The sequence below is a fragment of the Streptococcus sp. oral taxon 071 str. 73H25AP genome, assembly GCF_000146755.1.
Classification (GTDB): domain Bacteria; phylum Bacillota; class Bacilli; order Lactobacillales; family Streptococcaceae; genus Streptococcus; species Streptococcus oralis_T.
The window spans coordinates 1,098,421-1,156,091 of record NZ_GL397254.1 but is presented as its reverse complement, the minus strand read 5'-3'; the positions used below and the strand labels follow the sequence as shown (position 1 = coordinate 1,156,091).

Annotated in this window: 55 protein-coding genes (1 of these 55 running past the window's edge); 50 read left to right on the top strand and 5 right to left on the bottom strand. The window is 40.1% G+C overall.

All coding sequences use genetic code 11. The features are described 5' to 3' along the window. From HMPREF9189_RS07920 to HMPREF9189_RS07745, 40 genes are all read left to right on the top strand, one after another. Positions 1 to 340, top strand: the 3' portion of a protein-coding gene (locus HMPREF9189_RS07920; RefSeq protein ID WP_007520338.1) for an HAD-IA family hydrolase. 224 nt of this gene lie to the left of the window's left edge; only the last 340 of its 564 coding nucleotides appear in the window; its start codon lies off the left edge, out of view; its stop codon occupies positions 338 to 340. Positions 341 to 353: 13 nt separating this feature from the next. Further along, complete coding sequence (gene gyrB, locus HMPREF9189_RS07915; RefSeq protein WP_000134078.1) at positions 354 to 2,300, top strand: DNA topoisomerase (ATP-hydrolyzing) subunit B; 1,947 nt, start codon at positions 354 to 356, stop codon at positions 2,298 to 2,300. Between the two features lie 80 nt (positions 2,301 to 2,380). Then, positions 2,381 to 4,108 (top strand): septation ring formation regulator EzrA, encoded by a 1,728-nt coding sequence (gene ezrA / locus HMPREF9189_RS07910; protein WP_000064806.1) that lies wholly within the window; start codon positions 2,381 to 2,383, stop codon positions 4,106 to 4,108. A gap of 104 nt (positions 4,109 to 4,212) precedes the next feature. Further along, positions 4,213 to 5,601 (top strand): peptidoglycan-N-acetylglucosamine deacetylase PgdA, encoded by a 1,389-nt coding sequence (gene pgdA / locus HMPREF9189_RS07905; protein WP_009755381.1) that lies wholly within the window; start codon positions 4,213 to 4,215, stop codon positions 5,599 to 5,601. Between the two features lie 81 nt (positions 5,602 to 5,682). Further along, positions 5,683 to 6,525 (top strand): aldo/keto reductase, encoded by an 843-nt coding sequence (locus tag HMPREF9189_RS07900; protein ID WP_000844564.1) that lies wholly within the window; start codon positions 5,683 to 5,685, stop codon positions 6,523 to 6,525. 287 nt (positions 6,526 to 6,812) lie between these two features. Beyond that, complete coding sequence (locus HMPREF9189_RS07895) at positions 6,813 to 11,324, top strand: S8 family serine peptidase (protein ID WP_001081918.1); 4,512 nt, start codon at positions 6,813 to 6,815, stop codon at positions 11,322 to 11,324. Between the two features lie 164 nt (positions 11,325 to 11,488). After that, the gene (locus HMPREF9189_RS07890; protein ID WP_001282466.1) at positions 11,489 to 11,704 is read left to right on the top strand and encodes a hypothetical protein; all 216 of its coding nucleotides are present in this window, start codon (positions 11,489 to 11,491) and stop codon (positions 11,702 to 11,704) included. 88 nt (positions 11,705 to 11,792) lie between these two features. After that, positions 11,793 to 11,975, top strand: a complete 183-nt coding sequence (locus HMPREF9189_RS12305) for a hypothetical protein (protein WP_000809178.1) — start codon at positions 11,793 to 11,795, stop codon at positions 11,973 to 11,975. After that, positions 11,975 to 13,099, top strand: coding sequence for a replication initiator protein A (locus HMPREF9189_RS07880; protein ID WP_000763713.1), 1,125 nt, complete (start codon positions 11,975 to 11,977; stop codon positions 13,097 to 13,099). Before HMPREF9189_RS12305 ends, HMPREF9189_RS07880 begins: the two co-directional genes overlap by 1 nt. After that, positions 13,093 to 13,260, top strand: coding sequence for a hypothetical protein (locus tag HMPREF9189_RS12435; protein WP_000910107.1), 168 nt, complete (start codon positions 13,093 to 13,095; stop codon positions 13,258 to 13,260). Before HMPREF9189_RS07880 ends, HMPREF9189_RS12435 begins: the two co-directional genes overlap by 7 nt. A gap of 4 nt (positions 13,261 to 13,264) precedes the next feature. Next, positions 13,265 to 13,420 carry a hypothetical protein gene (locus HMPREF9189_RS12430; protein ID WP_000522391.1) on the top strand — a complete coding sequence of 52 codons (156 nt, stop codon included), beginning with the start codon at positions 13,265 to 13,267 and terminating at the stop codon, positions 13,418 to 13,420. A gap of 2 nt (positions 13,421 to 13,422) precedes the next feature. Further along, positions 13,423 to 13,632: a helix-turn-helix transcriptional regulator gene (locus HMPREF9189_RS07875; protein ID WP_000043823.1), complete on the top strand. Its 210-nt coding sequence runs from the start codon at positions 13,423 to 13,425 to the stop codon at positions 13,630 to 13,632. A gap of 295 nt (positions 13,633 to 13,927) precedes the next feature. After that, entirely contained in the window at positions 13,928 to 14,230 is a 303-nt protein-coding gene (locus HMPREF9189_RS07870; protein ID WP_000128978.1) for a hypothetical protein, read from the top strand. An 18-nt stretch (positions 14,231 to 14,248) separates the two neighbouring features. Further along, entirely contained in the window at positions 14,249 to 15,061 is an 813-nt protein-coding gene (locus HMPREF9189_RS07865; protein WP_001035406.1) for an LPXTG cell wall anchor domain-containing protein, read from the top strand. Positions 15,062 to 15,087: 26 nt separating this feature from the next. Further along, the gene (locus HMPREF9189_RS07860; protein ID WP_000818739.1) at positions 15,088 to 18,798 is read left to right on the top strand and encodes an SspB-related isopeptide-forming adhesin; all 3,711 of its coding nucleotides are present in this window, start codon (positions 15,088 to 15,090) and stop codon (positions 18,796 to 18,798) included. A gap of 63 nt (positions 18,799 to 18,861) precedes the next feature. Further along, on the top strand, positions 18,862 to 19,368 hold the full coding sequence (locus tag HMPREF9189_RS07855; protein WP_001224300.1) for a hypothetical protein: 507 nt from the start codon (positions 18,862 to 18,864) through the stop codon (positions 19,366 to 19,368). A 73-nt stretch (positions 19,369 to 19,441) separates the two neighbouring features. Further along, positions 19,442 to 19,666 (top strand): hypothetical protein, encoded by a 225-nt coding sequence (locus HMPREF9189_RS07850; protein ID WP_000340303.1) that lies wholly within the window; start codon positions 19,442 to 19,444, stop codon positions 19,664 to 19,666. A 27-nt stretch (positions 19,667 to 19,693) separates the two neighbouring features. After that, entirely contained in the window at positions 19,694 to 20,440 is a 747-nt protein-coding gene (locus HMPREF9189_RS07845) for a hypothetical protein (RefSeq protein WP_001076662.1), read from the top strand. A 15-nt stretch (positions 20,441 to 20,455) separates the two neighbouring features. Then, positions 20,456 to 20,881 (top strand): hypothetical protein, encoded by a 426-nt coding sequence (locus HMPREF9189_RS07840; RefSeq protein ID WP_000619802.1) that lies wholly within the window; start codon positions 20,456 to 20,458, stop codon positions 20,879 to 20,881. Positions 20,882 to 20,899: 18 nt separating this feature from the next. Continuing rightward, positions 20,900 to 21,247 carry a PrgI family mobile element protein gene (locus tag HMPREF9189_RS07835; protein WP_000197455.1) on the top strand — a complete coding sequence of 116 codons (348 nt, stop codon included), beginning with the start codon at positions 20,900 to 20,902 and terminating at the stop codon, positions 21,245 to 21,247. Then, positions 21,207 to 23,561 carry a VirB4-like conjugal transfer ATPase, CD1110 family gene (locus HMPREF9189_RS07830; RefSeq protein WP_009755379.1) on the top strand — a complete coding sequence of 785 codons (2,355 nt, stop codon included), beginning with the start codon at positions 21,207 to 21,209 and terminating at the stop codon, positions 23,559 to 23,561. Before HMPREF9189_RS07835 ends, HMPREF9189_RS07830 begins: the two co-directional genes overlap by 41 nt. Positions 23,562 to 23,586: 25 nt before the next feature. Then, positions 23,587 to 26,223: a phage tail tip lysozyme gene (locus HMPREF9189_RS07825; RefSeq protein WP_000047029.1), complete on the top strand. Its 2,637-nt coding sequence runs from the start codon at positions 23,587 to 23,589 to the stop codon at positions 26,221 to 26,223. A gap of 19 nt (positions 26,224 to 26,242) precedes the next feature. Further along, positions 26,243 to 26,887: a hypothetical protein gene (locus HMPREF9189_RS07820; protein WP_000781852.1), complete on the top strand. Its 645-nt coding sequence runs from the start codon at positions 26,243 to 26,245 to the stop codon at positions 26,885 to 26,887. Beyond that, positions 26,884 to 27,156, top strand: coding sequence for a hypothetical protein (locus HMPREF9189_RS07815; protein ID WP_000163605.1), 273 nt, complete (start codon positions 26,884 to 26,886; stop codon positions 27,154 to 27,156). The genes HMPREF9189_RS07820 and HMPREF9189_RS07815 overlap by 4 nt, the downstream gene beginning before the upstream one ends. Further along, positions 27,110 to 27,949, top strand: a complete 840-nt coding sequence (locus HMPREF9189_RS07810; protein WP_000286087.1) for a hypothetical protein — start codon at positions 27,110 to 27,112, stop codon at positions 27,947 to 27,949. The genes HMPREF9189_RS07815 and HMPREF9189_RS07810 overlap by 47 nt, the downstream gene beginning before the upstream one ends. Before the next feature lie 12 nt (positions 27,950 to 27,961). Continuing rightward, complete coding sequence (locus HMPREF9189_RS07805) at positions 27,962 to 28,480, top strand: hypothetical protein (RefSeq protein ID WP_000371857.1); 519 nt, start codon at positions 27,962 to 27,964, stop codon at positions 28,478 to 28,480. After that, positions 28,477 to 30,276 carry a VirD4-like conjugal transfer protein, CD1115 family gene (locus HMPREF9189_RS07800; protein WP_000619815.1) on the top strand — a complete coding sequence of 600 codons (1,800 nt, stop codon included), beginning with the start codon at positions 28,477 to 28,479 and terminating at the stop codon, positions 30,274 to 30,276. The genes HMPREF9189_RS07805 and HMPREF9189_RS07800 overlap by 4 nt, the downstream gene beginning before the upstream one ends. A gap of 20 nt (positions 30,277 to 30,296) precedes the next feature. Continuing rightward, the gene (locus HMPREF9189_RS07795; RefSeq protein ID WP_000449745.1) at positions 30,297 to 30,560 is read left to right on the top strand and encodes a hypothetical protein; all 264 of its coding nucleotides are present in this window, start codon (positions 30,297 to 30,299) and stop codon (positions 30,558 to 30,560) included. Then, positions 30,551 to 35,773, top strand: coding sequence for a PBECR4 domain-containing protein (locus tag HMPREF9189_RS07790; protein WP_001131585.1), 5,223 nt, complete (start codon positions 30,551 to 30,553; stop codon positions 35,771 to 35,773). The genes HMPREF9189_RS07795 and HMPREF9189_RS07790 overlap by 10 nt, the downstream gene beginning before the upstream one ends. A 70-nt stretch (positions 35,774 to 35,843) precedes the next feature. Further along, complete coding sequence (locus HMPREF9189_RS07785) at positions 35,844 to 36,260, top strand: hypothetical protein (protein WP_000180614.1); 417 nt, start codon at positions 35,844 to 35,846, stop codon at positions 36,258 to 36,260. A 217-nt stretch (positions 36,261 to 36,477) separates the two neighbouring features. After that, complete coding sequence (gene mobC / locus HMPREF9189_RS07780; RefSeq protein ID WP_001171916.1) at positions 36,478 to 36,870, top strand: plasmid mobilization relaxosome protein MobC; 393 nt, start codon at positions 36,478 to 36,480, stop codon at positions 36,868 to 36,870. Further along, positions 36,864 to 38,498: a relaxase/mobilization nuclease domain-containing protein gene (locus HMPREF9189_RS07775; RefSeq protein WP_000260302.1), complete on the top strand. Its 1,635-nt coding sequence runs from the start codon at positions 36,864 to 36,866 to the stop codon at positions 38,496 to 38,498. Before mobC ends, HMPREF9189_RS07775 begins: the two co-directional genes overlap by 7 nt. A gap of 207 nt (positions 38,499 to 38,705) precedes the next feature. Next, positions 38,706 to 39,275 carry a hypothetical protein gene (locus HMPREF9189_RS11880; RefSeq protein ID WP_000350753.1) on the top strand — a complete coding sequence of 190 codons (570 nt, stop codon included), beginning with the start codon at positions 38,706 to 38,708 and terminating at the stop codon, positions 39,273 to 39,275. Continuing rightward, positions 39,272 to 40,078, top strand: a complete 807-nt coding sequence (locus HMPREF9189_RS07770) for a ParA family protein (protein WP_000692239.1) — start codon at positions 39,272 to 39,274, stop codon at positions 40,076 to 40,078. The genes HMPREF9189_RS11880 and HMPREF9189_RS07770 overlap by 4 nt, the downstream gene beginning before the upstream one ends. Positions 40,079 to 40,130: 52 nt before the next feature. Next, positions 40,131 to 40,358: a hypothetical protein gene (locus HMPREF9189_RS07765; RefSeq protein ID WP_000896113.1), complete on the top strand. Its 228-nt coding sequence runs from the start codon at positions 40,131 to 40,133 to the stop codon at positions 40,356 to 40,358. Positions 40,359 to 40,479: 121 nt separating this feature from the next. Next, the gene (locus tag HMPREF9189_RS07760; RefSeq protein WP_000488180.1) at positions 40,480 to 41,772 is read left to right on the top strand and encodes an ISLre2 family transposase; all 1,293 of its coding nucleotides are present in this window, start codon (positions 40,480 to 40,482) and stop codon (positions 41,770 to 41,772) included. 55 nt (positions 41,773 to 41,827) lie between these two features. Further along, on the top strand, positions 41,828 to 41,956 hold the full coding sequence (locus HMPREF9189_RS12075; RefSeq protein WP_002882021.1) for a hypothetical protein: 129 nt from the start codon (positions 41,828 to 41,830) through the stop codon (positions 41,954 to 41,956). 424 nt (positions 41,957 to 42,380) lie between these two features. Further along, positions 42,381 to 43,298 (top strand): glycine--tRNA ligase subunit alpha, encoded by a 918-nt coding sequence (gene glyQ / locus HMPREF9189_RS07755; RefSeq protein WP_000038733.1) that lies wholly within the window; start codon positions 42,381 to 42,383, stop codon positions 43,296 to 43,298. A 211-nt stretch (positions 43,299 to 43,509) separates the two neighbouring features. Further along, positions 43,510 to 45,546, top strand: a complete 2,037-nt coding sequence (gene glyS, locus HMPREF9189_RS07750) for a glycine--tRNA ligase subunit beta (protein WP_000164737.1) — start codon at positions 43,510 to 43,512, stop codon at positions 45,544 to 45,546. Between the two features lie 44 nt (positions 45,547 to 45,590). Next, positions 45,591 to 45,848, top strand: coding sequence for a DUF896 family protein (locus HMPREF9189_RS07745; RefSeq protein ID WP_000377481.1), 258 nt, complete (start codon positions 45,591 to 45,593; stop codon positions 45,846 to 45,848). An 81-nt stretch (positions 45,849 to 45,929) separates the two neighbouring features. Here HMPREF9189_RS07745 and HMPREF9189_RS07740 read toward each other — a convergent pair whose 3' ends face one another. Genes HMPREF9189_RS07740 through HMPREF9189_RS07730 form a run of 3 tightly spaced genes read right to left on the bottom strand, consistent with a single transcriptional unit; the run spans position 45,930 to position 48,745 of the window. Further along, positions 45,930 to 47,174 (bottom strand): NAD(P)H-dependent oxidoreductase, encoded by a 1,245-nt coding sequence (locus tag HMPREF9189_RS07740; protein ID WP_000673662.1) that lies wholly within the window; start codon positions 47,172 to 47,174, stop codon positions 45,930 to 45,932. Between the two features lie 17 nt (positions 47,175 to 47,191). Further along, positions 47,192 to 47,797, bottom strand: a complete 606-nt coding sequence (locus tag HMPREF9189_RS07735) for an NADPH-dependent FMN reductase (RefSeq protein WP_000915936.1) — start codon at positions 47,795 to 47,797, stop codon at positions 47,192 to 47,194. 18 nt (positions 47,798 to 47,815) lie between these two features. Next, positions 47,816 to 48,745 carry an FAD:protein FMN transferase gene (locus HMPREF9189_RS07730; protein ID WP_025168520.1) on the bottom strand — a complete coding sequence of 310 codons (930 nt, stop codon included), beginning with the start codon at positions 48,743 to 48,745 and terminating at the stop codon, positions 47,816 to 47,818. Between the two features lie 307 nt (positions 48,746 to 49,052). Between HMPREF9189_RS07730 and nox the strand changes: the two genes are divergently transcribed. From nox to pdxT, 3 genes are all read left to right on the top strand, one after another. Beyond that, positions 49,053 to 50,432 (top strand): H2O-forming NADH oxidase, encoded by a 1,380-nt coding sequence (gene nox / locus HMPREF9189_RS07725; RefSeq protein WP_000036760.1) that lies wholly within the window; start codon positions 49,053 to 49,055, stop codon positions 50,430 to 50,432. Positions 50,433 to 50,582: 150 nt separating this feature from the next. Next, entirely contained in the window at positions 50,583 to 51,458 is an 876-nt protein-coding gene (gene pdxS, locus HMPREF9189_RS07720) for a pyridoxal 5'-phosphate synthase lyase subunit PdxS (RefSeq protein ID WP_000138524.1), read from the top strand. Continuing rightward, positions 51,459 to 52,040: a pyridoxal 5'-phosphate synthase glutaminase subunit PdxT gene (gene pdxT / locus HMPREF9189_RS07715; protein WP_000689955.1), complete on the top strand. Its 582-nt coding sequence runs from the start codon at positions 51,459 to 51,461 to the stop codon at positions 52,038 to 52,040. A gap of 19 nt (positions 52,041 to 52,059) precedes the next feature. Here pdxT and HMPREF9189_RS07710 read toward each other — a convergent pair whose 3' ends face one another. Further along, positions 52,060 to 52,707, bottom strand: a complete 648-nt coding sequence (locus tag HMPREF9189_RS07710; RefSeq protein WP_001097972.1) for a hemolysin III family protein — start codon at positions 52,705 to 52,707, stop codon at positions 52,060 to 52,062. Continuing rightward, positions 52,704 to 53,150: a DUF1836 domain-containing protein gene (locus HMPREF9189_RS07705; RefSeq protein WP_001084372.1), complete on the bottom strand. Its 447-nt coding sequence runs from the start codon at positions 53,148 to 53,150 to the stop codon at positions 52,704 to 52,706. The genes HMPREF9189_RS07710 and HMPREF9189_RS07705 overlap by 4 nt, the downstream gene beginning before the upstream one ends. A 134-nt stretch (positions 53,151 to 53,284) precedes the next feature. On the opposite strand from HMPREF9189_RS07705, the gene HMPREF9189_RS07700 reads away from it, so the two are divergent. The 7 genes from HMPREF9189_RS07700 (at position 53,285) to trxB (ending at position 57,639) form a co-directional block, all read left to right on the top strand. Continuing rightward, positions 53,285 to 53,779 (top strand): GNAT family N-acetyltransferase, encoded by a 495-nt coding sequence (locus tag HMPREF9189_RS07700; RefSeq protein ID WP_000405858.1) that lies wholly within the window; start codon positions 53,285 to 53,287, stop codon positions 53,777 to 53,779. Beyond that, positions 53,776 to 54,291, top strand: a complete 516-nt coding sequence (locus HMPREF9189_RS07695; protein ID WP_009755378.1) for a methylated-DNA--[protein]-cysteine S-methyltransferase — start codon at positions 53,776 to 53,778, stop codon at positions 54,289 to 54,291. The genes HMPREF9189_RS07700 and HMPREF9189_RS07695 overlap by 4 nt, the downstream gene beginning before the upstream one ends. A 12-nt stretch (positions 54,292 to 54,303) precedes the next feature. Continuing rightward, positions 54,304 to 54,660 carry an arsenate reductase family protein gene (locus HMPREF9189_RS07690; RefSeq protein WP_000889069.1) on the top strand — a complete coding sequence of 119 codons (357 nt, stop codon included), beginning with the start codon at positions 54,304 to 54,306 and terminating at the stop codon, positions 54,658 to 54,660. A 156-nt stretch (positions 54,661 to 54,816) separates the two neighbouring features. After that, positions 54,817 to 55,617 carry an amino acid ABC transporter permease gene (locus HMPREF9189_RS07685; RefSeq protein WP_000637477.1) on the top strand — a complete coding sequence of 267 codons (801 nt, stop codon included), beginning with the start codon at positions 54,817 to 54,819 and terminating at the stop codon, positions 55,615 to 55,617. Further along, on the top strand, positions 55,617 to 56,360 hold the full coding sequence (locus HMPREF9189_RS07680; RefSeq protein ID WP_000590976.1) for an amino acid ABC transporter ATP-binding protein: 744 nt from the start codon (positions 55,617 to 55,619) through the stop codon (positions 56,358 to 56,360). Before HMPREF9189_RS07685 ends, HMPREF9189_RS07680 begins: the two co-directional genes overlap by 1 nt. A gap of 77 nt (positions 56,361 to 56,437) precedes the next feature. Then, positions 56,438 to 56,662 carry a DUF4059 family protein gene (locus HMPREF9189_RS07675; protein ID WP_000926603.1) on the top strand — a complete coding sequence of 75 codons (225 nt, stop codon included), beginning with the start codon at positions 56,438 to 56,440 and terminating at the stop codon, positions 56,660 to 56,662. A 65-nt stretch (positions 56,663 to 56,727) separates the two neighbouring features. After that, on the top strand, positions 56,728 to 57,639 hold the full coding sequence (trxB, locus tag HMPREF9189_RS07670) for a thioredoxin-disulfide reductase (RefSeq protein ID WP_000272332.1): 912 nt from the start codon (positions 56,728 to 56,730) through the stop codon (positions 57,637 to 57,639). Positions 57,640 to 57,671 lie beyond the last annotated feature (32 nt).

The following is a 57,671-nucleotide window of genomic DNA, read 5'->3' as shown; positions in this document are numbered from 1 at the left end:
AGAGTACCCAGTTTTGTTTGAGGGAATTCCAGAGTTACTAAAAGACATCTCTGACAAGGGTGGCCGTCATTTCTTAGTCTCTCATCGAAATGACCAAGTGCTAGAACTTCTTGCAAAGACTCAGATAGCTGACTATTTCACAGAAGTCGTGACTGCCAGTTCTGGTTTCAAACGGAAACCAGATCCAGAGTCTATGATTTATTTACGTGATAAATATCATATCTCATCCGGTTTGGTCATTGGAGACAGAAATATTGATGTAGAAGCAGGTAAAGCTGCCGGCTTAGATGCCTATCTTTTTAAAAACGTTGCGACATTGAGACAAGCAATAGACATGTAAGAAAAGGGAAAAAATGACAGAAGAAATCAAAAATCAACAGGCACAGGATTATGATGCCAGTCAAATTCAAGTTTTGGAGGGGCTGGAAGCTGTTCGTATGCGTCCAGGTATGTATATTGGATCGACTTCAAAAGAAGGTCTTCACCATCTAGTATGGGAAATCGTTGATAACTCAATTGACGAAGCCCTAGCTGGATTTGCCAGTCATATCCAAGTCCTTATTGAGCCAGATAATTCCATCACCGTTGTGGATGATGGACGTGGTATCCCTGTTGACATTCAGGAAAAGACAGGACGTCCTGCTGTTGAGACCGTCTTTACTGTTCTTCACGCTGGAGGAAAGTTCGGCGGTGGCGGATACAAGGTATCAGGTGGATTGCACGGTGTGGGTTCATCAGTAGTAAATGCCCTCTCAACTCAACTAGATGTTCGGGTTCATAAAAACGGAAAGATTTATTATCAAGAATACCACCGTGGGAATGTCGTTGCTGATCTTGAGGTGATTGGAGATACGGATAGAACCGGAACAACAGTTCACTTCACACCGGATCCAGAGATTTTTACAGAAACAACGACCTTTGATTTTGACAAATTGAATAAACGTATTCAAGAACTAGCTTTTTTGAACCGAGGTCTTCGAATCTCCATCACAGATAAGCGTGAAGGTCTCGAACAGACTAAACATTACCACTATGAGGGCGGGATTGCTAGCTACGTTGAATATATCAACGAGAACAAGGATGTGATCTTTGATACACCAATCTACACAGACGGTGAGATGGATGATATCACAGTTGAAGTAGCCATGCAGTACACAACCGGTTACCACGAAAACGTCATGAGTTTCGCCAATAACATTCACACCCATGAAGGTGGTACGCATGAGCAAGGTTTCCGTACAGCGCTGACACGTGTTATCAATGATTATGCTCGCAAAAATAAATTGCTAAAAGACAATGAAGACAACCTAACAGGGGAAGATGTCCGTGAAGGCTTGACTGCAGTTATCTCAGTTAAGCATCCAAATCCGCAGTTTGAAGGACAAACCAAGACCAAACTGGGGAACAGTGAAGTGGTCAAAATTACCAATCGCCTCTTCAGCGATGCCTTCTCTGATTTCCTCATGGAAAATCCACAGATCGCCAAGCGTATCGTGGAAAAAGGGATCTTGGCTGCCAAGGCTCGTGTGGCTGCCAAGCGTGCGCGAGAAGTCACTCGAAAGAAATCTGGATTGGAAATTTCCAATCTTCCAGGGAAATTAGCAGACTGTTCTTCTAATAACCCTGCTGAAACCGAACTTTTCATCGTCGAAGGAGACTCAGCTGGTGGATCAGCTAAATCTGGTCGTAACCGTGAATTCCAAGCTATTTTGCCAATTCGTGGTAAGATCTTGAACGTTGAAAAAGCTAGTATGGATAAAATCCTTGCCAACGAAGAAATTCGAAGTCTCTTTACAGCCATGGGGACAGGATTTGGTGCAGAATTTGATGTCACTAAGGCTCGCTACCAAAAACTCGTTTTGATGACCGATGCCGATGTTGATGGAGCTCACATTCGAACCCTCTTGCTAACCTTGATTTACCGCTACATGAAACCAATCTTAGAGGCTGGTTATGTCTACATTGCCCAACCACCGATTTATGGGGTTAAAGTTGGAAGTGAGATCAAAGAATACATTCAACCTGGTGCAAATCAAGAAATTAAACTCCAAGAAGCCTTAGCACGTCACAGTGAAGGGCGTTCAAAACCAACGATCCAACGTTATAAAGGTTTGGGAGAAATGGATGACCACCAATTGTGGGAAACAACCATGGATCCTGAACATCGCTTGATGGCGCGTGTTTCGGTAGATGATGCTGCCGAAGCAGATAAAATCTTTGATATGTTGATGGGAGATCGAGTAGAACCTCGTCGCGAATTTATCGAAGAAAACGCTGTTTACAGTACACTTGACGTCTAAAAAATGTGGGAAATAGTTCCCTTGGTTTAAAAAATATGATATAATCATTACGATTGTTTCTAGTATAAAAGGAGTTTGATATGTCTAATGGACAACTAATTTATCTAATGGTTGCGATTGCAGTCATTCTGATCTTAGCTTATGTAACAGCCATTTTTTTACGTAAGCGTAATGTAAGCAGATTAACGGCCCTTGAAGAAAGAAAAGAAGAACTCTACAATCTTCCTGTAAATGATGAGGTTGAAGCCGTTAAAAACATGCACTTGATTGGTCAAAGTCAGGTGACCTTCCGTGAATGGAACCAAAAATGGGTTGATTTATCTCTGAATTCGTTTGCTGATATTGAGAATCATCTTTTTGAAGCTGAAAGCTACAATAATTCTTTCCGTTTCTTTAAAGCAGCTCACAAGATTGATCAAATTGAAAGCCAGATTAGTTTGATTGAAGAGGATATTGCAGCTATTCGCAATGCCCTTTCTGAACTCGAAAAGCAAGAGTCTAAGAACAGTGGTCGCGTCCTACATGCTTTGGACTTGTTTGAAACCCTTCAACATACGGTTGCAGAGGACTCAGAGAAATATGGGAAAGCTCTTCCTGAGATTGAGAAACAATTGGAAAATATCCAATCGGAATTCTCTCAATTCGTTACCCTTAACTCATCAGGTGACCCAGTTGAAGCTGCAGCAATCTTAGATGATACTGAAAATCATATTCTTGCTCTAACGCATATTGTTGATCGTATTCCAGCTCTTGTTGAAACCTTGACAAAGGAATTACCAGACCAATTAGCAGATTTGGAAGAGGGCTATCGTAAGCTGTTGGATGCCAAATACCACTTTATTGAAACAGATATTGAGTCACGTTTCCAACTCTTGCATGAATCTTTGAAGAATAATCAAGAAAACATTCGTCAGTTGGAGTTGGACAATGCAGAGTATGAAAATAATCGCATTCAAGAAGAAATCAATGCACTTTATGATATTTTCACTCATGAAATTGAGGCTCAAAAAGTCGTTGAGAATCTCCTCTCAACACTTCCAACCTATCTCAACCACTTGAAGGAAAATAACCAGGTGCTTGTTCAGGATCTTGAACGACTAAATAAAACTTATCTTCTTCCAGAAAGTGATGGGAATCATGTCCGCCGACTTCAAGAAGAATTAGCTGCACTTGATACCGCTATTTTAGAAGTAACAGAGGACCAAAGAGAATCTGCTCAAGCCTATTCTGTTCTTGAAGAACAGTTGGAAATGCTTCAAAGCAATCTCAAAGATATTGAAGATGAGCAAATTTCTGTGAGCGAACGACTTGCGCAAATTGAAAAAGATGACCTCAATGCTCGCCAAAAAGCAAATGTCTATGTGAATCGTTTGCACACTATCAAACGTTACATGGAGAAGCGAAACTTACCAGGAATCCCTCAAAGTTTCTTGAAACTTTTCTTTACTGCAAGTCATAACACTGAAGATTTGATGGCGGAGCTAGAACAACCGCAGGTTAATATTGAATCTGTTAAGCGAATTCTTGAAATTGCAACGAATGATATGGCAGTACTTGAGACAGAAACATATGACATTGTTCAGTATGCAACTTTGACAGAGCAACTTCTCCAATACTCAAATCGCTACCGTTCATTTGATGAACGTATCCAAGAGGCTTTCAACGAAGCACTTGAAATTTTTGAGAAAGAGTTTGACTATCGGGCATCATTTGATAAGATTTCTCAAGCCTTGGAAGTTGCAGAACCAGGAGTTACAAATCGTTTTGTGACTTCATATGAAAAAACACGTGAAGCAATTCGCTTTTAAAATAGAAGCTTAGAGAATTCTAAGCTTTTTCTTTATTTTTTGAAATGGAGCTAGATTATCTGTTTATCATTGAAATAATAGCTTTGATTTGATATGATGGAAATATGAAGAAAAATATGAACCGTGTTTCTCACGATAAAAAGAGAAGTATATTGCTTTCCTTTGTTGGAATCTTAGGAATCGCTATGATTCTTTTGGGAAGTGCCATTGGCTACAAGGTTCTACAAAAGCAATCTTATGAACAAAAAATTGAAGCGTTAAAAAGCGAAAAGGACCAGCAATTCAACTCAGGTAGTCAGAAGGACCATTTCCGAAAAGGGCAAGCTGAGGTGATTGCCTACTACCCTCTGCAAGGAGAGGAGGTCATTGCGTCTATTAGAGAAAAAATCAACCAAGATATCAAAGAAAATCTAGAAGATAAAGAGGATCTGGTCTTTTATTATACAGAGCAGCTGGATCCTGTCCTTAAGGGAGTTGTTGCTCGTAATATCAGTAGGCAAGTCTATGATTTGTCTGCAGCAAAGGTTGAAGAAAAAGAAAAGACTTCCTTAGGGAAAATTTTCTTGACTGAAGATGGGAAAGCTTTTGACCTCAGTAAACTCTTCAAAGATGCAAGCAAGGCTAAGGAACTCTTACTGAGTCAAATCAAATCAACTCTAGAAGATAAGAAACTTGACCAGGCAAAAATTGATCAAGTTATAAAGAGCTTCACAGATCAGGATTTGGCATCTTGGAGTTTTGATTATAAAGATAGTCAAATCATCCTTTATCCTGCTAATTCTGGAGAGGCTGTTGAAGAAATTGCTTTACCAATATCCAGTTTCTTTGATGTCATTGAGTCCTCTTATCTGTTAGAAAAGGATGCGGAACTCTACCAATCTTACTTTGCTAAGAAAAATAAAAAGGTTGTAGCCTTGACCTTTGATGATGGTCCAAATCCGACTACAACTCCACAAGCTTTGGATACCTTGGCTAAGTACGGTGTAAAGGCAACCTTCTTTGTACTTGGAAAAAACATAGCAGGAAATGAAGATCTTCTGAAACGAATGAAATCGGAAGGTCATGTTGTGGGAAATCATAGCTGGGATCATCCTGTCCTTTCTAAATTATCTCTCGAAGATGCTAAAAAGCAAATCACTGATACAGAAGATTTGTTAACTCAAGTTTTAGGATCAAGCTCTAAACTGATGCGCCCACCTTATGGTGCCATCACTGATGATATTCGAAATAGTCTTGACTTGAGTTTTATCATGTGGGATGTGGATAGTTTAGACTGGAAGAGTAAGAATGAAGCTGCTATTTTGACAGAAATTCAACACCAAGTTCGTAATGGTTCTATCATTCTCATGCATGATATCCATGGTCCTTCTGTCAATTCTCTACCAAGTGTCATTGAGTATCTAAAGGGTGAAGGGTATACATTTGTGACCGTTCCTGAATTGCTCAATTCTCGTTTGAAAGCTCACGAGATCTATTACGATCGTGATCAATAATTGTTAAAATCTAAAGGAGCAAGCGTACTGGTAATCAGGATTTTGTTTCTTTAGATTTTCTTCACATAGAAAGGAAAAACGATGAAATCTTACACCCTTAATAATGGAGTTTCAATTCCTGTTCTAGGATTTGGAACATGGAAAGCTGAAAATGGAGAGGTGGCCTACCAAGCTGTTTTAGAAGCTTTAAAGGCTGGTTATCGTCATATCGATACTGCAGCTATCTATAAAAATGAGGAAAGTGTTGGTCGTGCTATACGAGATAGCGGTATTCCACGACAAGAAATCTTTGTAACGACTAAACTTTGGAATACCATTCACAGCTATGATGAAACTCGCCATGCATTTGAAGAATCAATGGAAAAACTGGGATTGGATTATCTAGATTTGTACCTTGTTCATTGGCCAAATCCAAAACCACTAAGAGAAAATGACGAATGGAAAACTCGCAATGCTGAAGTCTGGAGAGCGATGGAGGACCTTTATAAAGAAGGCAAGATCCGTGCTATCGGCGTTAGTAATTTTCTTCCCCATCATTTGGATGCCTTGCTTGAGACAGCAAGAATTGTTCCTGCAGTCAATCAGGTACGCTTGGCACCAGGAGTTTATCAAGAGGAAGTGGTTGACTACTGTAAAGAGAAAGAAATTCTCTTAGAGGCTTGGGGGCCTTTTGGGCAAGGGGAGTTGTTTGAACAGAAAGAAGTCCAAGAAATTGCTACTAAGCATGGGAAATCAGTGGCTCAAATTGCCTTGGCTTGGAGTTTGGCAGAAGGATTTTTACCTCTACCTAAGTCAGTGACAGCCTCTCGCATCCAGAGCAATCTTGACTGTTTTGGAATTAAACTCAGCAAAGACGAGCGAGAAGTCTTAAAGACAATTTCAGTGACTTCGGGCGCACCACGTGTGGATGAGATGGATTTTTAGTTTGTGAAATCTATTTATATCGAAATGATGAAGACTAGGAATTTTTAATCCTAGTCTTTTTGTGTATAAAAAATCTAAATTGTTTGTATAATGAAATAATTTTATGGGTTAAAATATATGAACGAATTTAGAAAATATTGGTTTTATAGAGCAAATAACACGAATAATAAAATTAAACAAGATAAAAATATACGAAAATATTACATTTTTGTGACAATTCAGATTTTTATGAAAATTTATGATTATTTGCGCTATAATAGGTGTAATTTAAAAAAAGGAGATTATTTATGAATAGACGACAACGTTTTTCATTACGGAAATACAAATTTGGTCTTGCTTCAGTTTTGCTGGGGACTGCTTTGGTTTTTGGAGCAAGTCAAGTTAATGCCAATGAGCAGAGTACAGGAGAAAATCAAGCTCAAACTCAGGCAATCAAGACAGAGTTAAAAGATGATAAACACTCAAGCTCTTCAACTGAGCAAACCAATACTAATGTGATAGCTCCAGTAGTTGGAGAGAAACAGGAAGCTGAAACTTCTAAAGAGGATGCTAGTAAACAAGATGCTAAGGTAGAAGCTCCAGTTGATAAAACTGCTGAAGCCCAAGAATCAGGAAAAGATAGCGCAGTTGCAAATGAAGGAAATCAAGGTGTCGTCCAAAAAGAAACAACGGTCGATACGACTACCGCGCCTGCCACTGAGAAGGCTTCTGACTTGGGGAAAAAAGAGGCTCAAGCAACGACAGCTCCTAAAACTACTGGAGAAACAGCAACTACTGAAAAAGAACAAGAAAAAACTGAGTCTGCAAACCCCAATAGTCTTTCAAGCAATGATATCATCACAGTACCAAAAACTTGGAAGGCTGGTTACAAGGGGACAGGGACCGTTGTTGCCATAATTGACTCTGGGCTTGATTTGAATCATGAGGTTCTTCGAATTTCGGATCCGTCAAAAGCAAAATTTAAAAACAAGGAAGCCATCGAAGCAGCTAAAAAGGTTGCTGGGATCGACTACGGTAAATGGTATAGCGATAAGGTTGTCTATGCCTATGACTACTTTGACGGAACAGATAAGATCAAAGAATCAGAAAGAACTTCTCATGGGATGCACGTAACAGGGATTGCTGCTGGAAACCCTGATAAAGAAGCACCAAATGGTGAAAAGGTCTATGGTGTGGCGCCAGAAGCTCAAGTTATGTTTATGCGTGTCTTTTCAGACCGCCAAAAAACGACCAGTTCTGCCCTTTATGTAAAGGCGATTGATGACGCAGTTGCCTTGGGAGCAGATGCCATTAATATGAGTTTGGGATCTAGCACAGGTTCTATGGTGGATGCTGGTTCTGATATTGTGGATGCCATCAAACGGGCTCGTGCCAAGGGAGTTTCTGTTCTTATCTCAGCAGGAAATAGCAATACATTCGGAAATGGTTATTCAAAACCGCTAGCCGAAAACCCAGACTATGGCTTGGTTGGAAATCCATCCACTGTTGAAGACTCAATTTCAGTTGCTTCTGTCAACAACAAAACATTGACAACAGCGGTTTTTGAAGTCAAAGGTCTAGAGGGAAATGCCGGCCTTCATAACGGAAAATTTGATTATAATCAACCTGAGTCAGATAAGGATTTTGAAAAGGGAAAAGAGTACGAATACGTCGAAGCAGGGTTAGGTCGTGAAGAAGACTTTGCGAAGTTGGATTTAACTGGGAAACTTGCCCTCATTCAGCGTGGAGCCATGAACTTTTCAGAGAAGATCAAAAATGCACGAAAACACGGTGCAGTTGGTGCATTGATCTACAATAATGTAGAGGGCGCAAACATCAATATGGCTATTGATGATGAAGCAAAGAAAATTCCTTCTGTATTTATTTCTAAACAGTATGGTGAAGCCTTAAAATCAGGAAAATATAAGATTGTTTTTAATGACAAGATGGATAATCGCCCTTCTGATGTAGCCAATCAGCTATCTGACTTTTCAAGTTGGGGAGTGACTACCGATGGACAATTGAAACCGGACGTGACAGCTCCTGGCGGCAATATCTATTCATCCTTTAATGACAATACCTATGGTAGTATCAGCGGAACCAGTATGGCGGCTCCTCACGTTACGGGTGTTGCCGTTCTGGTTAAGGAATACCTTCAAAAACACCATCCAGAATTGACTCCTGAGCAAGTATCAGAGACTGTCAAGGCCTTGATCATGTCAACTGCAAAACCACATGTTAATAAGGATACAGGCACTTATACCTCTCCTCGTCAGCAAGGTTCTGGTATTGTGGACACAGCTGCTGCAGTGTCAACAGATCTCTATGTAACGGGTGAAAATGGTTATCCAAGTGTGACTTTAGGAAATGTTGGAGATCAATTTACTTTTAAGGTTACTGTACACAATATTTCAGATACTGACCGCACTCTCAAGATGGTGGTGAATACCAATACAGACGAAGTCCAAGATGGAAAATTCACCCTTCGACCTCGAAAACTAACGGAGACAGTCTGGCCTGAAGTGACGGTCAAAGCCCACAGCAGTCAAACAGTCACTGTTAAAGTGGATGCTCGAAAATTTGCTGCTGAACTCAGCAAACAAATGCCAAATGGCTATTTCCTTGAAGGTTTTGTTCGCTTTGTAGATCCGGCAGATGATGGGGATATTGTGAGTCTTGCATTTATGGGCTTCCGAGGTGAATTCCAAAATCTCCCCGCTGTCGAAAAACCAATTTACAACCTTATTCGAGAAGGGAAAAATGGATTTTACACGGAAGTAGACAAGGAAAATCCTGTCGTTAACTACTCTAATGATGCCACCTATCTCGCAACCTTGCAAAATGACCTTCTAGTTTCTCAAGGTCAACGCCAAGGACGCCGAATTACTGTTCTTGGGATCGAACAAAATGCTGAAGGTAAGCATGTTCTTCAGTTGGACGAAAAAGGGAATGTCCGTATTGCTATTTCTCCAAACGATGATGGAAACAAAGACCTAGTTGAATACAAAACGGTTGCTTTGAGAAATCTTGTAAATCTTCGGGCTACAGTTTATGCGGCTACAGATACCAAGCATGAACATCCTATTTGGGAGGGCGATGCAAAGGATCTTCGTAAGAATTATTTTGATGGTGACAGTAGAAATCTGAAGAGTTATATTCTAGATAATACCGCTTGGAGAGGTCAGGATTTTAATGGTAATACCGTAGCGGATGGTTTATATGACTATGTTATCAGTTATACACCAGACGTTCCAGGAGCAAAAGAACAATACACGACCTTTAAAATTCAAATTGATACTCAAAAACCAGTCATCACAAGTGGTTATATTCGCTTTAAAGATGGAAACCAAGAATTCGTAGCTCGCAAACCAAAAGATGTTGGTCAAGGCGGTATCCTTTCAGAAAAAGTCTTCTATATTACACCATTTGACCAGAAAGGGACTATGGTTCTAACTGGGAAAGACCAGTCTGGAACTCGTGCGCTTGAGAACACTCATCTAATCAAGGCCAATTCCGACGGTAGTTATACACTTCCAAAGGATGTTGATAAGGCTAATATTTACTATCTTGTAGAGGACTATGCAGGGAATGTAGACTATATCTCGCTTGCTGAACTTGTGCGCGATCAAAATAGTGGTCGAGTGAAAATCGCCTTGAAGGATGCGAAAACAAACCAAGATATTGATACCCTCTACGTCTATCGAATTAAAAATAGCGAGGGGCAATATGTTGATGTCGACAAGTCAAAAGCGATTCATTTCTTACAGTTTGGTCATTATACGGCAGAAATTTTCAGTTATGACCGAACAGAATTGAAATTTATCAGTGCCTTATCCCAAGAGTTTGACTTGACGGAAGAAAATAGTTTCCAAACCATTACCTTCCTAGCAAATCTCTTAGAGTATGCACCAGTATCTGTTTCCTTCAATCAAGCAGTTCCAAAGACAACTACAGTAGTTCTGAAAGGAGAAGATGGGACAAGTATCACTCTTCCTGCTGAAAAATACGGTCAATACGCCTTCGGTAAGAAAGTTGCTATAGGTCGTTATACTGTAGAGATTGGCTTACCGACTGGATATGAACTCCTTGAAAATCTCGTTTCCTTGCTCGTTCATCCAGGTCGAAATAATGCTTTGCGCCTATCTGTTGTGTCTAAGTTGGCCTTGATTGCTGCGGTAAATCAACAAAAAGAACTGGTAGAAACGTCTCGTTACTTTAATAGTAGTGCAGATAAGAGAAAAGCTTATGACCAAGCTTTCCAAGTGGCGCGGTCAGCCTTGTCAAGTAAGTTGAAGCAAGAATTGATTGATGGAGTTCTCGCTAGTCTTGAAGCTGCTGGTAAGGCTTTGGATGGAAAAGATTCGAACGTGGCAGCCTTGAAAGAAGCCATGAAAGCTTACTATGCAACGACTAAAACTGGACGATATGCTAATTCCAAGGAAAAAGTACGTCGAGCTTATGATCGTGCCTTCCAAGAAATCGCCTTACTTGCTGTGGATCCTAAAGTCAAACAGGATCAAATTGACCAATCTCTCATTGCCCTTGCAACAGCTAAAAGTAAACTGAATGGCAAAGCTACTGACTTCTCTAGTCTGAAGAAACTGGTCAAGGATGAACGTCTTTTCCAAGAAAAGAATGCGAGATTTATCTATGCAGACAAGAAAGAAAAAGCAGCTTACCTTTTAGCCTTTAAAGAAGCTCAGGAACTCCTTAATGATCCAGGAGCGAGCCAAGAAGATGTCAAAGATGCCATTACAGTCTTGAAACAAGCCAAGAGAAATCTGCATGGCAAAAAACCAAAAGCAAGAAGACATCCTTAAACAGGAGTTTCTGAAGCTTTACTGATAAATGAGTCTGAAACTTTGTTTTCAGACTCACTAAGTGTCTAGAGTTTTGGGAAAGTGAAAAATTAAATATCATATAACCTGAGAGGGCGAGAAAATCGCTCTCTTTTTTCGTTGCAAAAATTAAAGAAAGGAGAAAAATGTCAGATAATATTGAAATTGATATGGATGAGGAAGATGTTAAACTGTTTAATGCTGCTTTTTTGGGTCTGGGAATAGTAGGGGTGATAATTGTCGCCTTGGTAGCTTTTCAACCCGATGGATATCAAAGATTTTTAAATTTCATAGAACTAAATTCAGAGAATTTTAGAAAATTTAGTAATATCATTCAAGAAATTATTTCATTCATGAATTAATTTATTAACTCACATATAAGTAAAAGAGGAAATTAAATACTTCAAGAATGAATATAAAGTAGTTCGACTCATAAAGAAAGGATTACCTATGAAACAACACAAAACAAAGGTCTCAAGGTTGACTAGAGACGTAATGATTTTAGATTTGATGAATACAATGGGATGGACTAGAAGCCGTGCTATTGCAGCTATTGAAGAGTTAGAGCAAACTCATCTTGTTTATTTTCCTGAAGCTGGTGGCTTGAGGTTACAAGTTGTAGGGGGATACTAATGGCAGATATCACGATTGACCAACTAGCCACTCTAACTTTTTATCAAATTCCAGAAATCTTTTTCACCCGTATTCAACACAATGAGAACGGCTATGTCAAATTGACTAGTTCTTACACGGGTCTTTCATCTGATGCTAAGTTAGCTTATGGCGCTCTTTATAATCGCTGTAAATTAAGTATCAGTTCATTCCAGAAGGGAAATAGAGATTACGTTGATGAAAATGGAGCGGTCTTTCTAATTTTTACAGTTTCTGACCTGATGCTGCTATTGGATAAGGGAAAGATGAAGGTTACTAAGATCAAGAAAGAACTGCAAGAACACGGTCTCTTACGAGAAGTCAGGCAGGGACTCAATAAGCCGAATAGACTTTATCTTCAGCTAGTGGATGCTAATTTAGAAATAGTGGAGCACTATTCAGCAGATGGTGAGTTACTGAAGAGGGTTAATGCCTTTGGTAAAGTTCTATATGAAAAAGTACCCCAAAGCATTGGTAATAGCGAAAGTATCAAAAACGGACGTCCGCAAAATGGACTTCAAAACGTCCACGAATCGGACGGAATAAATACAGAGAAGAGTAAGATTGATACTCTTTACGATACTAATCGATACGAGGGCGAGTCATCTTTATCTGATTTATCAATCTCTGAAGCATTTAAAATGGGGCAACATGGTTTTCTTTCTCCTCAACTAGTTCAGAAACTCAGTTTGTTTGGAAAAGATGCAAAAATTCTTGAAAATAAAATCTATCAATCGAAACGTCAAGTTGAGAAGAATTACAACAACCTCTTAGCTGATCAGGAAATTTATGGAGAGGTTTGGCTGCAAGATCTTGAACGTGAGCTTGATAAATTGATTTTCAAAATTAAAACTGGAGAGGCTGAAGGAAAATCAATCCAGAATGTCCCAGCCTACTTCTACAAAATGATGATTCGTTTTTGGAAGATGGCTCTACTCATTGAAAAAGAACATGGTTTCCTGGAGGTATCAGGACAAAGCGAGTATGCCAAAAAATTCCCTGATGAGTGTCCAAGTCTGATTGCACGTTATTATCCAGATAAACTTTCGGAGACGAAACTCAATAGCTATTTATCAGAATTGTCTAAGGGAGTTGAAACATGTTAAAAGATGAATTTAGACCAATTGATGGCAAAGTGCTATCGATTGGTCGTAGCCCGAAGGAGAAAATCTACATGATTCCTAAAGCTGTTTTTGATTTACCGAAAAAAGAAAGAGCTGAGAAACTCAGCCAAATTTTCTCATCATGGCAACAGAAAGAGAGTTGATTTTATGGGATTGTTTAAGCTAGGGTTAATGATTATATTCGTCATCGGTTTATTATTGCTCTTTGGTTGTACTATTGGAAAAGTTATAAAGGAAGTGGATAATGCTTCTTTGCTTGATGATGAAATACTATCAAGTCCAAATGATGAAGGAGACAAGTAGATGTGAGTAAACAAACACAAAATCGTATCAGAGAATTACGAAAGCAGTCTAGACTGTCTCAGCAAGCCTTGGCTGATCAGATAGGAGTATTTCGTAACACCATATCGAACTGGGAAACAGGATATAGTCAGATAAGTCTTGAAAATGCTAAAAAAGTAGCAGAATACTTTGGTGTAACCATTGACTACCTGTTAGGATCAGAATCGGACTAAACCTAGTAAAGTTAAATCTATATTGACCGAGAAGTCATTAAACTACAGACCTTTGAAAACTGAATACAAGGCTTGCCCTGATGCAGCGTGGCTATGGATAAAAAAGAAACGGGGGCGAGTAGCAAACTAGAAAAGGATATCTAGTCCAGCCACTGAACGAAAAAGCATGATAATGATCATAAGCTGAAGGAGTAAGGGTTCCTAGACTATAAACCCAGCGCATGAAATACCGATGTAAAAATACGTTTTTACACAGCACGGCGTTATTTCGCCTTTCAACTTCAAGGAGAAATCTATGACAGATGAAATAACCGTCCGCCTAAAGGACTTAAAAAATTTAGGAAAACAAGGAGGTGCGACAGCTCGCTTGGAGGACGGCACAGACCTTATTCTGAAGCCAGACTATGCAGTCAAACAGGCTAGAGGATACGTAGACGGTCTTTTAAGGGATGTTGAATTTCATTTGCCTTATAAAAAGGTTTATGATCAAATTCGCACTATTAAGAGAGATGCTCAAGTTATAGCTCGAAAAGTTAAGACACCATCAGGAATGGAGCTTCGTTTAACTGGAAAAGGCTATAACCCGAAAAATAAATAAAGAAAAGGAAAAATTAAAATGAACAAGAAAAAAGTATTAGCTACACTAGCACTTTCAACTATTGCACTTGCACAAGCTGGTTATGTATCAGCAGACGAACTTTCACCAATTGATTCTTCAGCTCCAACAACAGAAGTAGTTACTCCAACAGTACCTAGCGCTTCAACAGCAACAGAGGCTCCAGCAGTTCAGCCAACAGAGCCTTCAGTTACTCCAGTTGACCCAACAACGCCAAGTGTACAAGACAAAGACAACGCAGGAAGTCTTGATGGAGTGACAACTGATAAACCAGCACCTTCTGATAAGCCACAGGATAAGGATAATGCAGGTAGCCTCGATGGTGTTCCAACACCATCAGATAAACCACAAGACAAAGACAACGCAGGAAGTCTTGACGGAGTGCCAGCTGATAAACCAGCGCCTTCAGATAAGGCGCAAGATAAAGATAACGCAGGTAGCTTAGATGGTGTTCCAGATGAAAAGCCAAAAACTACTGATCAAGCGAATCAGCAAGGGAAATCACAAATTGGAACAACATCTACATCAACTGGACAGGTTGTCCATGATGTAACCAAAGAGCCCGTTGAAACAAATACAGGTGCGTCTATTGTTAGCACCCAAAACGGAAATGTAGTCCTTTCAGATGGTTCTGTAGTGGCTCCAGAAGAAGTTGGTGGAACAGTTAACGAAGATAAAACTATCTCTGTTACTGATTCAGAAGGCAAACTCAAAACACTTCCAAACACTGGGACTGCAGAAAGCATTTTGGGTGCTATTGGAGCTATGTTGTTGACAGCAGTTGGCTACTTCTACAAGAAAGAAATGTTTTAAGGTGAAATGGAAAGGGAAAACATTAAATGGCAGAAAAAACAAAAGGACACGGATATTTCCGTAAGAAAAAATGGGCTAAAGGCCTAGTATCAGGAATTGCAGTTGCAGGTATTGTAGCCTTCTCTGCAGGTTCTGTATTGGCGGATGAATCAGTGCAGCCTGAAAGCAAAAACGACAACAACGCATACGCTAAACAAGCTGGCAAAACAACAGGAAGCCAGTCTGTAGCAATTGATAATGGAGCCGTCACAAAGGTTGCTGACAAGGCTAAAAAAGCTGGAGTAGTTGTATCTGAAACTCCAAGTGTTGACAAAGGTACAGACACTACTTCATCTAGTCTTGAACAATCTAAGTCTGAAATCAAACAAGATCAGGATAAACAAGTCAAGGAACTTGAAGCCACAACTACAAAACAAGTTCAAAACAACGAAGTCTTCCAGGAGGCGCAAGAAGCTATTCAAGCTAACAATCAATTTGTAGCTGCTGAAAAAGCCAAGCACGAACAATCAACAACTGTCACAGTAACGAATGACGGTTCGACTGCCACAGATGGAACTGCAGATAAAAATAAGCAGGCTACTGAAACGGCTAAGAAAGTCTTATCAGAAAATCAGCAAGCTGTCTCAACCTACCTGGGTGAAAAAGCTAAGTATGATGCTACTGTTGAACAAGCTACTGCTCTAAACAAAGCGGTAGAAAGCGCATCTGAACAGTTGAAGAAAGAAAAGGTTGACGTTAAAGTCGTTACACGTACGGTCTCTTCAGTCGCAGAAGTAGAAGCATTGAAGAAACAAAATGACCAGGCTATTGCGACTGCAAAAGGCAAAGTGGAGCTTAACAAAGCCCTGATGGCTGCCTACACAGAGAAGAAGAATGCTAGTGATCAAGTCAATCAAGATGCTGATCGTAAGTCAGCAGATTTGAAAAAATCTGGTGTACTTTTAACTTCTAAAACACAGGAAGTTTCTTCAGTAGATGAAGCCAACAAAATTGCCAAACAAAACCAAACGGCCTTTGATAAAGCTAAGCAGAACCAGGCTGAATGGCAGAAGAAATACAATGAACTTCAATCTAAAACAAGTACGGAAGGATTCACAAAAGAGGTTGTCTTACAGGCTCTAAGTCTTGCAACAGCTAATCCTGAAGCAACAGTAGAGTCCTCTGCTTCAGGAGCGCAGGTAACTACCAAAGATTACATCGCTTCATCAAATGGAACATCAGGCTATACTCGTGTTCTAGACTCAACCAAAGTCTTGAAATACAAAGATGTGGGCAATGGTTGGACAACAGAAATTGATTATACTGGGTTAAACGGCTTAACAGTCACAACCGAGGATGGGAAACAACACAATATTTCTCGTATCCATCGAAAATTTCAAATTGTAAACCAAGGTAAAACGGGCCTAAATGATGTCTATGTCTTAAATGATCCTACTGAGGGCTTTGTAGTAGCTCGAAACGATGGAACAGGTGGAGCTGCGGACTACATGAACTTCCTGGTTACAGATACCTACTACTACAACAATGAGGAAGGCCAAGAAGTAGCTTTCAAGGCTTCTGAAAAGACACCTGCAGCCTTAACCTACTCGTCTCTAAACCACAACCCTATCGGGTGGGAAGGTGCAAAAGCCATCAATGGGACACATGTTGAAATCAATGGCTCAACTGTTACTCAAAACAAGGATTATGGCTATGTTTATGCAGAAGACTATAATCGTGAGGAAGAGGTAGGTCATCTTTGGGATACTTCCTCTTCAGCATATCAGTACAAGGGTGCTGCTCTTGGTGTCTTTAAGGAAGGGACAACCTTCAAAACTGAATTTATTCAATGGGATGGACCAGAAAGTCCAAATGGCCAAACCTATTGGTTTGCTTTGAATACAAAGGTTGTAGCGCCAGTCGTTGAAGTTCCAGCTACTGCAACTATCACAAAAACAACTGTGAAACCTGTCAAAACTGAACCTGTATCAGCCGAATTGGTTAATACAAAGAATCCAGTCAAACCAGCCTTGACTCTTAAAACTCTCTCTGAAACCAAAAATCAGAAATTATCTGCAAGCTATCACGGTTATAAATTGCAGTATAAGCCAGTTGTCAGCAAATCTGTAGCAGATACAGATAAGGTCAACACAAATGGTCAAGAAGTAGCTAAAAACGCTACTCAGACCTATACATTGACCCATGACAATATCTATTCCAATGTGAAAAAGGGTGACAAGATTACCATCATCGATCCTCTTGAAGCTGGGGCTGTTCCTGATGTAACTGTGACGAAAGTAGCTGCAGAGAAAGCTGGATGGGGTGTTGTCTATGATGCAGGAAAGAACACTTATACCTTTACTGCTACATATCAAGGAAAACGTCTAGATGCCCCAGTGATTACCTGGAAGCCAGTCTATGATAAAGGATTTTTCGATAATACCTACAAGGTTGTAGTAAACGACTATGAAGTTTTCTCAAACCCTGTTACAACAACAACGCCAGCACCTCCGAAACCAGTCAAATCGGTTCTGGATCGCTCTGGTAAGGATATCAATAGTGCGACAACATTTGATCGTAACGTGACCTTCCGATTGGTGACTGATTATAGTCCATACACCAAAACTCTCGCTTCGAGTCAAGCACTTGGTAAGAAGTTTGCTATTCTTGATGATGTTCAAGACAATGCCTTCACAGTTGACCACAGCAAGATCAAGATGACTGCTGCAGGACAAGATGTGAAAAAACTCTTCGAGATGCATCATGTGCTTTCAGACAAAGCACGTACAGATGCAATCAATAAAATCCTGAAGGAATTGAAACTGAATCCGAAGGGTGAATTCTATCTCTGGGTAGCAAAAGATTCCAAGAGTTTCTACCAAAACTACGTGAAACCAAATAAGAAGATTACTGTTGATCTTCCAGCCAAACTCTTGGTTAAGGCAGGGGAAAAAGTCGAGAATGAATTTAAACAGATCGATTTTGGGAATAGCTATCAGTCGAATCTTGTAACAGTTGAAGTTCCAAACGTTAATCCAGAGAAACATGCCCTGGATCAAAAGGATAATAAAAAAGTCTTGGACGGCCAAGAAGTACAGATTGGCCAATATATTCGCTATCTACTAGATGGCGTAACCGTGCCTGCTAAGCACGATAGCCTCTTCCAATATGACGGTAGTGACCAGTTGGATGTAGTCCATGATCGATATACAGGTAAGTGGTCAGGGATTTTCAAGGGGACAGAGTACACAGCTACTAAAGACCTTATCTTGCCATATGATGTCATCCTGAAGAATGGTAAAGTAGTCAAAGCTGGTGACCTTCTCGCTAAAGGTACAGCTTATGCCTTCTTGTTTGAAGTGAACCAGGATACGGATCCTAACTTCCTTAAGAAAATCGTGACCGTCAAATGGGACGAAAAAGCAGGCAAATGGTCTTACGTTATCAACCAGGACTTCCTAAATTCTTTAGGAGTCAAGGGTAGCTTTGATGCAGACTTCTATCTAGAAGTCGAACGCATTACAGCTGGGAAGGTTGAAAATACCTTCATCAATACAGTCAATTTACAAGAGATGACGGCTAAAGTGACAACCACAACGCCAGAACCTCCAAAACCAGAGCCTAAAGAACCAGGCAAGCCACAACCACAAGCATCGCTGCCAAACACTGGAACTGCAGCAAGCATGCTTCCAACTTGGGGAATGTTTTTGGGATTGTTGAGTCTTGCAGGAGCAGGGCTTCGTAAACATAAAAAATAGAACATCTAGAAATTCCCCCTCATCTATGGTATAATGAAGCCATAAAAAAGAGGGGGAAGAGAGATGAGAAAGGACACGAAAATGGATGCACATGTGACTAGAAGTGGATATAGATACTACACTCCAACTCAAAAAAAATCAGAAGTCACTAAGCCTGAAGAAGAGAAGAAGTGGAAAAAAGGCCTCCGTTGGCTAGGAAAAGCCATCTGGTTAGGAATAAAGAATCTACCGAGTGTAATTGCGAGAGCTGCCGTTTTGATGGTTGCGACTCCACTCATGTTTCTCCTCTTTATCTTTAATCTGATTAAGAGCTTGATTGCGACAGCAATTGGATGGGTAGTATTTAAGATTGTAGTTGTCCTAGGCTATGCTGCTTTTTGGGAAATATATTTTTGGATAACAAAATCAGGTCCCTCTGCAGATGTAGAGAAGCAGTTAGATTGGCTTATGACTAACTTTTTCTTTCCTCAAAAGGTCCCCATCTACTATTGGTGGGAAACGACTATTATCGTTGTCTTAGCTGTGATTACAGCCCTCTCTCTAACCTTTCGTCCAACGGATGAAACATAGTATTGAATAAACAATGTAGGTGCTAAGGAATTTTCTTAGTACCTTTTTATAAAAAGAAAGTGAGAAAAAAATAATGGATGCAGTTGTAGATTTTATTAACAAAATTGGAAATATCGGTGGGATTATCGGTATTGGTTGGGCCGCTTGGGGTGCCTGGGACTTAGCAGTAGGAATCAAACGTGAATTGGATGATAAGAAGGATAAAGGAATCCAAAGTTTGATACTAGGTGCACTTCTAGGTGCCGTTCTAAAAGCCCTCTTTACAGCTTTAGCAACAGGTCTTCAATCTCTTGGTTAGGATGAAGAAGAAAGAGGAGGTGGTTTTATGAACCAATCCACACTTGATCAACTAACCATGAGTCTGAAAGACTATAATGAGACAGCTTATCAGCTGATGGAGACAGTTTCAGGTTCGATGGAGAAGGTGGCAATTTTGCTCCTTCTCCTTTTTATGGGGATCAACCTCATGAATTGGCACCAACAACTTAAAAGCAATGGAGGAGAGCTGTCATTTCAGCTTTGGATTGAAGAAATCCTCAAGTATGCTATCGCACTCTTTTTTATCCTCTATGTGGATGCGATTTTTGATGCCTTGTCATGGTTGTTCAATGTTATCATTAAGTTAGTAGCCAAGAATGCTACAGATCCTTTCAGTTCTGAGCCACCAGATTTTAAAGGTTTGGGTATGATTGAGAAATCATTCTTTAAAATTGTTTATGCGGTTGTTGATTTTGTCGGTCAGATATCGACTAAGTTGTTGATCCTGTTACGCTCCTTTACGCTTTACACGTATAAGGGAATCGCTAAAATTATTGTCGCTTGTTACATGGTGGATAGCTTACGCCCGATCTGCCTCGGTTTCTTTAAGCTCTATGCTGCTGCTGTCCTTCAGGGATTGATTTTAGTGGTTGTGACCATGCTTTATCCAGCTATTGTCACGAATGATTTATTGACACTTAGCAATACTGGAGCTTTTATAACTGCACTCGTAGCCATTGCAAAAGGAATCATTTACATCATTATGCTATTTGGTAGCCAACGCATGGCTAAGAATATCATGCAGGTGAATTAGGAAGGAATTATTTTTATGATTAGAAAAAATAAATCCCTCGCTTTAAAGCAGAAACGCACATCTAAGCATTCAAGAGGGAACAAAGAGTATGTGTTGTTGGCAACCAGAAAATATTATACAAAAAAAGATAGTTTATTTGATACAAATAAAAAGTATAGAATATTTTCTATTTTAGGTGGAATCAGTGCTTCTGTTTTATCGGTTTTAGTACCTATAAATCTCTTTCTTGCTTTTATTGCATATGTAGCTACAGAGATATTTAATTTACTCTCTTCTAGAATATTAGGAGTAGGAAATGCTTCTTTTATGTCAGTGATTAAAATCCTTTACCTAAACGATGAGGAGTTTATGAGGATGGTTTTTGTAGTTATGGCTTTAGCGTTGATTGTAGTTTTCTTTTCTATTTATAGTATGAGAAAGATAGAAAAAATGTCACAATAGTTAGAAGAAAGGAACAGAATGACACGTTTAGGCAGTGAATTTTTAAAGGCTTTAGATAGCTACGAAAGGCCAGTTATAGGCTATATGACACTGAGACAGTTAGTGCTACTATTTGGTATAGCATTGACAGTAGTTGTCACTACTATCCTCTATTGGCTGAAGGCACCTGATATAATCCTTTATGGCGTTGATATTTTATTATTAGCGCCTTTTGTTATTTTCGGGTGTTATATTGATGAAAAAATTAAAGATGAGGTTCGTTTCATGTTAACCAAGCAGGAACGCTCTTATCAGACAGATTATGACAGAAAGGAATATACAAGAAATGAATTTATTCGGCCGAAAGAAAACCCCGAAACTCTCTAAGGAAGAACGGGAACGGGCCAAACGTCTAAGACGTACCATGACGGCATCTACACAGAATAGCCTTAACTATCAATGGCTGACACCTGATGGACTTATGAAAATTACAAATGATCAATTTTCAAAGACCTATCGCCTAGGTGATACAAGCTATATCACGGCAACAGATGATGAGCGAATTGATATCATTGAAACAAACGCTGATATTTTTAATTCGCTGGACATTGATAATGATATGCAGCTATTGATCCTGAATCGTAGGGTAGAAAGCAATAGCTTATCTTCTATCCGCTATGATTTGGTTGGAGATGGATATGACGATTATCGTAAAGAATACAATGCGATGATCAATGATCGTTTTTCTCAGGAACAAAATACCTTCAAGGTAGAAAAATATCTGACGATTACCACCCAAACAGACCAGGATCATCAAGCTAGAAGAATCCTTGATGATACAGCCAGCGTTATTGAAAGTCAATACAGTGGCTTAGGAATCTCCTTTAAGGAGTTAGAAGGATTAGATCGTCTTCTTATCTTCCGAAAACTCTTGAGGCGAGAAGGTTTTATTGATTTTAACTATGAAGACATCGCTATTTCTGGATTATCAACCAGGGACTTTGTAGCTCCAAACTATCTGAAATTTGAAAAAGATCATATGAAAATTGATGATTGTTTCGCAAGGGTGATGTATGTTAGACAATATCCTACCTTCTTGAATGACAAACTGATTAAGAATATCCTGGATACAGGAATTGAACTGGCTATCAGTCTGCATGCGAAGCCATATGATACTGCAGATGCCCTGAAGAAAATCAAGACAGTTAAGTCAAGTGTACGTAGGGAAATGATCAAAAGTCAGAAGGCTGCAGCAAAAGAAGGTTATGGAAGTGACCTGGCTGTTGGTGGGAAGGCTGTGGAGACATCTCGTGAAACAGAGAAATGGACTGAAGAACTCCAGGACAATGACCAAAAAATGTTTTCAGGTGTGATGACGATTTTCTTCATGGCTGACAGTCTGGAGGAGTTGAATATCTACACTGAGCAGGTTCAACGATCTGTCCGTAAGAATACGGTAGAACTGGATAAGTGTTACTTGTACCAGGAAGAATCCTTGAATACGATTCTACCGATTGGGATTCCATTTATCAACGTAAAACGCCGTTTTATGAGAGATATGACTACCAGTAACTTGGCCACACAAGTCCCATTTACCAACGTAGATCTACGATCTAACAGTCCACGTGCAATTTATTATGGCCAGAATCAGCTATCTAAGAACGCTATCACAGTTGACCGCAAGAAAGATTTGAACACAGGTTCAGGTTGTATCTTTGGGACTTCAGGATCAGGAAAGTCTGTTCTTGCTAAAGGAGGAGAGATTATTCCTACAACTCTACGTTACCCTGAAGATAATATTATTATCGTCGATCCTGAAGATGAGTACACTGGTATTGGCCGAGAATTAGGTGCAGAAATTATCACAATCGCTCCTGGATCGCAACATCACTTTAACTTGTTGGATCTTCCTGATAAGGATAAACTGCAAGCAGAAGATAGTGACCCGATTGGCCAAAAATCAAACCTCTTATCAACCTTGTTTGAAAATATATTCTCTGAGGTATCAGACGATGAATTTGCGATGATTGACCGTGTAACGAGAAAGACCTATGAGGAATTTGAAAAACCAACATTTAAGGATTGGCAATCAGTTTTAGAACGACAACCTGAAGATGTGGCCAAGGAGTTGGCGCTGAAGGCTGAACCTTATACGGTTGGATCAAATGATATTTTCGCACATCCTACAAACGTCAATATGAATAGTCGCTTTATTATCTTCAATCTGAAGCAGTTGAGTGGTAAATTGAAGCCATTTGCCCTCCTGGTGATTCAGGACTTCATCTGGAACCAGGTAGTCAATAATCAAGGAAAAGCTATTACATGGTTGTACTTCGATGAGTTGCAACTATACTTCAAGAATAAACTGCAAGCAACCTTCTTTACAGAGCTATACTCACGTATTCGTAAGTACGGGGCTATTCCAACAGGGATTACCCAGAACCCAGAGACTGTTTTATCTACAGAGGAAGGTAGAAAGCTAGTCGCAAACTGTGAGTTTCTAGCCCTCCTGAAGCTGAAGCGGACAGACCTAGATGCCCTGGAGCAGGTTATCCCTCTTACGCCTTCACTGGAGCGATTTGTCTTGCGGCCAAAAGCGAAAGGTACTGGTTTGATCGTGGCTGGGGATACGATTGTACCATTTGAAAATCCTATCCCTAAAGATACCAAGCTGTATCAATTGGTTGCGACAGATAGTTAAAAAATAGAAAGAGAGGTAATTTCTTTTGTCTAAAAGTAATCGCAAACAATTAAAACAGGAACGCAAGCGAAGAATCAAAGAAGGATTAGCCCTCAATGCTGAAAAAAAGCCTAAAGAAGCACGTTTAGACTCAAAAGTTGCATTTAAAGAAGCTAAGAAGAATTATCGCTTAGCGAACAAAGATTATAAACTACATAAAGGACCTCAAGCAACAGCTAGAGGTCTTTTCTTTAAGCAACAACGTGATCGAGCAAAGTTGGAAAAACAAATTGCAACAACGCTCTATAAACGAGCTAAAAAAGCTGATGACAGTTATATCCCTAACCGCCTAAAGAAACGTGCTAAACAAAGTGCTCGAATGAAAGCGAGACACGACGTTGAGAAGACAGTCAGAGATAATGAGATTCTTGGAGACTGGGTTCAGGCGAGGGAAAACATTCGTCAATTTAAGTATCAGGTAAACGCCTCTAAAAGAGCGTTAAATGCTGTAGGAAAATTATCCAAGTATTCAATCAAGCGCAGCTATGGACAGCTCAATAGAAGCTATAATTTCATCAGAGGGCGAGGATATACTCGAACACCAAAAGAGTTCTCCTGGGAAGGAAAGCTCAGCAAAAAGATGAAACAGGCCAGAAAGCGACTTGCAGGTTCAAAGTTTGGGAAGGTGTCAAGAGGGACAGGAAAGGTTTTGAAGGTTGCGACAAAGCCCCTGCGTTCCATCTTATCCAATCCTTTAGCTGTCAAGTCCTATTTCTTAATGTTCCTCATCTTTGCAGTATTTGGGGCATTTATGGCCATGTTTGGAGGCAGTGGTCCTGTCCAACAAAATGAATTTGACCTGAACAAGTCATGGCTTCAAATTAGTAAACGAGATCGAGAGAAGTCAAATGATAAGGTAGACTATTGGACCAACATCGATGACATGATCTTTTTCATGAACTTTCGCTACGGTAGTGAGTGGAAACCAGAAAGTAACTGGAATGAGGGGACTGGTGGTGAATGGGCTGGAATATTAGGTTTCAATCACTATTCAGATGCCTTGAATGATCTTTGGAATCATTTGAATGATGACCCTCACAACTTGAAAAAGATGGCTGACTTATATGGCCCCTCGTCAGATCTCAAGTGGACTAAGTTGAGTGATAGCGAGTTAGAAGAGTATAAAGAGCTAGAGGATTTGACTAAAGAAGTTGGTCGATACCCATCTTATCAAGAACTAGCTAATCCCTTTTACCAGGAAGACGACCCTTCTTATCATGCTCCTCTAGTTATCCTGAAGCGGTTTGGTTATACCTCTAAGAGTGAAATCTATGAGAAAACACAACTAAAAGCTTCAACAGGACAAGCTCTAAGAGCTCCTATTGACGGTCAAGTCAGTGTGACAGATGATACTACTGTATCCATCAAAACAGATAAAGCCATCTTTACTTATGAAGAGGTAGGAAATATCCGTGTTTCTGACGGTGATCAGGTCAAAGCTGGAGACGAGGTTGGGAAGGTAACGGCAAATGGTTACCAGGTCATTCAGTATCAAAAATTGGAGGAAAAAGAGACAAAGGATAAGAAAGAAAAGTGGACATCAGTCAATCCAGGCTTTTACTTTCAATCTGTCACGTACAATCAGACAACCTCAGTCATTACTACACTTGATGGTGATTTAGGACAAAAATCACGAGCGATAAAAGACTACTTGAAGCAAAAGGTACCAGGGCTGACAGATAATGGTTTGGCAGCCATGCTTGGAAACTTTGCAACTGAAAGTAATATCAATCCTAAACGTGCTGAAGGAGATTATCTTAGTCCGCCAGTAGGGGCTGATTCTTCTTCCTGGGATGATGAGTCCTGGTTAGCTATAAGTGGGCCCGCTATCTATGATGGTGGGTATCCAAATATTCTTCGTCGAGGTTTAGGATTAGGTCAGTGGACAGATACAGCAGATGGTTCTACTAGGCATACTCTATTATTGAATTATGCAAAATCAAAAGATAAAAAGTGGTACGATTTAGAACTGCAGTTAGATTTTATGTTGGAGGGGGATACTCCTTACTATATCACTGAACTGACCTCAATTCTAACCAGCACAGAAGATGTAGAGACACTTACAGAGCGGTTCCTGGTTAACTGGGAAGGGAACTCTGGAGACAAGGTCCTAGAGCGCCAAAATAACGCTAAGCAGATCCACGCTTTTCTTACTCAACAAGTTCGAGGAGGTGGAGCGTTAGCGTCTTCCTGGAATTTCCCTGAAGAGTATAAGTCAAAAGTGGAACACCCTCCAACACAGGCTTCTATGACTACACAACAAGGAAGCGGTTATGAAGTGGGACAATGTACTTGGTATGCCTATAATCGTTTAGTTGAACTAGGAACGATTACAGACTTATCAGGAGCTTATGGTTACCTTGGCAATGGTCAGGACTGGGTAGCAAATCTGGTCGCAAAAGGATGGCGGTATAGTACAACTCCAACAAAAGGAGCTGTTGTATCAGTAGTAGGTGGATTTGGTGGGACACCAGATGAATACGGCCATGTTGCGATTGTGGAAGCTGTGAATCCAGACGGTTCATTCCTCGTTTCAGAATGTAATATCCAAGGAGTACAGGATAAGGTCCATTTTCGTGTCATCTATCCAGCTTACTACTATACGTTTGCGACACCGAATTAAAAAAGAAAGAAGGTAAATCATGAAAATGATAGATATGGAGAAATTGAAACTCCTGAAAATAGGAGGAATCCTTATAGGAGTTGTGCTAGTTCTAGGATTCGTATTCTGGATTGGAGCAGCAACCTCATCGCAAAAGAAAGCTAAACAGGAAGCTGAAACTACGCAACAAGAAACCAAAGCAGAGGGAAGCGAACTAACGCAAGAATATGTAAAGGAATTTTTGACGGCTTACTTCAATAAGCAGGATCTTGGAGAAAATAGAAATCGCTATTTGCCCTATATGACAGAAGCTGCTTACAATCAGGAAGTGAACTCTGAAGAAGAACCAACGGTACAAACCTATAAGGGCTATGTAGTGGATACACAGATGAAGTCTTCTACCATCTACATCGATCAAGAAAATAATGTTGTCCTAGCTCAAGTGAGATACACTCAGACACAGTTACAGAAGAAGTATGATTATACTAACGCCCAAACAAACGTAGGATCTTCAAGAACCATACGGATTCGCTTCAGCAAGCAAGATGGGAAATACCTGGTAAATCATATTGATCCTATTTTGATTGTGGACAGCTTGAACGCCAGCGAAAAGGCGAGTATTCCATCGTTAAACAAACCAATCAATAACCAAACACAAAGCACAGAAGGGAAAAAGGAACAATGACAAAATTAGAAACTTTGGAAAAACAAAAACAGAAAGCGGAAAACCGCTTAGCTGACTATACGTCCAAGGCCAAGAAGGAAGAAGAGAAACTGCAGCAGCTAGAAACTCAAATCATTCTGGCCAAGCATGAGGAACGATCAAACTACTTGGCTGAACATAATTTAACCTGGGCTGATATTAAAGCAGCTCTTGCTGAAGGGAAATTGAAAGGAGCTGAAAAACATGTACCGTTTAACCAATCTGACACAAAACACGACCACAACGTATAAGAATCGAGACCTTGTTTATCAAGCCCTGGAGCGAGAAAATGCCAAGGCTAAGCATCAGGAGGCAGAGGCCGTTTTATTGGTAGAGGAGCTGGATAAAAAGAATGTAGTGATCTATCAAGAAGATGTCTATTTACCGTTTGAGGGAATCGCAGACAGCCTCTTCCTGAAGCCTGGTACATTGAATAAACAGGAGGCTGCACCAAAAGAAGCAAAAACCTCTTTCTTTAAGCGCCAGCCAAAAACAAAACATCAAGAGAAGACTCCTGAAGAAAAAGCTGAAGCCTCTTCCTTGGAACATGAAACTCCCAAACCTCGAACCTCTTCTAAACGCTCTTTTTGGGTGTATTTAGGAAGAGTTTTGGTGTTATTGAGTCTAGTAGGAAGTCTGACACTTGCTGGCTTATCACTTACGCTAGTTTACCATCAAGAAAAGCAACTCTCGGCCGTATCCAAGGAACTTTCAAATCTAAAAACCATTCAGTCAAAAACAGGGGAACTAGATGCCTTTTCACGTTACTTTTTGCCAGCCCTTTACTCTGATAAAGGGAAAATGGCTGATTTCGTAGCTCCTCAATTAACGATAGATAGACAAGCAGGTCAACTGCAGTCTGTGATTTTGGAATCTAGCTTGATTGTTGATGAAGCAACTTATCAGCTAACCTATGTAGTAGCCGTGAAAGACGGTGAGAACAGAAGTCAGAAACGCTTGGTAGTTACTGTAAAGGAAGAACCTTCAGCACCTTACGGATTCCAGGTTATTGCTAAGCCAGAACTATCTAATTATCCAAAATAAAGGAGGTCTTACATGGATCAAGAAAAAGTCAGTCATTCTCTGGCTTTGAAAGGAAAAGTTACCCTGGAGATGACGATACAAGCTCTGTATGCCCTCGCAAAAGCCCATTATGAAAAGAAACAACATAAGGCAGCGAACCGAACCTTTGAAGGGGAGACACGTTTTAATGATTTTATGGCCACCAAATCAAAAAAAGATGTCGAGAAGTTGTTAAATAGTGAAGTTCACTTGGCCAAGTTGAAGCATTACCTGGAGGAGTATAAGATAGGTTTTACTTATCATCAAAAAGATGGTGCAACTTATCTCTTCTTTGAAACAAAAAATCGCACCTTGGTAGAAAAGGCTCTCAAAGAGATGTTGGCAGACATCACGAAAAGCCCAGAAAAATTGGAAGAGTTTGCGAAAAAGGTGCTGAAGAAACCACATGAAATGACTCCTGAAGATAAAATCAATTACTATAAGACAAATAAGGTCTATAAAGGAATGATGCCAGTTGTTACGAAGGAGATTGGGAAGGAGAAGACACGATGATTAGAAAACCTATATGGCCCTACCTGGTGGTGGGGCTATTTTCATTTGTTATTTTCCAGTCCTTTTACCATTACTACCAACTTTCGACTGCAGCAGTACCTTTTATGGGAATGTTGCGGCTTCGTTGGTTGCTAGAACACTGGGAACGCTTCTCTTTTGGTGTTTTCTTTGATTCAGGAGCCTTATATGCTGGGTTGATCGGATTCGGTCTCCCAATGCTTGTCTATGCTTCTATGGATAAGAATTTATATCGCCAAGGAGAAGAACAAGGTAGTGCTCGTTTTGCGACTTTGAAGGAAATGAGACGGTTTGAAGACGTTGATTTTGAGAAGAATATGATTTTTTCAAAACAGGTCAAAATGGGTCTATTTAATTTTCGCTTAGCCTACAATGTCCAGCTCAATAAAAATGTGATTGTCATTGGTCTTCCTGGAGACGGTAAAACCTTTACTTTTGTATTGCCAAATTTAATGCAGATGAACTCAAACTTTGTTGTGACGGATCCTAAAGGAAACCTGGTACATGAAGTTGGGAAGATGCTTGAGAAAGCTGGCTATGCTGTTAAAATCTTTGATTTGATTCGGCTCAAGAATTCAGATCGGTTTAATCCTTTTCATTACATGAAGTCTGAGCTAGACATTGATCGTATCTCTGAAGCAATTACTGAGGGAACGAAGAATAGTGAGCATACTGGAGAAGACTTCTGGGTTAAAGCAGAGTTGATGCTGCAACGTGCATTGATTGGTTATCTCTATTTTGACTCTAAGGATCCTGAAACTGGAGTCCAGTTATATATGCCAAACCTGGGTCACGTTGCGGATCTATTAAGAAATATGTATCGAGAGGATCCAGATGTACCAAGTCCTGTTGAGCAGATGTTTGAAGAACTGAACGAACATCAACCTAACAACTATGCTTATAAACAGTGGAAATTATTCCAAAACTTCAGAGGTGAGACAAGAAACAGTGTGGTAGCGATTTTGTCTTCTCGCTATTCTATCTTTGACCATGAAGATGTACGAAACTTGATCAGTGAGGATACCATGGAAATGGAGACCTGGAATACGAAAAAGACAGCCGTTTTTATTGCTATTCCTGAAACCAATAACGCCTTTAATTTTCTTTCATCAATCTTGTTTGCGATTGGTTTTGAGGTTCTTACACATAAGGCTGATGATATCTTGCAAGGGAAAGTACCTGGCTACAGTAGAAAAAATCTTCGACATATTCAGTTTATCTTCGATGAGTTTGCACAAATTGGCCGTATTCCAAACTTCGCCCAGGTCCTCTCTTCTATTCGTAGTCGTGAGATGTCTATTAAGATTATCATCCAAGCTGTCAATCAGCTAGAATCACTTTATAAAAGTGATTGGAAGACCATCTTTAATAACTGTGCTACTCACCTATTTTTAGGGACAAATGACAAGGATACGATGGAATACTATTCTACAAGGTCAGGTAAGCAGACTATACGTACTAGGTCCACTTCAAAATCGCATAGTTATCGTAATGGCTCATCAAGTGAAAATAAACAAATTCAAGGCCGTCCCCTTCTAACTCCAGATGAAGTCGCAAGAATTGGGGTAGAAGAAGGATTGGTCTTTATTTCTAAACAAAATGTCTTCAGAGATAAAAAAGCAAGTGTCTATGATCATCCTAGAAAAGATGAGATTGCAAGTTCTCCTGAAGACAAAGAAAACTGGTACGAATACACTCGAAAAGGAACAGACATCGACGGCTTGCTTTTATATGCTAACGATTTGACTCCGCAGCTAAAAGAGTTATTCGTGGCCTAACATACAGAAAGGATAGTAGGATGGAAACACCAAAAATACAATTAGGATACCTGGAGAGTATCTCACAAGTTTTAGCATTAAAGCTAGAAAATTTAGCTACAGAACGTTATGCTATTTGGCAGCTATTCAAACAGGCAGATGAGGAGACTTTCTATCAATTAGCTCCTCATCTTTTTGTGACAACGAGTCAGGAAGATCCAATAGTTGTTAGTGAACTAGATGCAACTCCTGAAGGATATCTTTTATTTAAGGAATTAGTAGAGGAGGAAAGAGTATGCCTTTAACAAAAGCACAGGCAAAATCGCTGGATATTTTAGAAGTAGCTCGTAGCCTTGGAATGGAGATGAAGCGAAAGTCACATCGAGAGTATTATTGGGCTGAGCATGACTCGTTTAAGATTGATACTGTGAAGAATACCTGGCATTGGTATTCACAAGCCGATAAGTATGGGGACACCATCAACCTTGTCCAAGAAATGCGAAATGTCAGCTATAAGGAAGCCATGGTATTCTTAGAGACAGGTTCCTTTCCTGAAGCAAAACCAGTAGAGGAAGAACGTCAACCTTTCAATTATACACTAGCCCCTTACGAACAACGATTTGTGGAGGCGAGATCCTATCTCAAGGAGATTAGAGGTCTCTCTGATGATACAATCGACTTCTTCCTGGAAAAGGGAGTATTAGCCCAAGCTAAACGTAAGGATAAAGATGGTGTTATAGAAGATGTCTTGGTTTTTAAATACTTGGACAGAAATCAGCAACTGGTAGGTGCGAGCCTCCAGGGACTTGTTCCTGATCAAGAACGTCATCCTGGCAAAGGATACTTGAAACAAATCATGTATCAATCAGAATCTATTAGTGGCTTAAACGTTTCTATAGGCTCTCCTAAGCGTTTAATTGTGACAGAGGCACCAATTGACCTTATGAGCTATTATGAGCTTCATAAGGGCGAATTAAACGATGTTCGACTAGTTGCGATGGAAGGATTAAAAGAGGGAATTCTGTCTCACTATGTTCTTGAAATTCTGCAGGAGCGAGGGGAACTCACGATGGATGAAAGGGATTATACCAAGTCTAGTGAACTAACACGTACCTCTAACTTTTTATCTGTTGCAGCGGAAACATCCACACTTTTCCAAGATCACAAATACGATGATCTCATCACGCTGGCAGTTGATCGTGATAAAGCAGGTACAGACTTTATTACCAAACTACGGGAGAAAAAAATCCCAGTTATCGATGCAAGACCACCACAACGTGAAGGCCAGGAGAAGACAGACTGGAATGAGATCCTGAAGCAGGAAAAACAACTGGAGAAAGACGCACCAGACAACAGTCGTCTTGCCCAGGCACGTCGAAAATTGGAAAGACTAAGGGGTGAACAAGACGAGGCTATTTCAAGAGCTTATTCCCACCAAGCACAAACAAATGGGCAACCCATGAATGATAAGCGAGGCGGTGCTAGCTTTATGCGTAAGCAAGAACAAATAGAAGGTCAAGTCTTCTCAAAGATGGATGAGATTAGGAAACAAGAAGAGCGAGTAGAGCACCTGGAGCACCAACAACATTTGAAAGAAATGGGGTTGAATCGTCAGGGAAGTGGTCTGGAGATGAGTGTTCAAAATATACCTAGAATCCGTGAAGAGTTAGAAAAAGCTAAGCGTGGGGAGTCGTTCTTTACCAAAGCTACTCTCAAACGCTATCAAGAAGAGTTGACTAGACTTGAGGCTATATCTGAACAAATGGGTAAAACGAGCATTCAGCCAGCAACTCAAGCCTTAATTGATGAGGGCTTAGTGAATCAGTGGCAAAAACAACCAAATACGTATTTTGTAAAAGGCTTACGAAGAGTTGCTCTGGAGATGACTGAGGAAGGAAAGTTTCAATTATCTTCACAAACCAAGTATCATCCGAAAACAGATGAGGAAAGACTGAAGGTGGATGAATTACTTGCCAAACAAAGGCAAGAAAATGTAGGATTAACGCCCTCGAATCAGGAAAAATCAATCTCACCACAACCAGAGCCTATTGAAAAAAATCAAGACGAAGCAGGGTGGTTAGAAAAAAATTGGGACAATCTCACATTTTCGATAGAAAATAAAAAAACAGTCGTCATTGATCCGACTAGTATAGATAAGACGGTTGAAGAAAAACAAACTCCAGATAATCAAGAATCTATAGAGCTAGTTTGGGAATTGCATAGTAAATGGGAAGACGAATTAGCAGAAAAAATTCGGGAAGATTTAGGCATTAACTATGAACTACAGGCATGGCAATTTGAAAAAGAAATGTCACGATTTATAACGACTGATTTAGACAAGTTATTCGCAAAACGTACTAGATTGGAAAGGGATGCTTATTTTGCGGATAGTACGACGTCTATCAGAAAAGAAATTGATCGTTTAGATGCACAAATACTGGAGTACATAGAAAAAGCCCCTGAACAAAGTCAGGAGCGCTTGATTGATAGGACCAGTGGTGGCACGGGGTCTTTACAGCTCGAAGCTGAAGGCAGTCCCACACCTGTACTTGAAACAAGCACCTTTGAGCAAACTGTTACCAGTCACCCGACATCATCCTATCCGTACCTTCATTTTAGCACAAATTATGATAAAGTGCAACGGCGAGTGGGGAATTATCACCCAATCACACCTGCCGATTTAAGACGTTTGAACCAATATGCGCCCTCCATTCAAAGTACAGCGTCCTGGTATTTAAGTGAAATGGCTGACAGTAAGATCAGCTTTGTTTATGCGGATCATGGAGAGGAGAATGTGCTTCAGGTGACTTTTCAAAAGGATAACTTTATCCATCTTTCAGGGATTAGACCTTTTGAAGAGGGAAAGGGAGCGGCAAATTTCCTAGATGATATTGCAAATGGTCAGGGGCATTATGACGGTATGTTGATTAGTAATGCAATTAAGGATAAATTGCAGGTTCTTCCTATGTTGCGTGATATTTTAGATCCACATTCTTTTGTTTTAGATGATTTGAGCAGTGTTGAAAAGCTTCACAATCTCAATATGAGTGAAGCTATTAAAGCAAAAGATGAAGATTTCTTACTACTTTTTAAAGATATCGGAGATGAAAAAATTCCAGCCTCTCTTATGAAACTCAAGGGAGAGCTTGCAACTAATGTTAAATCGTTGGATGAAAAGATCATTCTTGGTGTTTATAGAGAGCGAGGTGGTCACATCGAGCAACTTTCAATCAATGAGGAGTATGTTAAAGACAAAGGCGCAGAAATGCTATCAGTCTTGAAGAATAAGCAGTTTGAAGAAGTTTCTAAAGAAATTGAACAATCAACTCCTGAGAACACACTGAATAGCCCCCTACTTGATGCGGTTATGTTTACTCAAGTCTTAGATACTGTCTATAATTTAGGTGTGCCAGGTGACATCTCAAAAACTCCAGAAGAATTTCATCAAGCCTGGAATCAGTATCTTGACTATGCGAAGCAGCATAATGATAAATTTGATCAGATTGTTGCTGCAGCGGGTGAAGATCATCTCCTAGATACAAATTCAGATTTTTATAAAGAATGGGAACAAGATCATATCTATAAGGAGAACTACCATGTACGCCTTCAAATGGCTGAGGAGCGCCCAGATGGGCCTAAATTGCCCTTTAAAGAAACAGAGCTGATTTCGTATCAAGAATTTGCTAGAGAGCTATACAAGGCCAACCAGAGCTTCTATCAGTTACATCAGGAAGGGCTAAAACAAGTGACTAGTGGTCACCCAGAAGGCTACATCTCTCCAACTAAGATTCAGTTTAGTATCTACGCTCCTGATGGTGAACTGATCCAGGATAGCATTCGTTACAATATCGGTGAGGAGATTAACCCAATAGCTCATAAAGAAAGACTTGGAACACGAGAAATGAGGGAGCACCCAGAATTGATGAAGATAGATGGGACAATATTCACTCAGTATCATCTGGAGAGATTGGCGAGTGAGTTAGATATTTCTCAGTTCAGTTACGCCTTAGAAGATACTCCTTACGCAGATCAACTTCTATCCCAACTCCCATTTGGAGATTTGGAAAATAGTCCAATTGGATTTACAGATAGTAGTCATGATGGTCGCCTTGGATTTATCTCTTTTGATGGAATGGATAGTGTTGAGGTCGAAAATCTATCTGCTTGGTTTGAGAAGTTGGGAGTCAAAGACTCACCTATGGAACAATTGGCCCTTATTGAAAAATGGCAAAAAGAAATCAAAGGTTTATCAGAAAAAGTTGAACAAACGATCTCCACAGTCCGAGAAGAATTTGAGAAATCACAAGAGGAAGAAATCAAACTAGAAGAACAAGGCTACAACAAGCAGGAGTTGGAACATGATGCGGATGCTGATGGTGTTTCTGATGAGGAGGAGTTGCTTCAGGGAACGAATCCGTATGATTTTAGATCGAAACCAGGTTCTAAACCAGAGGGCGAGGAGAGTCTACAAGCGGATGAAATTGTTTTAGCAGCTGGCAGTCTTGCAGTCGCAGATTTTATTCAAAATAAAGATATGGCAGGATTAAGTCGTCATCTTAAAGAAGGGATTAAGGAGTTTCTGGATTCAGATAAGTACAAAGACTATCTAACGAAAATGAGCCAACTAAATAATTATTCTAATCGCAACTTGCGCTTAATTCTTGCACAAAATCCTGAAGCAAGGCAAGTAGCTTCTTTCAAACAGTGGAAAGAAAACTTTGGTCGCTATGTGAAAAAAGGTGAGAAGGCTTTACGTATTTTTAAACCTATGACGAAGATCAAAAAGGATGAGAATAACCAACCAATATTGGATAAAAATGGGAAACCAGAAACAGTTACATTCTTTGGTTTGGTACCAGTTTTTGATGTTAGTCAGACAGAAGGAAAGGAGATGCCAAAAGCTGCAGAAGTGAAAGAACAGCTGACTGATTTGGACTATGCAAATCTTTACCGTGCTCTGATGGCCATTGCAAAAGAAAATGATGTATCGGTTCGATTTGAAGAGATGGAAAATAATAAACATGGATATTATTCTGTTCCAGAAAATCAAATTGTTTTACGTAGTAATGAGATGAACAAGGCTCAAATTATTAAAACTTTCTTACATGAAATGGCTCATGCAGAGTTGCATCATGCAGATAATCCTCAAAAGGAAAATCTAACTAGAAGCACCGCTGAACTCCAGGCTGAAAGTGTCGCTTATGTCGTTTCTTCATACTATGGTATTGATACGTCTGAGTATTCCTTTAACTATCTATCTGGGTGGTCTGCCGATAAGGAGACACTTGCTGATTTAGAAGCACAGTTGGATATTGTCCAACAAGAAGCTAAAAGTTTAATGGTTCGGATGGATCAAGCATTGGAACAATTAAGATTGAGTCAGGAGAAACAAACGAAGCGCAGTTTTGAACAAAAACTGGAGAAGTTTAAAGAACAGGGCAAGCAAGCTGTTGAGGAACACAAGCAGGAGTTGAAAGCAGATGCACAATCAAAAAAAGAGAAGGGTTTCTCGAAATGACCGAACGGGACACCCCAAATAAACCCAAGGTCAAATTAAAAACAAATCATCATCAAGGAGGACAACACTCATGACCAATGAACAAGAAGAACAACTAATCATCATCCTTTCAGACTTTATTCCAATCATGGATGGAGACAGAGTTCAAGGAGTATCGCCAAACGCTAAAGACTTGACTCGCCAAAAAGTTCTGGAGCAACTAGAGGAAGAACAGTCTCAACTACCTGAAGGAGATCCTGCTCTTTTGGAGTGGGAAGAAGAAAATATTGAGCTACTCAAGATGGTCACAGATGAAGAATTTCAAGCTGTACTCACTGAAAAAATCTTACTGACAGAAATACAAATTGGGCAGTCTATTTTCCAGCCTCTAACTACTCAACAACTTTCTGTCCTAGCTGAAAAGTTACAAGGTCAGAAAGAAAAAAGTGTAGAAAATAGTGATAAGCAATCATCTATTTTCAAAAACATCTTCAGTTGGTTGCGATAAATTGTTAGAGGTTGTACTCCAAAAGATATAGGAAAGGGGCTTGGGGATTTCCCCAAAACTGAGAAAATCAAGAAGGAAAACTACAAGGTTCTCCTTCTCTGATTTTTTTAAATTTCGCAAATGGATATCCATTTGCTACGCTTGCCACAAGGAAGTCAGGGGCTGATGCCTGTTCAGAAAATGTCAGAGACTTTGAGAGAAAGAGGATAAAAAAATAATGCAGAAACGAGAAAATAGAAAACGCTATATACAAAAATTGATACGACTAACACCAGAGGAAGATCGTCAAATTAAAACGGCGATGGCCCAAATGGGAGTTCCATCTTTTCAATACTATGCGAAGAATCAACTGGTACAAGGGAAGGTGGTTCAAATTGATTTTTCCGAATTGAAAGACCTTCGAGTTGCTATCAATCGAGTGGGTACGAACATCAACCAAATTGCTAAACATGCTAATGAAAATCAAGGGGTTACGCCAGAGGAAGTGGCACAAGTCATTGACTATCTATCTGAGTTGAAAGAGATGGTGGCTGTCAAACTTTCTAGTGCGGAGAAGAAAAGTTTACAGGAACGAAAAGTGAAAACAATAAGGACGTATGACGAATGGTAGTAATCAAAACACCCAAACAAATTAAAACTCCTTCCAATTTAAAAATAGCTGTACGCTATATTCTGAATGAAGCGAAAACTCTTGTATCAGAAACTGCAGAAAGTGATCTTGATTTTCCTCTTGTCTATCATAATGGTGAGCTTCAAATGAAGCTAGTATCTGGAAATGGGATCTCTGATTTTAGTGTAGCAGATGAAGAAATGGTCATGACAAAATTAGCTGCAGCCTTTAAAAAAGGAGATGATGACTTGAAAGAATTATCTTCAGGAAAACAAGTATTGGCTCATCACATTATCCAGTCTTTTTCTCCAGATGATAACTTGACTCCTGAGCAGGTTCATGAAATTGGCCGTCAAACGATGTTAGAATTGACAGGTGGAAATTATGAGTTTGTGATTGCAACCCACACGGATAAAGATCATCTTCATAACCATATCATACTTAATACCACCAATACTTCAACGCTCAAGAAATTTCGCTGGGAAAAGAAAACCTTGAAAAATTTGAGGGCAATATCGGACAAGCATGCAGCACGGTATGGCGCTAAAATTATTGAGCCTACAATGAAAAATTCTTATACAAAGTATTCTGCTTGGCGGAGGCAAAATAATTATCGGTTTGAAATTAAGGAGCGTCTGGATTTCCTTCTGAAGCACTCTTTGTCGCTAGAAGATTTCAAACAAAAGGCAGCTGCGCTTAATCTTCAGATTGATTTCTCTGGTAAATTTGTGAAGTATAAATTGCTCGATCAGCCCCAACAAAGAAATGTCCGAGATGATACATTATCGAAGAAAGGACTCTATTCTCTTGAAAAAATAAAAGAGAGAATTTCTAAGAATCAGTTAGTTTTTGATGTGGAGGAATTGAAAGAACAATATCAAGAATCAAAAGAAAAAACGGCAAATGATTTTGAATTGAAATTGGAAGTGGAATCCTGGCAGGTCGAGCAAGAAAGCAAGCAAGGCATTTACGTGCAGATGGATATGGGAGCTTTAAATAGTGGTACAATTTTAATACCTTCTCATAAAGTTGATAAAAATGAGGATGGAAATTATACCATCTATATCAAAGAGAAAGACTATTTTTATTTTCTCAATCCTGATCAATCTCAAAAAAATAGATACATGATGGGCTTGACTGTCGCAAGGCAATTGGCCAAACAAAATGGAGAAACACTTGTAACTAAAAACGCTCAAATTTCCTCTATGCGTGAACTGATTAAGGAATATAATTTCTTAGTCGAGCACGGCGTAACAGATGGAACACAATTTCAACATTTGGAGGAGCGATTTAATGAAAAGATTGAGGCTACCCAGGAGGAATTAAGACAGCTAGATGAGCGACTTGGACGTTATCATAAAATTGAAGGAGCGCTTTTAGCCATCCAGCAATCTCCAGAAAACAGTCTTGCAGCGGTACAACTATTGGATGATTTAGGAGTTCCAAAAGATATGGGACTGGAAGATGTCAGTCAACTGATTAAACAATTCCAAATTGAAAAAGGAGCCTTACAAGAGTTCTTTGACGATACTCTAAAACATTACACAGATTATAGAGATATTAAGGAGCACGTGCGTAGTCGTGAAGAGAAAGTTGACCGAAGATTTGAGGATGAAAAAGTCTTGTAGAAGTTTCTGCTGTTTTCAATCTAGTCATGATTTCAGTACAGAGATAACAGTTCTCTTTACATTTGGAGAGATAACCTTTTCTAGGAATTGCTGACGAAAGGGAAGGAGAAACTTCATTGCGAAAATAATTATAAATATAATTATAAACATATTGACAAATATAATTATAGTGGTATAATAGAAGTATAGAAAAACAGGAGGAAGACGATGGATATTTTTGACGTTTATGGTTTTCAAAACCAAGTTGAGAATGTTGCCAAAGAGGAGAATCTTAAGGAATCCTTGAAATTATTAGGGATTGTTTATTTTGATGGTAGCCTAGAGAAAGGTAATGAGAACAGAATCGTTTTTGAATTTTCAAAAAATCGCACAATGGCAATCGAGGTTCGACTTATGGAAAAGAAAATACGATTTTGGGGCTGGATAGGAGATCGTCAAAAAGGGGACTATTTTTGGAAATATGTCTTTGAAAATTATGAAGAACTATGGCATAGAATTTTAAGTTTACTTATTGCAGAATATTTCTCACCTACTGAATATATTTCTTGTGAGATTGTATCTACTGTTAACACTAACCCGTTATATCATTGGATAGAATGTCCCGAAGACACCGAAGCCACCGAAGACGATACGCTCTATGCCGGTAGGTTAATGTTATTTGGATTTATTCCGCTATGGAAAGTAAAACATACTAAAAATGAGTGGAAAAAAATGACTTTGATTGAAAGCTCGAAAAATAAGATTGTTGAGTATCAGTTTCAGGAGGATATCAAATGAAGATTATCACATTTGCCGCTATCAAAGGTGGCGTTGGGAAAACAACTTTAACTTTTAATTATGGGGAATGGTTGGCTAAGAAAGGGCATAAGATTCTCTTTATAGACTTAGACCATCAGTGTAATTTGACTCAGTGCTATAATATTTACGAAAGTAAGAATACGATTGCTAATGCTTTTAAAGGTGGAGATGTGGATATTAAGCAAGTCAAGGAAAATATCAGTCTAATTCCAGGTTCAGTTCAGCTTGACACGGTGGAACGAGATCTGGAGAACAGCGATAAGAAAAATATGCTACTTTATCTTTGGCTAGAGGATAACTACGAAAAGAAAAAGTTGGAGCAGTTTGACTATATCTTGATTGATTGTAGACCAGACTTTGCGACAGCTACTAAAAATGCTGTTGCGGTCAGTCACGCTATTATTAGTCCCTTGACTCCTTCAGAGTTTGGTTATAATGCCAAATTCAATCTATCAACTCGGTTAGAAGCATTCAGAAAGGATGTAATTGACTATCGTACAAGGGAATCATACATTACTGCTGAGCTATATTTCCTAGCAAATATGATCCGACCGAACTATGGATCATCAAGAGAGTTACTGGAAGCTTTGGGACTGGAAGCTAAAGAGAAGGGAACAGATAACCTTCTAGGCATCGTACCAGCAAAAGAGTTATTCAATCATTCCACGATTGATAAGATCTCTATTGCAGATATGAGGGAGAATCCTGAACTTTATCAAAAACACAAAAAGTTTTTCACTGAGCTGGAGCAGACTTTTTCAAAAATTTATGATACAATATAATTATATTTATAAACACAAATACAATTATAAATATAATTAGAAGGAGATTGTCATGGCATTCACACCAAAAGAAAAAGAGATTTCACAGATTATCGAAGCAACCCATCAACCTGAGCAGGTTTCAGATGTAGCCAATTTTGAAAGTTTTGAACGCAAAAAGCAATTTCAGTTTACTTTAAAACCAAGCAATAGGAAAAAATTGGATAAAATTGCTAAAGCAGCTGGAGCAAAGTCTGCATCAGATTATCTTGATAAACTAATCGAAAGTTTATCGTTATAAATATAATTATATTTATAATTAAACAACCTTCCCAATAAGGGAAGGCTTTTATTTTTGAAAGAGTCTTGTAGAAAGTTTGTGATGTTTTCAATCTAGTCATGATTTCAGTACAATAGAGAGTATGTTTAGATTTGATGAAAAAGAATTTGTCGCAGAACTAGATCGCAAACGTGAGCAGCAATTCCTGAAGCGAGTAAGAGATTATGACGAGCAGATTGCTCCCTCCATGAGACTGAGGGGATATAAGCGGATAGATAGTACAGAGAGGACAGTTGTTTTTACATTTGGAGAGGTGACCTTCTCTAGGAATCGCTGGCGAAAGGGAAAGAAAAGTTGTTATCCCGTAGATGAGTGGCTAGGTCTAGAAAAGTATATGCGTTATTCTCCTGAGTTGATTTTTCACATGGCAAAACACGCTTCTGTTTTATCCTACCGTGAAGTTTGTCGAACAGTTAAGATGGCTTATCGCCTGGAGATAACAAAGGACGCTGTTTTGAAGTCTGTAAAAATGGCAGGCAGACTCTTTTCAGATAGGGAACGCTATCGGCTTTTTAGAGGTGATGAGCAACCGAAAAAAATCCAGGCAGATAAAATCTACCTGGAGGGAGATGGTGTGCTCGTCAAGACAACATCAAGCAATGATGAACGACACAATACAGACTTAGCCCATTTCCTGATTCATACTGGAGCAAAGAAGGTTGGTAATAATCGGTATGTACTAGAGAATAAGCATGAGATTATCCATACAAGCCATGAAGAAGCAAAGGAAGAATTGATAGACTATCTCTATAATCATTTTGAAATCACTGATCGAACTCTTCTTATCACTAACTCGGACAATGGTAAAGGATATTCTCGCAGAGTATTTCAAGAAATTAAGAAGGTCCTACGGATTAAACGTCATGAGCATTTCTGGGATGCCTATCATGTCAATGAAGAACTTAAACGATTCCTGAAGCCGTACCCGTCTACACTACTTGATCTTGCTTTTAAGGCCATCAAAAATCATCAGAAGAGCCTGCTTCAGACCGTACTAGATACAGTTGAATCTCTCATAGAAAGCCAGGAAGCTCTTGATAATTTTTACAATTTTCGTAAGAAATTATTAAGAAATTTCTGTGACACTAGGCCACCTAAACTTAGAGGATTGTCCTCACGTGGTATCGGGGTAATGGAGAGTCAGCACCGAAAGGTCACTTACCGCATGAAACATCGAGGGATGTATTGGTCCATCGAAGGGGCTTGTACTATGGCCAGAATGATACTCCTTGAACGAAATGATCAGCTATACAATCTATTTTTTGGATCTTGGAGACAAGAGTATGAAGAATTTAGGGATACGGGACTAGGTGCAGGATTTCGTATTAACCATAGGCCACATAAAGCTGTTATCAGAAAAAGAGGGCATAAATAATACAAATAGGCAGACAAAAGCCTCTAAAAAAAGATTTTTTAGAGGTGTTTTTGTCATGTTTTTATACAAAATAGTTGCTTTTTTGCCTAATGTGTGTTACAATAATATAGTAAAGAAAAACGAAAAAGGTGTAGAAGCAGCAACTTCTACACCACCGATTAAGACAAACCAACACTTTGCTTAATCAGTCAAACAATATTGTAGCATAAATAGTGCAATATAGTCAAGGGCTGGGGTAAAGTGAGAAACTTTTTCCAGTTTTTTTGTCTGAAAAATCTCGCTTTCTTATTGAGTTATAAGGATATTTAATTATTCCCAAAAATTTAGACACAAACTCAGACTCATTTTTGGTTTACACTAGCTAGGAAATCTGCTATAATACTAGCTAGGAAAGAAAGTCTTATGGCGTTCTTCAAGCGAGCTTGGGATAGTGGGAGCCAAGTAGGACAAGGTAAGAAACTGGCGCTTTCTGTCGTATTTTAAAAAACAATGAAGTAATAAATTAGGGTGGAACCGCGTTTCTGACGCCCCTAGGTCACAGACTTAGGAGTAAAGACACGGTTCTTTTTGTATCCAAAGTCACAAGAATTTATAAAAAGGAGTAAATAATGTCTAAAAAATTGACTTTCCAGGAAATCATCCTTACTTTGCAACAATTTTGGAATGACCAAGGTTGTATGCTTATGCAGGCCTATGACAATGAAAAAGGTGCGGGAACCATGAGTCCCTACACTTTCCTTCGTGCAATCGGGCCTGAGCCATGGAATGCGGCTTATGTAGAGCCATCACGTCGTCCTGCTGACGGTCGTTATGGTGAAAACCCGAACCGTCTTTACCAACACCACCAATTCCAAGTGGTCATGAAGCCTTCTCCATCAAATATCCAAGAGCTTTACCTTGAGTCATTGGAAAAATTGGGAATCAATCCTTTGGAACACGATATCCGTTTCGTTGAGGACAACTGGGAAAATCCTTCAACTGGTTCAGCTGGTCTTGGATGGGAAGTTTGGCTTGATGGGATGGAAATCACTCAGTTCACGTATTTCCAACAAGTTGGTGGATTGGCAACTGGCCCTGTGACTGCGGAAGTTACCTATGGTTTGGAACGTTTGGCTTCTTACATTCAAGAAGTGGACTCTGTCTATGATATCGAGTGGGCCGATGGCGTAAAATATGGAGAAATCTTCATCCAGCCTGAGTACGAGCACTCAAAATATTCATTTGAAATTTCGGATCAAGAAATGTTGCTTGAAAACTTTGATAAGTTTGAAAAGGAAGCTGGTCGTGCCTTGGAAGAGGGCTTGGTTCATCCTGCCTATGACTATGTTCTCAAATGTTCACACACTTTTAACCTGCTTGACGCGCGTGGTGCCGTATCTGTAACCGAGCGTGCGGGCTATATCGCTCGTATCCGTAACTTGGCCCGTGTCGTAGCTAAAACCTTTGTTGCGGAACGCAAACGCCTAGGCTACCCACTTTTGGATGAGGCGACACGAGCTAAACTCTTAGCAGAAGACGCAGAATAAAGAGAGTGACAAATTACGAAAATGGGCGAACGGAGTGAGCCCTGATCCAGTTGCCGCAGTGATGAAGGTATCCTTAGTGAAGCTAAGGATACTAGGCAAAATTGGAGACTTTCGACTCCAATTTTAGCAATGAAACAACGAAGTTGGTTGCTTGCGTACCAATCACATAAGGCAAACTGGAAAATAAAAAGATACCTTTCGGAGAAAAAACATGACAAAAAACTTATTAGTAGAACTCGGTCTTGAAGAGTTACCAGCCTACGTAGTAACTCCAAGCGAAAAACAACTAGGTGAAAAAATGGCAGCCTTTCTCAAAGAAAATCGCCTATCTTTTGAAGCAATTCAAACCTTCTCAACACCACGCCGTTTGGCTGTTCGTGTCACTGGTCTTGCAGACAAACAGTCTGATTTGACAGAAGATTTCAAGGGACCAGCAAAGAAAATTGCCTTGGATGGTGATGGAAACTTCACCAAAGCAGCTCAAGGATTTGTCCGTGGGAAAGGCTTGACAGTTGAAGATATTGAATTCCGTGAAATCAAGGGTGAAGAGTATGTCTATGTTACCAAGGAAGAAGTGGGCCAACCAGTTGAGAACATTGTTCCAGGTGTAGTAGACGTCTTGAAGTCATTGACTTTCCCTGTCAGCATGCACTGGGCTAACAACACTTTTGAGTATATCCGCCCTGTACACACTTTGACAGTTCTCTTGGACGAGCAAGAGTTTGATTTGGATTTCCTTGATATCAAGGGGGGTCGTGTGAGCCGTGGTCATCGTTTCTTGGGACAAGAAACTAAGATTCAGTCAGCATTGAGCTATGAAGAAGACCTTCGTGCACAGTTTGTAATCGCGGATCCTCGTGAACGTGAGCAAATGATTGTTGATCAAATCAAGGAAATCGAGGCAAAACATGGTGTACGTATCGAAATTGATGCTGACTTGCTGAACGAAGTCTTGAACTTGGTTGAATACCCAACTGCCTTCATGGGAAGTTTTGATGCCAAATACCTTGAAGTTCCAGAAGAAGTTTTGGTGACTTCGATGAAGGAACACCAACGTTACTTTGTTGTTCGTGATCAGGATGGTAAACTCTTGCCAAACTTCATTTCTGTTCGTAATGGAAACGCAGAGTATTTGGAAAATGTCATCAAGGGTAATGAAAAAGTCTTGGTTGCCCGTTTGGAAGACGGTGAATTCTTCTGGCGTGAAGACCAAAAATTGGTTATTTCTGATCTTGTTGAAAAATTAAACAACGTCACCTTCCACGAAAAGATTGGTTCCCTTCGTGAACACATGATTCGTACAGGTCAGATTGCCGTCCTTTTGGCGGAAAAAGCTGGTTTATCAGTGGATGAAACGATTGATCTTGCCCGCGCAGCATCCATTTATAAGTTTGACTTGTTGACAGGGATGGTTGGTGAGTTTGATGAACTCCAAGGAATTATGGGTGAGAAATATGCCCTTCTTGCTGGTGAAACTCCAGCAGTTGCGGCTGCCATTCGTGAACACTACATGCCTACATCAGCGGATGGAGCTCTCCCAGAGAGCAAGATCGGAGCCATTCTAGCCATTGCAGACAAATTGGATACGATTTTGAGTTTCTTCTCAGTGGGCTTGATTCCATCAGGTTCTAATGACCCTTATGCCCTTCGTCGTGCAACGCAAGGTGTAGTTCGTATTTTGGATGCTTTTGGTTGGCACATTGCTATGGATGAGTTGATTGATAGCCTTTACACTTTGAAATTTGACAGCTTGACTTATGGAAATAAAGCAGAGGTCATGGACTTTATCAAGGCTCGTGTTGATAAGATGATGGGTTCAACTCCAAAAGACATTAAGGAAGCGGTTCTTGCAAGCTCGAACTTTGTCGTGGCGGATATGTTGGAAGCAGTAAGTGCTCTTGTAGAAGCAAGCAAAGAAGAAAACTTCAAATCATCTGTCGAATCTCTCTCACGTGCTTTCAACTTGTCTGAGAAAGCTGAAGGATCTGAAACAGTTGATTCTGCTCTTTTTGAAAATGAAGAAGAGAAAGCCTTGGCGGAAGCAGTAGAGTCACTCGTTTTATCAGGGACTGCAAGTCAGCAATTAGAACAACTCTTTGCGCTTAGCCCAATTATTGATGCTTTCTTTGAGAATACTATGGTAATGACCGATGATCAAGATATTCGTCAAAATCGATTGGCCATCTTGTCGCAATTAACCAAGAAAGCAGCTAAGCTTGCACGCTTTAATCAAATCAATACCAAGTAGACTCTCTATTAAACAAACTGTATCTTTTTACAAAGGAGATAAACATGGATTCAAAAAAAATCGCTCGTATCAACGAGCTCGCTAAAAAGAAAAAAACAGAAGGCTTAACTTCTGCTGAAAAGGTGGAACAAGCTAAACTTCGTGAGGAATACATTGAAGGCTATCGTCGTGCTGTTCGTCACCATATTGAAGGAATTAAAATTGTGGACGAGGAAGGAAATGACGTAACGCCAGAAAAACTACGCCAAGTGCAACGTGAAAAAGGTTTACATGGTCGTAGTTTGGATGATCCTAACTCATAAAATGAAAGGGGTTTGTAGATGATTTACAATCCCCTTTTCTGTTGCAATAAAAAAGGAGCCATTTGGCTCCTTTTGTGTTTCTTAGTTACTTGCGCCAGAAGTAGCGTCTGCGCCACCACCGTGGCCTCCAGCGTCACCTGAATCAGAAGCGCCAGAAGTAGCATCAGCGTCTCCATGACCTCCAGCGACAGGAGCAAATGGTCCGCTACCACCTACCAAACGTTGACCCGTTTCTTTTAGGTACCAGTCAAGCCATGGTTGGAAGTTAAAGACAATTTCATTGATACCAGCGTATGATCCGTCAGGATAGTACATCGCTTGGTAGTTGTGGGTGTTGATGACACCTGCAGGAGAACCTGGAACGATCGTACGGACGTATTCTTGGTTTCCGTTGCGAAGTGTTCCGATAACCCACTCTACATTCTTCATACGTGCTGGTGGAAGAGAGTTATGAACAGTCGACATACGGTTACCTGATTGAGGTGGTACACGTTTGGCAAACATGGTGTCTGGATCTTGGTGAGCGTTGTTGTAGTAGAGGAATTGGTTATTATCGTCAGCGTATGTCAATTCAAATGGCATAGCTTTCAAGAACATATCAATTTGGTTAACTGTCAGGATACCGTGGTCCAGTTTGACATAGGTATCACCAGAAACAGCTCCAGTGATTGCAGCAACTTTTTCTACCCATTCTGGATCGTCAGGATCAACTTCTGTGATGGTTGTAGCGATTGGTTTTCCACAATCCAAATCTTCTGGTTCGATTGGTTTTGGTTTTTTCAATTTTGAAACGACTCCTACGTATTTTACAAAGTTATCTAAGCAAGTTTCAAGGAATTTAACAGTTCCTTCGTTGGTGATATTTCCGTCGTTATCAAAAGCTTCCTTAGCTTTACCAAGAAGGAATTCGTTACCTGGAAGCGTGTAGGCATTAACACCTGGAGCGTCAAGGATTTTACGAAGGTGAACTTGGGCACGTGAAGTTCCTTGGTCGTAGTATGATGCTCCCACAATCATAATAGGCTTGTTTTCAAATGGATGAACTTCGTATGAAAGCCATTCAAGTACAGATTTGAGAGAAGCTGAGATAGTGTGGTTGTGCTCAGGAGTGGCGATAATGACACCATCAGCACGCGTAATCTTGTTATACAAGAAACGTAATTGGAAACTGTCGTCCCATTTTTCGTCTTGGTTAAACATTGGAACTTCGTCGATTTCAAGAACTTCTAATTCAAATTTGAATTTGAAATTGCGACGGATAAATTCCAAGAGTTTGCGGTTATATGATTGATCGTAGTTTGATCCAACAAGTCCAACAAATTTCATTCTTTCGGTCTCCTATCTTACAAATTTTCCCAGTCGAATTCTTCAGCATCTTTGCGAAGCAATTCTTGTGCATTGCGCAATTTCTCAGTAATCTTCACAAAGATACGGAAGTCATCAAAGATGGCATCCAATTTCTTGATGACGTCAAGATCAACCAAGTCACCACTTGGGTTAAATGCTTGAAGAGAGTGAGAAAGCAAGAATTCATCTGGTAGAACATTTGCCTTAATTTCAGGAGCGTTCAAGATTTGACGAAGCTGCAATTGGGCACGAGATGAACCAAGTGTACCATAGGAAGCACCAGTGATCATGATTGGTTTGTTCAAAAGTGGGTAGATACCGTAAGATAGCCAAGCAAGAGCGCTCATCAAAACTGCAGGGATAGAGTGGTCGTACTCAGGAGTACCGACAATCACACCGTCAGATGCTTCAATTTTAGCAGCAATTTCAAGAATTTCATCTGGAAGTTGCTTATCTGCTGGCTTGTTGAAAACAGGGATATCCTTGATTTCAACGAGTTCAATTTCAGCTTTATCAGCAAAGTGTTTTTGCATGTATTGGAGCAATTGGCGATTTGTAGAACGTTTAGAGTTCGTTCCAACAATGGCAATAAGTTTTAGCATGAGATTTCCTTTCTCTTTTTACATAATACAATTTTGAAGGCCTGAAGAACATGCAAGGCGTCCCTCTTTGTCGATGAGAATGGCTTCGATACCATCTAAACTTTCGACTTGCCAGAGGATAGAAGTGCTACGTTCTCCAAATAGGCGGGTTGTCCAAATCTCACCATCAACGGATTTATCTGAGATAATCGTTAGGCTAGCAAGATCGGTTTCGACAGGAAATCCTGTCTTACTATCAAAGATATGGTGGTAGTCTTTTCCATCTACTGTCAGGTGGCGTTCATAGATACCTGAAGTGACAACGGATTTGTTAGAAGCAGGGATAGTTAGGAGATGACTGCCACGAGGATTTCGCGGATCTTGAATCCCAATCTGCCAGGCATTCCCTTCTTTGGCTTGGTTATTCCCGATGGTGAGGATATTTCCTCCGAGATTGATCAAGGCAGAGGTGACACCGTGTGTTTTCAAATACTGGGCAACCTTATCTGCACTATAGCCTTTGGCTAAGCAACCTAAATCAAGCTTCATTCCTTTCTTCTCTAAAAAAACAGCAGAGCTAGTCGGATCCAACTTGATAAAATGCGGGTCAACTAGAGGCAAGACAGCTTCGATTTCGTTTAACTCTGGAAGTCGTGCATCTGAAAAGCCGATTCGCCAGGTTTGAATCAAGGGACCGATACTGATATTTAGATGGCTAGAGGGAGCTAGGCTGTGCTCTAGTCCAAGAGCAATCAGTTCAAACAGGTCAGGATGAACCTTAACAGGTGTGATTCCAGCTTGGTAGTTGATTTCCATCAGTTCGGATTTTTGACTATTGGCGTTGAAGCGGTATTCGAGCTCCTTGAGCAAGTCAAAAGCGCCCTGAAGCAGGATTTCTGCTCGCTCATCTACTAATGAAATCGTGATAGTTGTTCCCATTAGCCGTTCAGAACGTGAATGAAGAGGCAAGCTACCAGCTCCTTTCTTTTTATAGGAAATCATTCAATATAAGTTGGTTAAAGAAAAATTAAACCCCTTACATTTTATTTCCATGTAACTAGCATACCATAAAGTCAGCGTTTTCACAAATGTATTTTGACAAAAAGTCAAGAAATATGCTCAAAATTAGAATGAAAACGATAGAAAAATAAGGTTTGTTAATATTAAGTGTATTTTTTTCTGAAAAAAAGAGAATTCTGAGCAAATGTCTTGTAAACGCTAACAGTAAATGATATACTAGAAAAGTAAATCAAAAATTAAAGGTAGGAATTTTTCTATGAGTAAAATCGTTGTAGTTGGTGCTAACCACGCTGGTACAGCTTGTATTAATACGATGTTGGATAACTTTGGTCATGAGAACGAAATCGTAGTATTTGACCAAAACTCAAATATTTCATTCCTTGGTTGTGGAATGGCGCTTTGGATCGGAGAACAAATTGATGGCCCAGAAGGTCTCTTCTACTCTGATAAAGAAAAATTGGAAGCAAAAGGTGCTAAAATTTACATGAACTCACCAGTTCTTTCAATTGACTACGATAACAAAGTTGTGACTGCTGAAGTTGAAGGTAAAGAACACAAAGAGTCTTATGATAAATTAATCTTTGCAACTGGTTCAACTCCAATCTTGCCTCCAATCGAAGGTGTTGAAATCGTTAAGGGTAACCGAGAATTCAAAGCAACACTTGAAAATGTTCAATTTGTTAAGTTGTACCAAAATGCAGAAGAAGTCATCGAAAAACTTGCTGACAAGAGCAAACACCTTGAGCGCATTGCCGTTGTTGGTGGTGGTTACATCGGTGTTGAGCTGGCTGAAGCTTTCGAACGTCTTGGAAAAGAAGTGGTGCTTGTTGATATCGTAGACACTGTTTTGAACGGCTACTATGACAAAGACTTTACCCAAATGATGGCGAAAAACTTGGAAGACCATAACATCCGCTTGGCACTTGGTCAAACAGTTAAAGCCATCCAAGGTGATGGTAAAGTTGAACGCTTGGTAACAGACAAAGAAACATTTGATGTGGATATGGTGGTTCTTGCTGTTGGTTTCCGTCCAAACACAGCTCTTGCAGATGGTAAGATTGAACTTTTCCGCAACGGTGCCTTCCTTGTAGACAAGAAACAAGAAACATCTATCCCAGGTGTATATGCTGTTGGTGACTGTGCGACTGTTTATGACAATGCTCGTAAAGATACAAGCTACATCGCTCTTGCATCTAATGCTGTACGTACTGGTATCGTTGGTGCTTATAACGCTTGTGGACATGAATTGGAAGGAATCGGTGTGCAAGGATCAAACGGTATTTCAATCTATGGTCTTCACATGGTTTCAACTGGTCTGACTCTTGAAAAAGCAAAAGCAGCAGGTTACAATGCAACTGAAACTGGCTTTAACGATCTTCAAAAACCAGAATTTATGAAGCATGACAACCACGAGGTTGCCATCAAGATTGTCTTTGACAAAGACAGTCGCGAAATCCTTGGTGCACAAATGGTTTCACATGATGCTGCTATCAGTATGGGAATCCACATGTTCTCACTTGCTATCCAAGAGCATGTAACGATTGATAAATTGGCATTGACAGACCTATTCTTCTTGCCACATTTCAACAAACCATACAACTACATTACAATGGCTGCACTTACAGCTGAAAAATAACAATAGCTGAGCTATCTGGCCTTAAATTAAGGTCAGATAGTTTTTTATGTTACTGTACCCAGACAATTATTGTTTTTCTATCTTGTACTTCATTCTAATCTGGCTTAAAATGAAATGGTAGCTACCAATACAAATGATGAGGATAAAGAAATGACTGAAAATCGTTATGAACTAAATAAAAACTTGGCACAGATGCTCAAAGGTGGGGTTATCATGGACGTTCAGAACCCTGAACAGGCTCGTATCGCAGAGGCTGCTGGTGCGGCAGCTGTTATGGCCTTGGAGCGAATTCCAGCTGATATTCGTGCGGCTGGTGGGGTTTCCCGTATGAGCGATCCAAAGATGATTAAGGAAATCCAAGAAGCAGTGAGCATTCCAGTGATGGCCAAGGTCAGAATCGGGCATTTTGTAGAAGCTCAGATTTTAGAGGCTATTGAGATTGACTATATCGATGAGAGTGAAGTGCTGTCTCCAGCTGACGACCGTTTCCATGTGGACAAGAAAGAATTCCAAGTTCCTTTTGTCTGTGGGGCTAAGGACTTGGGTGAAGCCTTGCGTCGTATCGCTGAAGGAGCTTCCATGATTCGTACCAAAGGAGAACCAGGGACAGGAGATATTGTTCAAGCCGTTCGTCATATGCGCATGATGAATCAAGAAATTCGCCGTATTCAAAATCTACGCGAAGATGAACTCTATGTCGCAGCAAAAGAACTCCAAGTTCCTATAGAATTAGTCCAATACGTCCATGAACATGGTAAGTTGCCAGTTGTAAACTTTGCGGCTGGAGGTGTTGCAACACCAGCAGATGCTGCGCTAATGATGCAATTGGGTGCAGAGGGTGTCTTTGTCGGTTCAGGTATTTTCAAATCAGGCGACCCTGTTAAACGAGCAAGTGCCATTGTCAAAGCTGTAACCAACTACCAAAATCCTCAAATTTTGGCTCAAATCTCTGAAGACCTAGGGGAAGCCATGGTTGGTATCAATGAGAATGAAATCCAAATTCTTATGGCAGAGCGAGGAAAATAGATGAAAATCGGAATATTAGCCTTGCAAGGTGCCTTTGCAGAACATGCAAAAGTGCTAGAAAAGTTAGGTGTTGTTAGTGTAGAAATCAGAAATTTAGATGATTTTCAACAACATCAGAGTGACTTGGCGGGTTTGATATTACCTGGCGGTGAGTCTACAACCATGGGCAAACTCTTGCGTGACCAACAGATGTTGATTCCCATCCGAGAAGCCATTCTATCTGGATTACCCGTTTTTGGGACCTGTGCGGGTTTAATCTTGCTAGCTAAGGAAATTATTTCTCAGGAAGAAAGTCATCTAGCGACTATGGACATAGTAGTTGAGCGCAATGCCTATGGGCGTCAACTAGGAAGTTTTTATACAGAGGCAGAATGTAAAGGAGTCGGTCAGATTCCCATGACCTTTATTCGCGGTCCGATTATCAGTAGTCTTGGAGAGGGTGTGGAAATCCTAGCAACTGTAGATGACCAAATCGTTGCTGCGCAAGAACAGAATATGCTGGTAACCTCTTTTCATCCGGAATTGACTGATAATGTGCGCTTGCACCAGTATTTTATCAATATGTGTAAAGAAAAAAGTTGAGAAAAGATTCTCAACTTTTTTACATGTAATAAACAATCGCGATATATTGGAGTGCAGATGCCGCTAGGATAAAGAGATGCCAAATCATGTGGAAATAAGGTTTTTTCTTAGCGTAAAATCCAGCTCCAACTGTATAACAGAGTCCGCCAGTTACCATGAGACTCCAGAAAATTGGCGTTGTTTGACTGATAATGGCAGGAATGATAGCTAGAACCAACCAGCCCATAATCAGGTAAAGGGCAAGGCTGAATTTCTCATTAACCTTTTTAGCAAAGATTTTATAGAGGATGCCAAAGATGGTTGTTCCCCACTGAATGGCAATGATCAGATAGCCAAACCAGTTATTCATCAAAGTCAATACAACCGGCGTATAAGAGCCTGCGATAGCCACATAAATCATAGAATGGTCGATGATCCGCAAGACGTATTTGTGGGTTGAACCATAGGCCATAGAGTGGTAAATGGTTGACGAGAGGAACATGAGAAATAGACTGATAACAAAGATAGAAACGCCAAAAGACGATAAAAATCCATGTGCTTCATAACTATAGGTGGATGAAATAGGGAGTAGGATGAGCATGATAACAGCACCCACAGCATGGGTCACGCTATTGGCAATTTCTTCTCCAAAACTGAGTTTTTTACTGAGTTTTAAGCTGGTATTCATTGGGTTTCCTCCTCTTCTTTGCTAAGGATTAAGTCTAGAGTTTTATGATACAGTTTAACCGTTTGGCAGCTGGTTTGGATAATAGGGTTTTCTGGATCGATTCCTTGGTTCATGTAGTCCACAAAAGCATCGTAGAGCTGGTCTGAGCTCTCTTGAGTTTGTAGACTATTAAGTGTCTGGGCGATTTCTTGGATCGAAAAGACAGACTTGAGAGTGGTGATGGCAATCAAACGGGCAATCTGTTTGCGTTGGTATTTTTTCTTGTCAGGCTTTGTCAGGTAACCATGTTTGACATAGTTATTGACCATAGATGCTGTTAACCCCTTGTCCTTATCTGGAGAGATAGGGGCACAGACCTGATTGACATAAAGTAAAACCTGATCCAGATAGAGGTCAATGTTTGGAATTTCTTCCCATTTTGGATAGGAAAAGATAGAATTCATTCCCAACTCCTTTTTATCTAGTTTTAATAACTAGATTATAAAATAATAAAAAACAAAAGTCAAGTTTCAACTGCTTGTAGAAAGCCCTAAATTATGCTATGATGAGAGAAAATAGTTAGAAAAGAGGGGAAAAGATGGAGATTCGTTTAGCTTTTCCAAACGAAGTAGAGGCGATTATGCAGGTGATGGAGGATGCCAAAAAGTGTTTAGCTAAGTCTGGTAGTGGCCAGTGGCAAAATGGCTATCCAAATGCTGACATCATTATTGATGATATTATCTCAGGCCAAGCTTATGTGGCCTTGGAAGAGGGAGAACTGCTAGCCTATGCTGCTGTGACCAAGAGCCCAGAGGAAGCCTATGAAGCCATTTATGAAGGAAGTTGGCAGGGGAAAGAATCAGAATATCTGGTCTTTCACCGTATCGCTGTGGCAGCAGATGTACAAGGACAAGGTGTTGCTCAGACTTTCCTAGAAGGCTTGATTGAAGGTTTTGATTATCTAGATTTTCGTTCAGATACGCATGCACAAAACAAGGCCATGCAGCATATCTTTGAAAAGCTAGGTTTCCAACAGGTCGGTAAAGTTCCAGTTGATGGGGAACGCTTGGCCTATCAGAAATTAAAAAAATGATGGGAAAAAGGTACGCAAAAATGCTCTACCCGTCGCCAATTGGAACCTTATCCTTAGTTGCTGACGAGCAATATCTGTATGGAATTTGGGTACAGGACCAAACTCATTTTGAGAGAGGTTTGACAGCTGAACAGATAGAAGAGGTTGCCAGTCATCCGATATTGGATCAAATTGTTTCCCATTTAGATGTTTACTTTGATGGGCAATCCCAGGATTTGTCAAAACTACCCTTGGCTCCCATTGGGACGGATTTTGAAAAGTGGGTCTGGGCCTACTTACAGAGCATTCCTTATGGTCAAACAGTGACTTACGGTCAAATAGCGAAAGATTTGCAGGTGGATTCTGCCCAAGCTATTGGCGGAGCAGTGGGGCGTAATCCTTGGTCCATCCTCGTACCCTGTCACCGTGTGCTGGGATCAGGCAATCGTCTGACAGGCTATGCATCGGGAGTCGAAAAGAAAGCCTGGCTCTTGCAACATGAAGGTGTAGCATTTCAAGAAAATAAAAAATAGAAAGAAAAGAAGATGTTAGAATTTATCGAATACCCAAAATGTTCAACTTGTAAGAAAGCAAAAAATGAACTAGACCAACTCGGACTTGACTATCAAGATATCCATATTGTAGAAGAAACACCAAGTGAAGAAGTGATTTTGAACTGGTTAGAAACTTCCGGTTTTGAAGTGAAACAATTTTTCAATACTAGCGGGATCAAATACCGCGAACTAGGCCTAAAAGATAAGGTAGGAAGTTTGTCAAAACAAGAAGCAGCCAAGCTTCTAGCCAGTGATGGTATGTTATTGAAACGTCCAATTTTGGTGGAGAATGGTGCTGTTAAACAAATCGGCTATAGAAAAACCTATGAGAATTTAGATTTGAGATAGTTTTTATTTATCTCCTTGATAGGTAAAATATATAGCCTCCCTGTTTTAAAGTGTGATAAACTAGAAGATAGACAAAGTCTGAGTAGCCCGTAGCAAATAATTTGCTTGCGAACAGAAGTATGATAGAATGAATCATTATCAGGAGAGGATGTTTTTATGATTGTTACAACATTTTTAGCATCAGATTGGTACCAAAGTTTGATGCAACTCATTCCGGATGGTAAGCTCTTTAGTTTGCGTTCGGTCTTTGATGGAATTCCAAGGATTGTCCAACAACTGCCTACAACCTTGATGTTGACGCTTGGAGGTGCACTCTTTGGTTTGCTACTTGCTTTGATTTTTGCCATTGTTAAGATCAATCGTGTTAAGATTTTATATCCCTTGCAGGCCTTTTTCGTCAGCTTCTTAAAAGGCACCCCAATCCTAGTCCAACTTATGTTGACCTACTACGGAATTCCTTTGGCACTGAAAGCTATTAACCAGCAATGGGGCACTGGTTTCAATATCAATGCGATTCCAGCAGCGCTTTTTGCGATTGTGGCCTTTGCTTTTAATGAGGCGGCTTATGCAAGTGAAACGATTCGTGCAGCCATCCTTTCTGTTAATCCAGGCGAAATTGAGGCGGCGCGTAGTTTGGGTATGACTCGTGCGCAAGTTTACCGTCGTGTAATTATTCCAAATGCGGCGGTGGTAGCGACGCCGACTTTGATTAACTCCCTTATCGGTTTGACCAAGGGAACTTCTCTAGCCTTTAGTGCAGGTGTTGTGGAGGTCTTCGCCCAAGCTCAGATTTTGGGTGGAGCCGATTATCGCTATTTTGAACGTTTCATCTCCGTAGCTCTTGTTTATTGGGTAGTCAATATCGGAATTGAGAGCCTCGGTCGTTTCATCGAGAGAAAAATGGCTATCTCAGCGCCGGATGCAGTATCTACAGATGTGAAAGGAGACCTTCGTTAATGATTAAGATTTCGAATTTAAGCAAATCCTTTTCAGGACAGACTGTCTTGGATCATCTGGACTTGGATATCCAAAAGGGAGAAGTAGTAGCCTTGATTGGTTCATCTGGAGCAGGGAAATCAACCTTTCTTCGTAGTTTGAACTACCTTGAAACTCCAGATAGTGGAACGATTCAGATTGACAATTTTAAAGTTGATTTTTCTCAGATTAGCCAAGAAGAGATCCTAACCCTTCGTCGCAAGTTATCTATGGTTTTCCAACAGTTTAATTTGTTTGAACGCCGAACTGCTCTTGACAATGTCAAGGAAGGTTTGGTTGTCGTTAAGAAATTATCGGACGAGGAAGCAACAAAAATCGCTAAGGAAGAGTTGGCCAAGGTTGGTCTTTCTGACCGTGAAAACCATTATCCTCGCCATTTATCAGGTGGACAAAAGCAACGGGTTGCCCTCGCGCGTGCGCTTGCTATGAAACCAGATGTCTTGCTCTTGGATGAGCCCACTTCAGCCCTTGACCCAGAGTTGGTCGGTGAAGTAGAAAAGTCTATTGCAGACGCTGCCAAGTCAGGTCAGACCATGATTTTGGTCAGTCACGATATGTCTTTTGTAACCCAAGTGGCAGATAAGGTTTTATTCCTAGATAAAGGGAAAATCATCGAGTCTGGCACACCGGATGAAATCATCAATCATCCGAAAGAAGAACGAACAAAAGAATTCTTCGCTAGTTACAAACGGACTTATATTTGATATAATAGAAAAAGGAAAACTCAGTTAGTTGGACTAGCTGAGTTTACTCTTTAAAAAAGATAGAAACGAGAGAGATCATGCTGCTGCAACTGTTTTCTTTATATTTCGAGAGTTTGATCTTAACGACCATCCTGGTTGTAATTTTTTTGGGGATTTGGATTGGATTGAGAGCCATGTCTGGTGTGGACAAGACAGCCAAGGCTCGTCAAGCTCATCTCTATGATATGATTATGATTGGAGTTTTGGTCGTTCCGGTGTTATCCTTTGCCGTCATGAGTTTGCTCTTGGTTTTCAAGGCATAATCCTTGCGTGACGAGCAAGAATTAGTTAGAATAAAGATAGTTACAACAAGAAAGAAGGAATCGAAATGTACGATACGATTATTATCGGTGCTGGACCTGCGGGAATGACTGCTGCCTTATATGCTGCTCGTAGCAATCTGAAAGTGGCTTTGATTGAAGGTGGTCTGCCAGGCGGGCAAATGAATAACACATCTGATATTGAAAACTATCCAGGTTATGCCAACATCAGTGGCCCTGAATTGGCTGAAAAAATGTTTGAACCACTTGAAAACCTTGGAGTGGAGCATCTTTATGGCTATGTTGAAAATATTGAAGACCAGGGGGACTATAAGAAGGTAATCACTGATGATCAAGTTTACGAAACCCGTACTGTCATCGTGGCAACTGGGTCAAAACACCGTCTCTTGGGTGTTCCCGGAGAAGAAGAACTGAATAGTCGTGGTGTTTCTTACTGCGCAGTCTGTGATGGAGCTTTCTTCCGTGACCAAGACTTGCTCGTAGTCGGTGGTGGAGATTCAGCGGTAGAAGAAGCTCTCTTCTTGACTCGCTTTGCCAAGACTGTTACTATCGTTCACCGTCGTGACCAACTTCGTGCTCAAAAGGTCTTGCAAGACCGTGCTTTTGCAAATGAGAAAGTCAACTTTATCTGGGACTCTGTAGTTAAGGAAATCAAGGGTGAAAACCGAGTAGAATCTGTCGTATTTGAAAATGTGAAAACAGGTCAAGTAACAGAGCAAGCCTTTGGAGGTGTCTTTATCTATGTTGGTTTGGATCCTGTTAGCGATTTTGTTAAAGAATTGAATATTCAAGACCAGTCAGGCTGGATTGTAACAGATAACCACATGAAGACAGCCGTTGAAGGTATCTTTGCGGTTGGAGATGTTCGCCAGAAAGACCTTCGCCAAGTAACAACAGCAGTTGGGGATGGGGCTATCGCTGGTCAAGAAGCCTATAAATTTATCACAGAACATAGTTAAGCAAAAAAAGTTTCCAATCAAGTGATTGGAAA

Excerpts from the sequence above, each read along its gene's own strand:
- gyrB (WP_000134078.1), top strand. The coding sequence starts at position 354 with ATGACAGAAGAAATCAAAAATCAACAGGCACAGGATTATGATGCCAGT.
- ezrA (WP_000064806.1), top strand. The coding sequence starts at position 2,381 with ATGTCTAATGGACAACTAATTTATCTAATGGTTGCGATTGCAGTCATT.
- pgdA (WP_009755381.1), top strand. The coding sequence starts at position 4,213 with ATGAAGAAAAATATGAACCGTGTTTCTCACGATAAAAAGAGAAGTATA.
- HMPREF9189_RS07900 (WP_000844564.1), top strand. The coding sequence starts at position 5,683 with ATGAAATCTTACACCCTTAATAATGGAGTTTCAATTCCTGTTCTAGGA.
- HMPREF9189_RS07895 (WP_001081918.1), top strand. The coding sequence starts at position 6,813 with ATGAATAGACGACAACGTTTTTCATTACGGAAATACAAATTTGGTCTT.
- HMPREF9189_RS07890 (WP_001282466.1), top strand. The coding sequence starts at position 11,489 with ATGTCAGATAATATTGAAATTGATATGGATGAGGAAGATGTTAAACTG.
- HMPREF9189_RS12305 (WP_000809178.1), top strand. The coding sequence starts at position 11,793 with ATGAAACAACACAAAACAAAGGTCTCAAGGTTGACTAGAGACGTAATG.
- HMPREF9189_RS07880 (WP_000763713.1), top strand. The coding sequence starts at position 11,975 with ATGGCAGATATCACGATTGACCAACTAGCCACTCTAACTTTTTATCAA.
- HMPREF9189_RS12435 (WP_000910107.1), top strand. The coding sequence starts at position 13,093 with ATGTTAAAAGATGAATTTAGACCAATTGATGGCAAAGTGCTATCGATT.
- HMPREF9189_RS12430 (WP_000522391.1), top strand. The coding sequence starts at position 13,265 with ATGGGATTGTTTAAGCTAGGGTTAATGATTATATTCGTCATCGGTTTA.
- HMPREF9189_RS07870 (WP_000128978.1), top strand. The coding sequence starts at position 13,928 with ATGACAGATGAAATAACCGTCCGCCTAAAGGACTTAAAAAATTTAGGA.
- HMPREF9189_RS07865 (WP_001035406.1), top strand. The coding sequence starts at position 14,249 with ATGAACAAGAAAAAAGTATTAGCTACACTAGCACTTTCAACTATTGCA.
- HMPREF9189_RS07860 (WP_000818739.1), top strand. The coding sequence starts at position 15,088 with ATGGCAGAAAAAACAAAAGGACACGGATATTTCCGTAAGAAAAAATGG.
- HMPREF9189_RS07855 (WP_001224300.1), top strand. The coding sequence starts at position 18,862 with ATGAGAAAGGACACGAAAATGGATGCACATGTGACTAGAAGTGGATAT.
- HMPREF9189_RS07850 (WP_000340303.1), top strand. The coding sequence starts at position 19,442 with ATGGATGCAGTTGTAGATTTTATTAACAAAATTGGAAATATCGGTGGG.
- HMPREF9189_RS07845 (WP_001076662.1), top strand. The coding sequence starts at position 19,694 with ATGAACCAATCCACACTTGATCAACTAACCATGAGTCTGAAAGACTAT.
- HMPREF9189_RS07840 (WP_000619802.1), top strand. The coding sequence starts at position 20,456 with ATGATTAGAAAAAATAAATCCCTCGCTTTAAAGCAGAAACGCACATCT.
- HMPREF9189_RS07835 (WP_000197455.1), top strand. The coding sequence starts at position 20,900 with ATGACACGTTTAGGCAGTGAATTTTTAAAGGCTTTAGATAGCTACGAA.
- HMPREF9189_RS07830 (WP_009755379.1), top strand. The coding sequence starts at position 21,207 with ATGAATTTATTCGGCCGAAAGAAAACCCCGAAACTCTCTAAGGAAGAA.
- HMPREF9189_RS07820 (WP_000781852.1), top strand. The coding sequence starts at position 26,243 with ATGAAAATGATAGATATGGAGAAATTGAAACTCCTGAAAATAGGAGGA.
- HMPREF9189_RS07815 (WP_000163605.1), top strand. The coding sequence starts at position 26,884 with ATGACAAAATTAGAAACTTTGGAAAAACAAAAACAGAAAGCGGAAAAC.
- HMPREF9189_RS07810 (WP_000286087.1), top strand. The coding sequence starts at position 27,110 with ATGTACCGTTTAACCAATCTGACACAAAACACGACCACAACGTATAAG.
- HMPREF9189_RS07805 (WP_000371857.1), top strand. The coding sequence starts at position 27,962 with ATGGATCAAGAAAAAGTCAGTCATTCTCTGGCTTTGAAAGGAAAAGTT.
- HMPREF9189_RS07800 (WP_000619815.1), top strand. The coding sequence starts at position 28,477 with ATGATTAGAAAACCTATATGGCCCTACCTGGTGGTGGGGCTATTTTCA.
- HMPREF9189_RS07795 (WP_000449745.1), top strand. The coding sequence starts at position 30,297 with ATGGAAACACCAAAAATACAATTAGGATACCTGGAGAGTATCTCACAA.
- HMPREF9189_RS07790 (WP_001131585.1), top strand. The coding sequence starts at position 30,551 with ATGCCTTTAACAAAAGCACAGGCAAAATCGCTGGATATTTTAGAAGTA.
- HMPREF9189_RS07785 (WP_000180614.1), top strand. The coding sequence starts at position 35,844 with ATGACCAATGAACAAGAAGAACAACTAATCATCATCCTTTCAGACTTT.
- mobC (WP_001171916.1), top strand. The coding sequence starts at position 36,478 with ATGCAGAAACGAGAAAATAGAAAACGCTATATACAAAAATTGATACGA.
- HMPREF9189_RS07775 (WP_000260302.1), top strand. The coding sequence starts at position 36,864 with ATGGTAGTAATCAAAACACCCAAACAAATTAAAACTCCTTCCAATTTA.
- HMPREF9189_RS11880 (WP_000350753.1), top strand. The coding sequence starts at position 38,706 with ATGGATATTTTTGACGTTTATGGTTTTCAAAACCAAGTTGAGAATGTT.
- HMPREF9189_RS07770 (WP_000692239.1), top strand. The coding sequence starts at position 39,272 with ATGAAGATTATCACATTTGCCGCTATCAAAGGTGGCGTTGGGAAAACA.
- HMPREF9189_RS07765 (WP_000896113.1), top strand. The coding sequence starts at position 40,131 with ATGGCATTCACACCAAAAGAAAAAGAGATTTCACAGATTATCGAAGCA.
- HMPREF9189_RS07760 (WP_000488180.1), top strand. The coding sequence starts at position 40,480 with ATGTTTAGATTTGATGAAAAAGAATTTGTCGCAGAACTAGATCGCAAA.
- HMPREF9189_RS12075 (WP_002882021.1), top strand. The coding sequence starts at position 41,828 with ATGTTTTTATACAAAATAGTTGCTTTTTTGCCTAATGTGTGTTACAAT.
- glyQ (WP_000038733.1), top strand. The coding sequence starts at position 42,381 with ATGTCTAAAAAATTGACTTTCCAGGAAATCATCCTTACTTTGCAACAA.
- glyS (WP_000164737.1), top strand. The coding sequence starts at position 43,510 with ATGACAAAAAACTTATTAGTAGAACTCGGTCTTGAAGAGTTACCAGCC.
- HMPREF9189_RS07745 (WP_000377481.1), top strand. The coding sequence starts at position 45,591 with ATGGATTCAAAAAAAATCGCTCGTATCAACGAGCTCGCTAAAAAGAAA.
- HMPREF9189_RS07740 (WP_000673662.1), bottom strand. The coding sequence starts at position 47,174 with ATGAAATTTGTTGGACTTGTTGGATCAAACTACGATCAATCATATAAC.
- HMPREF9189_RS07735 (WP_000915936.1), bottom strand. The coding sequence starts at position 47,797 with ATGCTAAAACTTATTGCCATTGTTGGAACGAACTCTAAACGTTCTACA.
- nox (WP_000036760.1), top strand. The coding sequence starts at position 49,053 with ATGAGTAAAATCGTTGTAGTTGGTGCTAACCACGCTGGTACAGCTTGT.
- pdxS (WP_000138524.1), top strand. The coding sequence starts at position 50,583 with ATGACTGAAAATCGTTATGAACTAAATAAAAACTTGGCACAGATGCTC.
- pdxT (WP_000689955.1), top strand. The coding sequence starts at position 51,459 with ATGAAAATCGGAATATTAGCCTTGCAAGGTGCCTTTGCAGAACATGCA.
- HMPREF9189_RS07710 (WP_001097972.1), bottom strand. The coding sequence starts at position 52,707 with ATGAATACCAGCTTAAAACTCAGTAAAAAACTCAGTTTTGGAGAAGAA.
- HMPREF9189_RS07705 (WP_001084372.1), bottom strand. The coding sequence starts at position 53,150 with ATGAATTCTATCTTTTCCTATCCAAAATGGGAAGAAATTCCAAACATT.
- HMPREF9189_RS07700 (WP_000405858.1), top strand. The coding sequence starts at position 53,285 with ATGGAGATTCGTTTAGCTTTTCCAAACGAAGTAGAGGCGATTATGCAG.
- HMPREF9189_RS07695 (WP_009755378.1), top strand. The coding sequence starts at position 53,776 with ATGATGGGAAAAAGGTACGCAAAAATGCTCTACCCGTCGCCAATTGGA.
- HMPREF9189_RS07690 (WP_000889069.1), top strand. The coding sequence starts at position 54,304 with ATGTTAGAATTTATCGAATACCCAAAATGTTCAACTTGTAAGAAAGCA.
- HMPREF9189_RS07685 (WP_000637477.1), top strand. The coding sequence starts at position 54,817 with ATGATTGTTACAACATTTTTAGCATCAGATTGGTACCAAAGTTTGATG.
- HMPREF9189_RS07680 (WP_000590976.1), top strand. The coding sequence starts at position 55,617 with ATGATTAAGATTTCGAATTTAAGCAAATCCTTTTCAGGACAGACTGTC.
- HMPREF9189_RS07675 (WP_000926603.1), top strand. The coding sequence starts at position 56,438 with ATGCTGCTGCAACTGTTTTCTTTATATTTCGAGAGTTTGATCTTAACG.
- trxB (WP_000272332.1), top strand. The coding sequence starts at position 56,728 with ATGTACGATACGATTATTATCGGTGCTGGACCTGCGGGAATGACTGCT.